Source organism: Allokutzneria oryzae, assembly GCF_042429765.1.
Classification (GTDB): Bacteria; Actinomycetota; Actinomycetes; order Mycobacteriales; family Pseudonocardiaceae; genus Allokutzneria; species Allokutzneria oryzae.
This window is the reverse complement of sequence record NZ_JBHLZU010000023.1, coordinates 1-57671: the sequence shown is the minus strand read 5'-3', so window position 1 is coordinate 57671 and position 57671 is coordinate 1. Positions and strand designations below refer to the sequence as shown.

Annotated in this window: 39 protein-coding genes (1 of these 39 running past the window's edge); 28 read left to right on the top strand and 11 right to left on the bottom strand. The window is 70.6% G+C overall.

What is annotated here, in order from left to right; translation table 11 throughout:
- The 6 genes in view from ACFFQA_RS27110 to pflB are tightly spaced (at most 43 nt apart) and all read left to right on the top strand, a layout consistent with a single transcriptional unit that may run on beyond the window.
- Positions 1–158 carry the final stretch of a phosphoketolase family protein gene (locus ACFFQA_RS27110; RefSeq protein ID WP_377858493.1) on the top strand. It extends 2248 nt beyond the left edge of the window, so only the last 158 of its 2406 coding nucleotides appear in the window; its start codon lies off the left edge, out of view; the stop codon is at positions 156–158.
- Positions 148–624, top strand: coding sequence for a universal stress protein (locus ACFFQA_RS27105; protein ID WP_377858112.1), 477 nt, complete (start codon positions 148–150; stop codon positions 622–624). The genes ACFFQA_RS27110 and ACFFQA_RS27105 overlap by 11 nt, the downstream gene beginning before the upstream one ends.
- Positions 625–640: 16 nt before the next feature.
- Positions 641–1618 carry an Acg family FMN-binding oxidoreductase gene (locus ACFFQA_RS27100; protein ID WP_377858109.1) on the top strand — a complete coding sequence of 326 codons (978 nt, stop codon included), beginning with the start codon at positions 641–643 and terminating at the stop codon, positions 1616–1618.
- Complete coding sequence (locus ACFFQA_RS27095; RefSeq protein WP_377858106.1) at positions 1615–2502, top strand: universal stress protein; 888 nt, start codon at positions 1615–1617, stop codon at positions 2500–2502. The genes ACFFQA_RS27100 and ACFFQA_RS27095 overlap by 4 nt, the downstream gene beginning before the upstream one ends.
- Positions 2503–2527: 25 nt before the next feature.
- Positions 2528–3562: a zinc-dependent alcohol dehydrogenase family protein gene (locus ACFFQA_RS27090; protein ID WP_377858104.1), complete on the top strand. Its 1035-nt coding sequence runs from the start codon at positions 2528–2530 to the stop codon at positions 3560–3562.
- A gap of 43 nt (positions 3563–3605) precedes the next feature.
- A complete protein-coding gene (gene pflB, locus ACFFQA_RS27085) occupies positions 3606–5864 on the top strand; it encodes a formate C-acetyltransferase (protein ID WP_377858101.1) in 2259 nt (752 codons plus the stop codon).
- A gap of 46 nt (positions 5865–5910) precedes the next feature.
- Here pflB and ppsA read toward each other — a convergent pair whose 3' ends face one another.
- Positions 5911–8181, bottom strand: coding sequence for a phosphoenolpyruvate synthase (gene ppsA, locus ACFFQA_RS27080; RefSeq protein WP_377858098.1), 2271 nt, complete (start codon positions 8179–8181; stop codon positions 5911–5913).
- Positions 8178–9137 carry an Acg family FMN-binding oxidoreductase gene (locus tag ACFFQA_RS27075; RefSeq protein ID WP_377858095.1) on the bottom strand — a complete coding sequence of 320 codons (960 nt, stop codon included), beginning with the start codon at positions 9135–9137 and terminating at the stop codon, positions 8178–8180. The genes ppsA and ACFFQA_RS27075 overlap by 4 nt, the downstream gene beginning before the upstream one ends.
- A gap of 367 nt (positions 9138–9504) precedes the next feature.
- On the opposite strand from ACFFQA_RS27075, the gene ACFFQA_RS27070 reads away from it, so the two are divergent.
- The 3 genes from ACFFQA_RS27070 (at position 9505) to ACFFQA_RS27060 (ending at position 13170) form a co-directional block, all read left to right on the top strand.
- Positions 9505–10443 carry a phosphotransferase family protein gene (locus tag ACFFQA_RS27070; protein ID WP_377858092.1) on the top strand — a complete coding sequence of 313 codons (939 nt, stop codon included), beginning with the start codon at positions 9505–9507 and terminating at the stop codon, positions 10441–10443.
- Between the two features lie 291 nt (positions 10444–10734).
- Complete coding sequence (locus ACFFQA_RS27065; protein WP_377858089.1) at positions 10735–11679, top strand: NAD-dependent epimerase/dehydratase family protein; 945 nt, start codon at positions 10735–10737, stop codon at positions 11677–11679.
- Between the two features lie 270 nt (positions 11680–11949).
- Entirely contained in the window at positions 11950–13170 is a 1221-nt protein-coding gene (locus ACFFQA_RS27060; RefSeq protein ID WP_377858086.1) for a GNAT family N-acetyltransferase, read from the top strand.
- A 55-nt stretch (positions 13171–13225) separates the two neighbouring features.
- On the opposite strand, the gene ACFFQA_RS27055 is transcribed toward ACFFQA_RS27060, so the two are convergent.
- Both ACFFQA_RS27055 and ACFFQA_RS27050 read right to left on the bottom strand, forming a co-directional pair.
- A complete protein-coding gene (locus ACFFQA_RS27055) occupies positions 13226–13462 on the bottom strand; it encodes a hypothetical protein (protein ID WP_377858084.1) in 237 nt (78 codons plus the stop codon).
- 543 nt (positions 13463–14005) lie between these two features.
- Positions 14006–14692, bottom strand: a complete 687-nt coding sequence (locus ACFFQA_RS27050; protein ID WP_377858082.1) for an FMN-dependent NADH-azoreductase — start codon at positions 14690–14692, stop codon at positions 14006–14008.
- Positions 14693–14789: 97 nt separating this feature from the next.
- Here ACFFQA_RS27050 and ACFFQA_RS27045 point away from each other — a divergent pair, with 97 nt between their 5' ends.
- On the top strand, positions 14790–15650 hold the full coding sequence (locus ACFFQA_RS27045) for a sigma-70 family RNA polymerase sigma factor (protein WP_377858079.1): 861 nt from the start codon (positions 14790–14792) through the stop codon (positions 15648–15650).
- Positions 15651–15770: 120 nt separating this feature from the next.
- The gene (locus tag ACFFQA_RS27040) at positions 15771–17045 is read left to right on the top strand and encodes an MFS transporter (protein WP_377858076.1); all 1275 of its coding nucleotides are present in this window, start codon (positions 15771–15773) and stop codon (positions 17043–17045) included.
- Between the two features lie 602 nt (positions 17046–17647).
- Here ACFFQA_RS27040 and ACFFQA_RS27035 read toward each other — a convergent pair.
- Complete coding sequence (locus ACFFQA_RS27035) at positions 17648–20812, bottom strand: NACHT domain-containing protein (RefSeq protein WP_377858073.1); 3165 nt, start codon at positions 20810–20812, stop codon at positions 17648–17650.
- Positions 20813–20911: 99 nt separating this feature from the next.
- Complete coding sequence (locus ACFFQA_RS27030) at positions 20912–21337, bottom strand: nuclear transport factor 2 family protein (protein ID WP_377858070.1); 426 nt, start codon at positions 21335–21337, stop codon at positions 20912–20914.
- Between the two features lie 103 nt (positions 21338–21440).
- On the opposite strand from ACFFQA_RS27030, the gene ACFFQA_RS27025 reads away from it, so the two are divergent.
- The 7 genes from ACFFQA_RS27025 to ACFFQA_RS26995 all read left to right on the top strand — a co-directional run bounded on the left by ACFFQA_RS27025 (position 21441) and on the right by ACFFQA_RS26995 (position 27785).
- Positions 21441–22220: an SDR family NAD(P)-dependent oxidoreductase gene (locus ACFFQA_RS27025; protein ID WP_377858067.1), complete on the top strand. Its 780-nt coding sequence runs from the start codon at positions 21441–21443 to the stop codon at positions 22218–22220.
- 45 nt (positions 22221–22265) lie between these two features.
- Positions 22266–23420: an MFS transporter gene (locus ACFFQA_RS27020; RefSeq protein WP_377858064.1), complete on the top strand. Its 1155-nt coding sequence runs from the start codon at positions 22266–22268 to the stop codon at positions 23418–23420.
- Between the two features lie 46 nt (positions 23421–23466).
- Complete coding sequence (locus tag ACFFQA_RS27015) at positions 23467–24144, top strand: hypothetical protein (RefSeq protein ID WP_377858061.1); 678 nt, start codon at positions 23467–23469, stop codon at positions 24142–24144.
- Positions 24145–24210: 66 nt separating this feature from the next.
- A complete protein-coding gene (locus ACFFQA_RS27010; RefSeq protein ID WP_377858058.1) occupies positions 24211–24651 on the top strand; it encodes a nitroreductase family deazaflavin-dependent oxidoreductase in 441 nt (146 codons plus the stop codon).
- A 79-nt stretch (positions 24652–24730) separates the two neighbouring features.
- The gene (locus ACFFQA_RS27005) at positions 24731–25666 is read left to right on the top strand and encodes an aminoglycoside phosphotransferase family protein (protein WP_377858055.1); all 936 of its coding nucleotides are present in this window, start codon (positions 24731–24733) and stop codon (positions 25664–25666) included.
- Positions 25667–25799: 133 nt separating this feature from the next.
- Positions 25800–26780 carry a phosphotransferase family protein gene (locus ACFFQA_RS27000; RefSeq protein WP_377858052.1) on the top strand — a complete coding sequence of 327 codons (981 nt, stop codon included), beginning with the start codon at positions 25800–25802 and terminating at the stop codon, positions 26778–26780.
- Between the two features lie 372 nt (positions 26781–27152).
- Complete coding sequence (locus ACFFQA_RS26995) at positions 27153–27785, top strand: helix-turn-helix transcriptional regulator (protein WP_377858049.1); 633 nt, start codon at positions 27153–27155, stop codon at positions 27783–27785.
- On the opposite strand, the gene ACFFQA_RS26990 is transcribed toward ACFFQA_RS26995, so the two are convergent.
- From ACFFQA_RS26990 to ACFFQA_RS26980, 3 genes are all read right to left on the bottom strand, one after another.
- On the bottom strand, positions 27763–28626 hold the full coding sequence (locus tag ACFFQA_RS26990; protein WP_377858046.1) for a phosphotransferase enzyme family protein: 864 nt from the start codon (positions 28624–28626) through the stop codon (positions 27763–27765). The genes ACFFQA_RS26995 and ACFFQA_RS26990 overlap by 23 nt on opposite strands.
- A gap of 18 nt (positions 28627–28644) precedes the next feature.
- Positions 28645–29091 (bottom strand): allene oxide cyclase barrel-like domain-containing protein, encoded by a 447-nt coding sequence (locus tag ACFFQA_RS26985; protein WP_377858043.1) that lies wholly within the window; start codon positions 29089–29091, stop codon positions 28645–28647.
- Positions 29092–29158: 67 nt separating this feature from the next.
- Positions 29159–30562, bottom strand: coding sequence for a nitrilase-related carbon-nitrogen hydrolase (locus ACFFQA_RS26980; RefSeq protein ID WP_377858040.1), 1404 nt, complete (start codon positions 30560–30562; stop codon positions 29159–29161).
- Positions 30563–30621: 59 nt separating this feature from the next.
- Here ACFFQA_RS26980 and ACFFQA_RS26975 point away from each other — a divergent pair, with 59 nt between their 5' ends.
- A complete protein-coding gene (locus ACFFQA_RS26975; protein WP_377858037.1) occupies positions 30622–31098 on the top strand; it encodes a pyridoxamine 5'-phosphate oxidase family protein in 477 nt (158 codons plus the stop codon).
- Between the two features lie 3 nt (positions 31099–31101).
- Here ACFFQA_RS26975 and ACFFQA_RS26970 read toward each other — a convergent pair whose 3' ends face one another.
- Positions 31102–34644, bottom strand: a complete 3543-nt coding sequence (locus ACFFQA_RS26970) for an NACHT domain-containing protein (protein ID WP_377858034.1) — start codon at positions 34642–34644, stop codon at positions 31102–31104.
- A gap of 11 nt (positions 34645–34655) precedes the next feature.
- Positions 34656–35498, bottom strand: coding sequence for a 5'-methylthioadenosine/S-adenosylhomocysteine nucleosidase family protein (locus tag ACFFQA_RS26965; RefSeq protein ID WP_377858031.1), 843 nt, complete (start codon positions 35496–35498; stop codon positions 34656–34658).
- Positions 35499–35964: 466 nt separating this feature from the next.
- Between ACFFQA_RS26965 and ACFFQA_RS26960 the strand changes: the two genes are divergently transcribed.
- The 9 genes from ACFFQA_RS26960 to ACFFQA_RS26920 all read left to right on the top strand — a co-directional run bounded on the left by ACFFQA_RS26960 (position 35965) and on the right by ACFFQA_RS26920 (position 57121).
- Positions 35965–36885 carry an alpha/beta fold hydrolase gene (locus ACFFQA_RS26960; protein ID WP_377858028.1) on the top strand — a complete coding sequence of 307 codons (921 nt, stop codon included), beginning with the start codon at positions 35965–35967 and terminating at the stop codon, positions 36883–36885.
- Positions 36886–36929: 44 nt separating this feature from the next.
- Positions 36930–38849, top strand: a complete 1920-nt coding sequence (locus ACFFQA_RS26955) for a hypothetical protein (protein ID WP_377858025.1) — start codon at positions 36930–36932, stop codon at positions 38847–38849.
- Positions 38846–39124: an acyl carrier protein gene (locus ACFFQA_RS26950; RefSeq protein WP_377858023.1), complete on the top strand. Its 279-nt coding sequence runs from the start codon at positions 38846–38848 to the stop codon at positions 39122–39124. Before ACFFQA_RS26955 ends, ACFFQA_RS26950 begins: the two co-directional genes overlap by 4 nt.
- Positions 39121–40128, top strand: coding sequence for a 3-oxoacyl-ACP synthase III family protein (locus ACFFQA_RS26945; protein WP_377858021.1), 1008 nt, complete (start codon positions 39121–39123; stop codon positions 40126–40128). Before ACFFQA_RS26950 ends, ACFFQA_RS26945 begins: the two co-directional genes overlap by 4 nt.
- 102 nt (positions 40129–40230) lie before the next feature.
- The gene (locus ACFFQA_RS26940; protein ID WP_377858018.1) at positions 40231–41883 is read left to right on the top strand and encodes a fatty acid CoA ligase family protein; all 1653 of its coding nucleotides are present in this window, start codon (positions 40231–40233) and stop codon (positions 41881–41883) included.
- Entirely contained in the window at positions 41880–42875 is a 996-nt protein-coding gene (locus tag ACFFQA_RS26935; protein WP_377858016.1) for an NAD-dependent epimerase/dehydratase family protein, read from the top strand. Before ACFFQA_RS26940 ends, ACFFQA_RS26935 begins: the two co-directional genes overlap by 4 nt.
- Positions 42872–44380 carry a PfaD family polyunsaturated fatty acid/polyketide biosynthesis protein gene (locus tag ACFFQA_RS26930; RefSeq protein WP_377858014.1) on the top strand — a complete coding sequence of 503 codons (1509 nt, stop codon included), beginning with the start codon at positions 42872–42874 and terminating at the stop codon, positions 44378–44380. The genes ACFFQA_RS26935 and ACFFQA_RS26930 overlap by 4 nt, the downstream gene beginning before the upstream one ends.
- Before the next feature lie 10 nt (positions 44381–44390).
- Positions 44391–50219 carry an SDR family NAD(P)-dependent oxidoreductase gene (locus ACFFQA_RS26925; RefSeq protein WP_377858012.1) on the top strand — a complete coding sequence of 1943 codons (5829 nt, stop codon included), beginning with the start codon at positions 44391–44393 and terminating at the stop codon, positions 50217–50219.
- The gene (locus tag ACFFQA_RS26920; RefSeq protein WP_377858009.1) at positions 50219–57121 is read left to right on the top strand and encodes a beta-ketoacyl synthase N-terminal-like domain-containing protein; all 6903 of its coding nucleotides are present in this window, start codon (positions 50219–50221) and stop codon (positions 57119–57121) included. The genes ACFFQA_RS26925 and ACFFQA_RS26920 overlap by 1 nt, the downstream gene beginning before the upstream one ends.
- The last annotated feature ends 550 nt before the right edge of the window (positions 57122–57671 follow it).

Genomic DNA, 57671 nt, shown 5'->3' with positions numbered 1-57671 from the left:
GCGTTCCGGGACTGGCCGTGCGAGCCGCGCACCTGCGGCAGCGGATGGCCGACGAGCGGCTGCGCTGCCGGGCCCACACCCGCGAGTTCGGCGAGGACCCGGCGCACATCACCGGCTGGAGCTGGGACGGCGGTGGGAGGCCGGGCCATGAGCCGTAGCACGATCGTCGTCGGGGTCGACGAGAGCGAGTCGAGCCACGCCGCGCTGGTCTGGGCCTTGCGGGAGGCGGTGATCCGCGGCGCCACGGTGCTCGCGGTCAACGTCTGGAGCCACGAGCCGTTGTCGGACTTCGCCTTCACCTCCGTCGAGGCCGTGCGCCAGGCGTCGCGCACGCTGCTCGCCGATGCGGTGGACCAGGCGCGGGAACACGTGCCCGCCGCCGTCTGGGTGGAGACCAGCAGCGTCTCCGGCAACCCGTCGGTGCGCCTGCTGGAGGCCGCCGACGACGCGGAGCTCCTGGTGGTCGGCTCGCACCGGGGCGGACTGCTGCGCGAGGTGATGCTCGGCTCCTGCAGCAGCGCGTGCGTGCGCCACGCCACCGTCCCCGTCGTGGTCATCCCACCGCCCGGTCGCGACCGGCACCACAAGCACGAGGCGGAACCACCGATCGTGCCTACCTACTGACTGAAGGGACTCCACGATGAGCTCCTGGTCCTACGACGAGACCCAGACCCTGATCCGCGCGGTGCAACGCGCGCCTTCGGTGCACAACACCCAGCCGTGGTCGCTGGAGCTCAGCGGCCGGGACGCCCTGCTCTTCGAACGCCGAGACATCGCCCTGCCCTACGACGACCCGACCGGCCGTGACCGGCTGCTCTCCTGCGGTGGCGCGCTGGCCAACCTGCGGCTCGCGGTGCGCAAGCTCGGCTGGCGGAGCTCGGTGTCCCTGCTGGGCGACCCGCTGATGCCGGACTGGGTGGGCACTGTGACCGCGACCGGTCGCCTGCCGACCAGCAGCACCGAGCACGCCATGTTCGCCGCGATCCCGCGCCGCCGGTCCTACCGCCTGCCCTTCACCGGTGAGCCCGTGTCGGAGTACGCGCTGCGGGCCATCGTGGCCGAAGCCGGTGATGAGGGCGTCGGCACGCACCTGATCAACGGCACCGACCAGGTCCACGCCGTCGCCGGACTGGTCGAGCACGCCACCAACGTCTTCCGGCTCAACCGGTACTACCAGCGCGAGCTGCTCGGCTGGATCACCCACCGCGGCACCAGGCGGGTGCACCCGGCGCTGCCGCAGGACCTGGTCGGGCCCCGGTCGCGGCTGAGCAGGCTGGGCGCGCCCGCGCCGGACCGCGAGGTGATCGCCGAGCACATCGCCAAGGAGTCGGTGCTGGTGGTGTTCACCGAGAACGACGGGCGGCGAGAGCACCTGCTCGCCGGGGCCGCGCTGGAGCGGGCCTGGCTCGCCGCGACCGCACTCGGCCTCGCCGCCTCAGTGGTGACCCAGCCGCTGCACCTGGCCGAGGTGCGCGGCGGCCTCGCGGGCTGGCTGGAGCTGCCGGGCAGGCCACACGCCCTGCTGCGGATCGGGCGGGCGGCCCGGGTCCAGCCCACCGCACCGCGCAAGGCGCCCTACGACATCGCCCAGCCCCGGTGCCTGGAGGTCTTCCCGTGACCAAGCCGGTCATCGTGGGAGTCGACGGCTCGGCCTCGGCCGAGCACGCGGTGCGCTGGGCCGCCATCGAGGCCGCCCACCACCGGGTCCCGCTGCACCTGGTGCACGCCTGCCTGGAGGTCGCGGTCCACACCCCGGTGCGGCTGCCCAGGTCCTTCGACGACGCGCTGCGCGAGCAGGGCGAGCAGCACCTCGCCACCGCCGCCGGGCTGGCCGAGCAGGCCGCTCCCGACGTTCCGCTGGAAACCCAGCTCGTGGTGGGTACGGCGGCGGAGGCCCTGACCGAGCTGTCCCGGCAGGCGCGGCTGGCCGTGCTCGGCTCCCGAGGTCTCGGCGGCTTCACCTCGCTGGTCGTCGGCTCGGTGGCGGTCGCGCTGGCCGCGCACGGACACTGCCCGGTCGTGGTGGTGCGCGGCGCGCGCACCGGCGAGCCACCACCGTGGGAGGGCCCCGTCGTCGTCGGCGTCGACGGCACGGCCGCGAGCGACGGGGTGCTGGAGTTCGCCTTCGACGCGGCCTCGCGCCGCAACGCCGCCCTGATCGCCGTGCACGCGTGGAACGACCTGCTCGCCGAGGGCACGTGGGCGATGGCACCGCACCTGATGCTCGACTGGGCGGCCATCGAGGACGAGGCCCGTCTGCTGCTCGCCGAGCGCCTCGCCGGCTGGCAGGAGAAGTTCCCCGACGTGCCGGTGCGCCGCGTCGTCGGGAAGGGCACCGCCCCGCGCGCCCTGCTCCGGCACGCCGCGGGCGCCCGGTTGCTCGTGGTCGGCTCGCGGGGACGGGGCGGCCTGCGCGGCATGCTGCTCGGCTCCACCAGCCAGGCCCTGCTGCACCACGCTCCGTGCCCGGTCGCCGTCGTGCGGCCCGCACGCACCCCCTGAAACCCTCACCCGGCAAGGAGAAACGATGAAGGCGCTGACCTACCACGGTCCCGGCCACCGGTTCTGGGAGGATGTGCCCGACCCGGAGATCTGCCATCCGGCCGACGCGGTCGTGCGGGTGGACGCGACCACCATCTGCGGTACCGACCTGCACATCCTCAAGGGGGACGTGCCGGAGGTGGAGCCGGGCCGCGTCCTGGGCCACGAGGCCGTCGGCACGGTCGAGCGGGTCGGCTCCGCCGTGCTCGGTCGCAGGCCCGGCGACCGCGTGCTGATCTCCTGCATCACGGCCTGTGGGCGCTGCGCGAGCTGCCGCACCGGTACCTACGGCCAGTGCCGCGGCGGCGGGTGGACCCTGGGGCACACCATCGACGGCACCCAGGCCGACTACGTCCGCGTTCCCTTCGCCGACACCTCCACCCACCTGGTGCCCGCCGACGTCGCCGACGAGGCGGCGGTCATGCTCGCCGACATCCTGCCAACCGCCTACGAGGTCGGGGTGCTCAGCGCGCGGGTCGCCCCCGGCGACACGGTCGTCGTGGTGGGCGCGGGACCGATCGGCCTGGCCGCGATCCGGACCGCTCGGCTCTACAGCCCCAGCCACATCGTGGCGGTGGACCTCGCCCCCGCCCGGCTGGAAGCGGCCAAGCGCTTCGGCGCCGACATCGTGGTCAGCGCCGACGACGACCCGCTCACCGTGGTCGCGGAGCTGACCGGGGGCGCGGGGGCCGATGCGGCGATCGAGGCGGTCGGCGCCGCGGACAGCTTCGAACTGTGCACCCGCATGGTTCGTCCCGGCGGCCACGTCGCCAACATCGGTGTGCACGGCAGACCCGCCACGCTGCACCTGGAAGAGCTGTGGAGCCGCGACCTCACGATCACCACCGGCCTGGTGGACACCAGCAGCACGCCCACGCTGCTGCGCATGCTCGCCACCGGGCGGCTGGACGCTGAGCGGTTCGTCACCCACCGGTTCGGCCTCGCCGAGATGGAGGCCGCCTACGACGTGTTCTCCCGCCCCGCCGACACCGGGGCGCTGAAAGTCGTGCTGTTCCGCTGACCACCGCGAGAAGCTCGACAAGCAGAACAAGGAGAACACCGTCATGGCTGCGCCCACGACCGAGCCACTCACCGAACCAGAGGCGTGGAACGGCTTCTGCGGCGAACGATGGCGGACCGAGATCGACGTCCGCGACTTCGTCCAGTTCAACTACGTCCCCTACCGCGGCGACGCCGGCTTCCTCAGCGGCCCGACCGAACGCACGACCGCACTGTGGAGCACGCTCACCGCGATGTTCGACGAGGAACGCCGCAGGGGCGTCCACGACGTCGACCCGCACACCCCGTCGTCGATCACCTCGCACGCCCCCGGCTACATCGACCGCGACCGCGAGCTGATCGTCGGCCTGCAGACCGACGCGCCGCTCAAGCGCGCGATCATGCCCGTCGGCGGGCTGCGCGTGCTGGAGAACGGGCTCAACGCCCACGGCTACGAGCTGGACCCCGCGGTCCGGGAGGTCTTCACCAAGTACCGCAAGACGCACAACGACGGCGTGTTCGACGCCTACACCGCCGAGATCCTGCGCGCCCGCCGCGCCGGGATCATCACGGGGCTGCCGGACTCCTACAGCCGGGGCCGGATCATCGGCGACTACCGCAGGGTGGCGCTCTACGGCGTGAACCGGTTGCTGCAGCAGAAGCTCCGCGAGCGCTCGGCGCTCGACGACGCCCCGTCCACGGAGGACACCATCAGGGACAGGGAGGAGCTGGCCGAGCAGATCCGCGCGCTGCGCGAGCTGAGGGAGATGGCGAAGTGCTACGGCGACGACATCTCCCGCCCCGCCACCACCGCGCGGGAGGCGGTGCAGTGGCTCTACTACGGCTACCTGGCCGCGGTGAAGGAACAGAGCGGCGCCGCGATGTCGCTGGGGCGCAACGCCGCGTTCCTCGACGTCTACCTCCAGCGGGACCTGGTCTCCGGCAGGTTGACCGAGCGGCAGGCCCAGGAGCTTGTCGACGACCTCGTGATCAAGCTGCGGATCGTGCGCTTCCTGCGCAACCCCGCCTACGACGAGCTGTTCTCCGGCGACCCGGCCTGGGTGACCGAGACGCTCGGCGGCATCGGCCTCGACGGCCGTCCCCTGGTCACGCGCACCTGCTTCCGGCTGCTGCAGACGCTGTACAACCTCGGTCCGGCGCCGGAGCCGAACCTGACGGTGCTGTGGTCGCCCCGGCTGCCGGAGGGCTTCAAACGGTTCTGCGGCAGGGTCTCGGTGGACACCAGCTCCATCCAGTACCAGAGCGACGACCTCATCCGCCCGCGCTTCGGCGACGACACCGCCATCGCCTGCTGCGTGTCGGCGACCCGGGTCGGCAAGCAGATGCAGTTCTTCGGCGCGCGGGTGAACCTGGCCAAGGCGCTGCTGTACGCGATCAACGGCGGCCGCGACGAGCTGACGGGGGAGCAGATCGCCCCCAAGGGCCCGGTGCTGCAAGGGGAGTACCTGGACCCGCACCAGGTGGAGGTGGCCTTCGACCAGGTCACCGACTGGCTCGCCGGGGTCTACGTGGACGCGCTCAACATCATCCACTACATGCACGACAAGTACGCCTACGAGCGGATCGCGATGGCGCTGCACGACCACCCGGTGCACCGCCTGCTCGGCTGCGGGATCGCGGGCCTGTCCGTCGTGGTGGACAGCCTCTCGGCGATCCGGCACGCGCGCGTGCGGGTGGTCCGCGACGACGCCGGGCTCGCCGTCGACTACGTCGTGGAGGGTGAGTTCCCCCGCTACGGCAACAACGACGACCGCGCCGACGAGATCGCGGTGGACCTGGTCGAGGACTTCATGGCCAAGCTGCGCCAGAACCCCGCCTACCGGGATGCCGAGCACACCCTGTCGGTCCTGACGGTCACCTCGAACGTGGTGTACGGCAAGAGCACCGGCAACACCCCGGACGGCCGCCGCGCCCACGCGCCGTTCGCGCCCGGTGCCAACCCGATGAACGGCCGCGACAACCGCGGCCTGCTCGCGGCGGCGCTGTCGGTGGCGAAGCTGCCCTACGACCAGGCCCAGGACGGGATCTCGCTGACGACGACGATCACCCCGGAGGGGCTCGGCCGCACAAAGGAGGAGCGGGTCAGCAACCTGGTCGGCGTGCTCGACGCCTACGTGGACGCGGGCGGCTACCACCTCAACGCCAACGTGCTCAGCCGGGAGACCCTGGTGGACGCCATGGCGCGCCCGGAGGACCACGCGAGGCTGACGCTCCGGGTGTCCGGCTACGCGGTGAACTTCACGAGGCTGACCCGGGAGCAGCAGCTCGACGTCGTCAACCGCACCTTCCACCGGACGCTGTGAGCGCAACGCACCAGGTCCCGTCCCGGCCGGTTCCGGGACCTGGTGCTCAGCGGAGCGCGGCGCGCAGGAGGACGCGGCGTTCGGCGGAGCCGATGGTCGTGCGCGCCCGGTGCACGGCCTCCGGGTTCACCGAGACCGAGGTGATCCCGGCGCGCACCAGGTGCTCGGCGAACACGGAGTGGTCGGACGGGACCTGGCCGCACAGCGACGAGGTGATTCCGGAGTCCGCACAGGCCGTGATGATCCGGGTGATGGTGTCGAGCACGGCCGGGTCGGACTCGTCGAACAGCTCGGCGCACGCCGCGGAGTCCCGGTCGACGCCCAGCACCAGCTGGGTGAGGCTGTCGCTGCCGATGCAGACCCCGTCGACGCCCATCGCCGCGTACTCGGCGATCCGGTACGCCACCGAGGGCACCTCGGCCATGACCCAGCGCAGCAGGCCGCGCTGCCTGCCGAGCGGACTGGCCTCCACCAGCTCCAGGCACGCCGCCAGCTCCCAGCGGGTCCGCGCGAACGGGATCATCAGGTGCAGGTTCGGGGCCTGCTCGCGGACCCGGGCCAGCGCCCGGAGCTCCAGCGCGAACAGCTCCGGTTCCCGGACGCACCGGAAGCAGCCGCGGTAGCCGATCACCGGGTTGCTCTCCACGGGCTCGAAGTCCACTCCGCCGGTCAGGCCGCGGAACTCGTTGGTGCGGAAGTCCATCGCGCGGTAGACCACCGGTCTCGGCGCGAAGGGGCGGGTGATCCTCAGCAGCGCGTCCGTCATCGCCTCGACGAGGGGCTCCGGCCCCTCCCCGGCGAGGAACCGGCGCGGGTGGGTGCCCGCCAGGGCGTCGGTGAGCATGAACTCCGCGCGCAGCAGCCCGACCCCGTCCACCGGCAGCGCGGCGGCGGCCTCGGCGTCCTCGGGCAGGGCCAGGTTGACGTAGAGCCTGGTGGCCAGTGGCTCCACCGGCACCGATGGCCGTGGGGTGGGGGTGTGCACCTCGGTGCGCGCTCGTCGAACGGTCCCCGCGAGCACCGTGCCCTCGCGGCCGTCCACCGTGACCTGGCGTCCTTCGGCGAGCGAGGTGGTCGCGGTCCTGGTGCCCACCACACAGGGCACGCCGAGCTCCCGCGCGACGATCGCGGCGTGGCAGGTCAACCCGCCCTCGTCGGTGACGATCGCGACGGCCCTGCGCATCACCGGCACCCAGTCCGGGGCGGTCGCGGTCGCGACGAGCACGTCTCCGTCGTGCAGCTGCCGCGCCTGCGCCGGGGAGCCGAGCACCCGGACCGCGCCGCTCGCGGTGCCGGGGGAGGCGGGCAGCCCGGTCAGCAGCACGTCGCCGTCGCGTCCCGGCCGCTGGTCCAGGATGGTGACCGGCCGGGTCTGCACCAGCCAGGTGTGGTCGTCGGCCATGGCCCACTCGATCTCCTGCGGGCGGCCGTAGTGGGTCTCGACGCAGACCGCGAGCCTGGCGAGCGCGACGAGCTCGTGGTCGCTGAGCACGCGCCGGGTCGGCTCGTCACCGGTGAGCTCGACCCGGAGGTCACCGCCGTCCGGGCCGGGCACGAGCTTGTGCTTCTTGACGCCGACCCGGGTGCCGAGCACCGTGAAGTCCTTTTTGGACACGAGATGGGTGTCCGGCTCCACCGCGCCGCTGACCACGACCTCACCGAGCCCGAACGCGGCCTCCACCACGATGCGGTCGCGCTCACCTGTCGAGGGGTCCGCGGTGAACACGACCCCGGAACGCTGCGAGGGGACCATCGTCTGCACCACGACGGCGATGGCGGGCTCCTCGGTCAGGCCCCGCTCCGCGCGGTGGGCGAGACAGCGCTCGCCGAACAGCGACGCCCAGCAGTCCACCACCCGCGCGATGACGGCATCGGTGCCGACGGTGTTGGTGAACGTCTCGTTCATCCCCGCGAAGGACGTGTCAGCGGTGTCCTCAGAGGTGGCCGACGACCGCACCGCCACCGGCCCGCCGAGGCGGTCGTAGGCCGCAACCACGGCGGCGCGCACCTCCGGGGGCATGCCAGCCCTCCGCACGAGCGCGCGCAGGCGGTCGCTGGCCTGGCTGATCACGTCGAGGTCGTCGCCGTGCGCCAGCGTCTCCCGCACCGTTCGCTCGATCTCCTCGCGAACCCCGCCTTCGGCCATCGACGCCAGGTAAGCCGCCGTGGTGACGACGAACCCCGGCGGCACCGGCAGCCCGGCCGCGGTCAGCTCACCGAGGTTGGCGCCCTTGCCCCCGGCGATGGCGGTGTCGTCCCTGCCGAGCTCGTCGAAGTCCAGCACGGAGCCGGTCGCCGCCTCGTCCGCCGCTGTCATGGGGTGAGCGGCTCGGAGATCGCGGACACCGCGGGCCGAGGGCTGGTCGGCAGCGGCTCGGCGGTGACGTGCGGCCACCCCAGGCGGAGCACGATCTGCGGGAACAGCTCGCCACCGAGCACCCGCCGCCTGGTCCCGGCCCGGATGCCACGGACGTCCAGCGGCTGGGTGAGCATGTGGCTCGCGAGCTGGAAGCTGTTGGCGCGCAACAAGACCGCGCTCGCGGCCTCGCCCGCGCGCAGTCGGGACGCCACGTCGTCGGCCGAGGTGCCGACGACGAGCAGGACACCCGCCTCGGGATCGGAGCGGGTCTCGGCTGGCTGGAGCGGGTCCTCCTCCGGTCCGGTGTGGACCACGGCTCCGGACGCCGCGAGCACGCCGACCCGGTGCCCGGCGTGCCGTCCGCTGCACACCGCGGGCTGGGCGAGAGCTTCCCGCTGCGCCCGGTCGGTCGCGACGATCGCGGCGAGCAGCTCGGCTCGTCCGGTCCGATCGGTGACCAGGCGCAGGGCGCAGCCCTCGGTGGCGGCGGACTCCCGGAGCTCGTCGATCAGCTGGTCCGGTACGGGCCAGGAGCTGTAGGCCCTGCGGTCGCAGCGGTGGTTCTGAATCGCCGCGAGGAGCGCGATGTCGTCGGAGCGGGGCTGTCTGCTGTAGAGCGTCACCGACGCCAGGTGGCGGAGGTCGTAGGGGTGGGGGAGGCGGTGCACGACGCTGCCCCAGCCGAGCGCGGCCAGCGCGACGCGCAGGTGGTGCAGCGTGGCCCCGCAGCTGATCGCGAGGTCACGCCCGTCGGGGTCGGTCACGGGCACGTGTCGTGTCCAGTCGGCGTACAGGTGCAACGCGGTGTCGTCGATGCGCCACCGCCATAATCGCGAGTTGTGCACGGATGGGGCCCGTCCCGCCAGTTCGATCGCGGCCAGCACGGTGTCGTCTTCGGGCATACCGGTTCTCATGCGCCACCTCCTGGAGTTCTCGCCGCGACGACGCTTGCACGCACGGGTGGGCTGGGACCGGGGCCGGAAGTCCTCACGGCACGGCCATTGGGCCCGCGTTCGAGGCGAACGACCGTGGCCGGTGATCGGCGGTGTTGCCGGAACTCGTTGGCAGACAAGGAACCACCGCGTGCGGTGGTGCCCCGTTTGGCGTGGTTCAAACCTCCGGACGGCTGTTTCGTGGTGTTTGAGCCGTTTCCCCTGCTGTCAGCGCACCGAGAATCACCTCTTCGGACGCTGAGTGGTGTGCTCTCGGAGGGTTAGCGTGGCCGCGGGCCTATGCGCCTTGCCATGGCGGCAGTCCGGAAGCGCGGCTGGTGCCTTTCAGGTGCTGCGGGAAGACGTGATCATGCTCAGCTCCCTCCGGGATGGCCACGGTCCATCGTGGTCCCTGCTCCTGCGGGTGAAGTCGGTGCTCGTACAGGCGTGTGATCGCGCGGGGATCGACCCCAGCGGCGCTCGGCTGGTCAATGTCCTTGGTACGGCGGTGTTCCTGCTCCCCGACAGTGGAACCATCGCCAAGGTCATCCTCAGTCCGGGCCTGCGGCACCGGGCGTCCTCCGCCGTGCGGGCGGCCCGGCTGCTGGCCGCGCACGGTGTGCCCGCGGTGCGGCTCGCCGAGACCGACTGCGAGCAGCCCGTGCTGGCCGAGGAGGGCGCGGTGACGTTCTGGCGGCGGCACCCGGAGTCCACCTGGCCGGTGGGGCGCGGGGAGTTCGCCGCGCTGCTCAAGCGTTTGCACGCGATCTCGATCGATCCCGCGCTGCGCGAGTGGGACCCGGTTGCGGACCTGCGCACCCGCGTCGCCGACGCCACCGACCTCGATCCCGAGCTGGCGGACTGGTTGCTGTCGCACTGCGACGAGGTCGAGAAGTACGTGGAAAAGCTGAGCTTCCAGCTGCCGCGCGCGGTGATCCACGGCGACGCGCAGCCGGCCAACGTCCTCAGCGGGGTGGCAGGAGCGGTGCTGGCCGATCTGGACGGGGTCTGCGTCGGCCCCGCCGAGTGGGACCTGGTGCCGACCGCGGTCGCGGCGCTGCGTCTGCCCGGCGGGGTCGCCGCCCACCGGGAGCTCGCCGACTTCTACGGATTCGACGTCACCACCTGGGACGGCTTCAACGTGCTCCGCCGCGTGCGCGAGCTGGAGCTGGTGACCATCGCGTTGCCGATGGTCTCGGTGGACCGCGGTATCCGGGAACAGATGCACCACCGGCTGCGCGTCCTGCGCGCGGGCGACGACGCGGCGTTGTGGGACCCCTACAGGTGACCTCCCGTGCGGCGGTCACTCACGGAACTCCCCCGCCCCCGTGCCCCGAGCCCCGTGCCCCCGTGCACGCGTGAACTGGCTGGCGTGGTCGGAGCTTTCGCGTTTTGTCACCTTGATGCGCGAAAGAGCGCTCCCATTTCGCATTAAGGCTACAAAACGCGAGACGGGGGCGAGACGTGGGCGAGACGGGGGGAGCGAGACGGGAGGGGATGTGGGTGAGACGGGGGAGGGGATGTGGGCGGGGGCGCCAGGGGTGGTGAGGTGGTGGTGCCCCGACTTAGCCTGGGGCGCATGCGGATTCTGGTGCTGGGGGGAACGTCGTTCGTGGGCCGGACGATCGTGGAGGACGCGCTGCGCACCGGTGCCGAGGTGACGCTGTTCAGCCGGGGCAGGACCGGATCCGAGCTGTTCCCCGATGTGCCCAGGCTCGTCGGTGACCGCGACACCGGCGACTACGACGCCCTGCGCGACGGCACCTGGGACGCGGTGGTCGACGTCAGCGGTTACGTTCCGCGCCACGTCGGACAGGCCATGGACGCGCTCGGCGACCGAGTCGGCCGATACCTGTTCATCTCCAGCCACGCCGTGTACGCGCGCGAGGACGTCGAGCCGGGCTCGGACGAAACCGCGCCGCTTCGCCCGGAGGTGCGCGACACCGAGGAGCTGGACGATGCGACCTACGGGCCGTTGAAGGTCGCGTGCGAGAACGATGTGGCCGCCCGGTACGGACGGCGCGCGACGATCGTGCGGCCGGGGAAGGTGGCCGGGCCGCACGACCCGTCGGAGATGTTCACCTACTGGGTGCGCCGCGCCGCACAGGGCGGCCGCGTGGCCCTGCCCGGCCGGCCGGAGCAGCCGGTGCAGGTGATCGACTCCCGTGATCTCGCCCGGCTCGTGGTCCGGCTGGTACGGGACGAGCGGGACGGAGTGTTCAACGCGGTCGGCCCGGCCGAGCCGACCACCCTGGGCGGGCTCATCGAGACCTGTGCGCGAGTGGCGGGCACCCAAGTGGAGATCGTCCCGGTCACACCCGAGGCGCTCCCGCCGCTGTTCCCGCTCATCCGGCCGAACTGGCCCACACAGCAACGAAGCGCCGCGCGCGCACGGGCCGCCGGTATGCCCTCGACACCGCTGGAGGTGACGGCGGCTGACGTCCTCGTCTGGGACCGCGAACGAGGCGAACCGCCTCTGGGACGCGGTTTCTCCGCAGACGAGGAAGCGAAGCTGCTCGCCTGAACGCGCTGGCGGATACCTGCCAGCGAAAGGAGTTGGCGCCGGACAAGCGTTTCGCTCGTTCCGGCACGGAGTGCGCCGAGGCGTTCACGCCTACCCCAACGCCGCGAACGGATGGGGCGGACGGCCACGACTCACCCCTAGGACCGGGTTGCGCCGTGACCGGCCACGGGCTCGGCCCAAATTCGCTTGATCTGGCCACGGGCCCACGCTGCACTGTGGCGGCACACCACGAGTCGTGGTGCCGACAATCCCGGGAAGGCAGCGACAGCGATGGAGATCCGTCCTACGACCGACCAGGACCTCAAGGTCTTCGTCGACACACTCCATGCCGCGTTCGGGCGCTTCCCGGAGACCCCGACCGACGGCGGCGGGGTCTGGTGGTCGGCGCTCGAAACGGACCGCAACCTGATCGCCGTGACGGCGGACGGGCGGCCCGTCGGTACCGCCAGTTCGTACTCCTTCGAGCTCACGCTGCCCGGTGAGGTCCTCGCCCCGGCCGCCGGGGTGAGCGCCGTCGGTGTCCTGCCCTCGCACCGACGCCAAGGCGTGCTCAGTGCGATGATGCGGCACCAGCTCGCCGAGCTGCGGGCCCGAGGGGAGTTCCTCTCCGTGCTGCTGGCCTCCGAGGCCCTGATCTACCGCAGGTTCGGCTACGGACCGGCGACCTACACGCAGCGGCTGACGGTGCAGCGCCACCGGGCCTCCTTCGCCCGCCCCAGGGCACGCGGAACGGCCGACGCCCCGGCGACTGGCTCGATCGAGCTGCTGCGGCGTGCCGAGTGCGGCGAGATCCTGGAAGAGGTCTACGACCGGTACCGCCGCGCACAGCCCGGCGCGCTGTCCCGTCCGCACCGCTGGTGGGCCTCGGGCGCGGGGCAGCCCCCGATCTCTCCGGCGCCGCGCTACGTCGCCGTCCACCGTGCCGCTGACGGCGTCCCCGACGGGTACGCCAGCTACTCGCTCGGCGAGTCCGAGACCTTGACGGTCGACGAGGTCATCGCCACCGACGACGCCGTCTTCACGGCCCTGGCCCGGTTCGCGCTCGAACACGACCTGGCCACTCAGGTCGTGTTCAAGCACTTCCCGCCCGATCACCCGCTGTGCTGGCAGTTGGCGGACCTCCGCGCCGGCCAGGTGAGCAACAACATGGACTGGCTCTGGGTGCGGCTGCTGGACGTCCCGCGTGCGCTGACCGCGCGCGGCTGGTTCACGGACGGCGAGCTCGTCCTCGACGTCGACGACCAGTTCCTCGGTGAGCACGGCCGCTACCTGCTGACCGTCCGCGACAGCAAAGCCGACTGCGTCCCGACGGACCGGGAGCCCGACCTGTCCCTCGACGTGAGCGACCTGGGCTCGGTCTACCTCGGCGGCACCGCACCGAGCACGCTCGTGCGCGCCGGACACATCAAAGCCCACCGTCCTGGCGCGGCAGCGCTCGCTGACGCACTCTTCCGCGCCGACCGCTCCCCGCACTGCCTGCACTGGTTCTGACCGTGTGGAACCGAGCCCTGAGGTGGTCCAGCTCGGTGGGTGGGTCGTCGAGCCATCAGGAGCGGGCCTTGGAGCGGTAGGGCTTCGCCTGCGCGCCGCCGTCGCCGGTGCGCCTGTCCAGCAGACCCGCCCCGGTCAACTGGCGGTCGGCGAGCTGCTGGTTGGTCAGCGCATTCACCTCGCGGGTGGTGGCCTCGCGCCGCTGCTGGATGATCATCCACGGTCGCAGGGGAGTCCGCCGATGGGCGCCGCCCGCCAGGGCGAGCACGGGTCCGTAGGCGACGGAGGCCATGGCGTCCAGCGACAGCGCCGCGAGGCCACCGACGGGGTCAAGCGCTGCCGTTCGCCTGCTGGGCGGGATGAGAGTGCCACGCCCGGCAGGCGAACTCGGCTCTCCCCACGCGATCTTTGCGCGTCGTCCGCACCACGTTGGTCAATGGCCCGTCGAGAAACCCAGCAACGGTGTTCGGAGGTCGCCTTCACACGGGCGTTCCCGGAGTGTGCTGGAGGCATGCGCAGTCAGGGCGTCGGCCGGCAAGCCGGTGCTCTCGCTCATCGCGATGGCCGCCGTGGTGGACACCATCGCGACCACCTCCACGTTGGGCGCGGCGCTGGCCACGGCCGTGGTCTGCTGGTGCCTGCACGCCGGATTCGTCCTCGGGCACGGTGGGGAGTTGGCGTTCACGCCGCGCTCCGTCGACGACGCCGTGGCGATCACCTTGTGCGGGCTCGCCGCCTTCGCGGTCGCCTCGCTGGTCCGCTCGGTCCGGAAACCCCTGCACGAGTGCGAGTCGTCGGTCCGTAAGGGACGAGGGCGTTGCCCGGCTTGTAGTCGTCAGAACGAGCACTTGGCCAACGTGGATACCGCGTCCTGTGCCGCGGCCAGCGAGCTTTCGGCCATCGCCCGGAAACGGTCCAGCTTCGGCACGATCGTCGCCAGAGTCATCTCGGCGTGGACGAAGAGCATGTCCTCTGTGGACACCCCTAGGTCACCGAAGTACGCCCGCAGGTAGGGCTCCTGGAAGTCGAAGGCCTCGCGGGGAGTCCCAGGGCCGTAGCTGCCGCCGCGTGCGGTGACCACCACGACCCGCGTGCCGCGCAGCAAGCTCGCGCCGGTAGCCGGGTCGGTGTACGCGCCGGGAAAGGTGATTCGGTCGATCCACGCTTTCAGGGAGGCGGGGATGGAGAAGTTGTACATCGGGACGCCAAGCAGCACCGTGTCCGCGCTCAGCAGCTCGGTGATCAACGGCAGAGTCAACGCCCACTCGCGCTGCTCGTCGGGCCCGTCAACCTGCCTCGCGACCGCGTCCGCCGGGACGAGGCCCTCCCGCTCCAGTCGGCGGCCGAGGGCGCAGTAGGCCGGGCCGACCAGGGGTACCGGGTCCACCGCGAGGTCCCGGTAGCGGTACCCGGCTGCGCTGTGCACCTTCCGCCAGGTGTCCGCGAACAACGAGGTCAGCCGCCTGCTCACCGAGTCATCGATACGACTGGAGCTGGAATCCAGGTGCAGCAGGGAAGACATCCGATCACCACCATCGAGTCATGACGCCGGGGTGTGTCACCTCGGCGTGCTCGCATCCGTCATGAAGGTGACGGGGCACACGGGAGGAAGGTGACCGATGGACGGGCTGGCCGAACGGTTCGAGGAGCATCGAGGCCATCTGCGCGGGGTCGCCTACCGCGTGCTCGGCTCGCTCACCGAGGCCGACGACGCCGTCCAGGAGGCGTGGCTGCGCTTCAGCCGGACCGACATCGACAGCGTCGAGAACCTGACAGGGTGGTTGCGGACGGTCGTCTCCCGCGTCTGCCTGGACATGCTGCGCTCCCGCAAGGCGCGACGCGAGGAACTGGTCGGCCAGCAGATACCCGACCGGAGCGCGGACGTCGACACCGAACAGGAGGTGCTTCAGACGGACATGGTCGGCCGAGCGCTGCTCGTCGTGCTGGACACCTTGACCCCCGTCGAGCGCATCGCGTTCGTGCTGCACGACATGTTCGCCGTGCCGTTCGACCAGATCGCTTTGATAGTGGACCGCACGCCGGGCGCCGCGAAGAAGCTCGCCAGCCGCGCACGGCGGAGACTGCGTGGCAACCCGACGGTGTCCACGGCCGAACTCGCTCGGAACCGCCGCGTCGTCGAGGCGTTCCTCGCCGCCTCGCACGCCGGTGATCTCGACGCCCTTCTTGCTGTGCTGGCCCCAGATGTCGTGCGCCGTGCCGACCCCGCTGCCCTGCCGCCGGGCGCGGCGACGGAGGTCCGCGGCGCACGGAACGTGGCGGAGGGGGCGGTGGTGTTCGGACGGAGGGCGCGGTTCGCGGAGGTGGCACTGGTGAACGGCACGGTCGGAGTGGTGGTGGCGCCGCGCGGGCGACTGCTGAGCGCACTGGTCGTCAGGGTGGCGGGTGACCGGGTCGCCGAGTACGAGGTGATCGCCGACCCGGCCCGCCTGCGGGCGCTCGACCTGGGCGTCCTCGGGTGACCGCCTACCGTCCACATCGGACGATGCGGGTTCTCCTGTCTTCGGTCCATGGCGAACAGTGGGCAGTGACACCCCGTGAGCGCTTGCCGCCACGTGAGCGAGGGGAGAAGGCTGATCACCATGACCGTGCACACCGAGGCGCCGACGCGCAGGATCGCATTCGCTTCGTTCGCGGGCACGGCAATCGAGTTCTACGACTTCTTCGTCTACGGCACCGCCGCCGCGCTGGTCTTCCCGACCCTGTTCTTCCCCGCCCTCGGGGCCACGGCCGGGACGGTCGCCGCCTTCGCGTCGTTCGCCGTGGCGTTCATCGCAAGGCCGCTTGGTGCCGCGCTGTTCGGTCATCTCGGGGATCGTCTGGGGCGCAAGCGAACCCTGACCTACACGTTGTTGTTGATGGGCGTGTCCACGATGGGGGTCGGACTGCTGCCGGGCGCCGAGTCGATCGGCATCGCGGCTCCGGTCATCCTGGTGGTCCTCCGGTTCCTGCAAGGCATCGCGGTCGGCGGGGAATGGGGTGGTGCCGCGCTGCTGGCCGTGGAGTACTCCACGGCCAGCAGCCGCGGTCGGTCCGGGATGTACCCGCAGCTGGGGCCAGGGACCGCGTTCGCGTTGACCAGCGTGACGTTCCTCGTCACCGGCGCGACCATGAGCCATGAGGCGTTCATGAGCTGGGGATGGCGGATTCCCTTCCTGCTCAGCGTCCTGCTCGTCGCGGTCGGGCTCTACGTCCGGCTGCGGATCGAGGAGACCCCGGTGTTCCGCGCGGCTAGCAAGACCCACCTCCGGTCGCCGCTGCGGGAGGCGTTCTCCAGGCACAGCAAGCAGATTCTGCTCGCGGGCGGAGCACTCAGCGCGGCGTTCGGGTTGAACTACATCGGTACCGTCTACCTGACCAGCTACGGCACCGCCGTCCTCCACCTGCCCCAGCCGACGATGCTGCTGCTCGGTGTGATCGGCGGCGTCGTCCTCGTCGCCGCCACAGCCGCCGGCGCGCTGTACTCGGATCGCGTGGGACGGCGGCGGGTGATCCTCAGTGGCAACGTCGCGGCTGTGGCGTGCGGGATCGTGGTCTTCCCGATCATCGACACCGGCAACGTCGTGCTTGTCGGCGTCGGGCTTTGCCTTCTGCTTGTCATCGGCGGCGCCATCCTCGGCCCGGCTGCCGCCTACATGGCTGAGCTCTTCGAGACCGAACACCGCTACACGGCGGTCGGGTTGAGCTACAACCTGGCAACGGTCCTCGGCGGAGCCGTTCCGCCGCTGGTGGCAACGGCGTTGCAGGCCACGTACGGCAGCATCGCGGTCGGCGTGCTCATGTCCATGTACGGAGTCCTGGCGCTGGTGTGCGTCCTTGCCCTGCCGGAGACCCGTGAACGCTCGCTGGTCGGCTAAGACCTGTCCTGCAAGCCGTCCCGATACCCCGAGATGCCGCCACCCCCGTACCCTCGCCCCTCGCCCCTCGCCCCTCGCCCTCGCGCCCCGCCCCCCGTCCCGTGGCCTGGTGCGCCTGGGCTGGCGTGGTCGAGGTTTCGCGTTTTGTCACCTTGATGCGCAAGAGAGCGCTCCCATTTCGCATTAAGCCTACAGAACGCGAAAAGCGGGGGGGGGGGGCGCGTGGGTGAGGGCGTCAGGGGGTGGCGGGATGGCGGGGTGGTGTTACCACTTGCAGGACACGACCTAAGGCATTGGGGAGTGTTCCCCGAGTCGCCCAAGCGGCGAGATGACCGCATCGGTGCCTGCCCGTTCGGCGCCGCATCGCGTGGCGGCTTGCAAGACACGACCAAGTCCCGATGAGACTGACGGCCCGCGGTGCACGTGCCTGGGCTGGCGTGGTCGGGGTTTCGCGTTTTGTCACCTTGATGCGCGAAAGAGCGCTCCCATTTCGCATTAAGCCTACAAAACGCGAAAAGCGGGGGCGTGCACGAGGCGGACCAGCGCAGGAAGGCTTCGAGCAGTAGTGACAACGTCTGCCGGAATCGATCGGGCGGATGCTGTCAGTACTGCCGGTGTCGTCGGGCGTTGCGCAGCTGCTTCCTCGCGTTGACCGTGAAGTCGTCGGACGCCCCGAGGTGGTTCTCCGACCACTCCGCCACCGTCGTGAAGTGGGCCTCGGCCTCGGCCCACCGCCCGGCTCTCCCCAGCGCGACCGCCAGGTGCCACCGGATGTGCTGTGCCGTCGCCGTGTCCGCGCCCGTTTCGGAGACCGCCTCGCCGAGCAGCGCCGCCAACTCCTCCTCCGGATCGTGGGAGTGGAACCGCACGATCGCGGCACATCGCGCTTGCAACAGTCGGGTGGTGACCGATGCCGTCTTGGGGTCGTCGTCGGGCAGCGCTGAACGGACCTTTGTCAGACAAGCCACCACCGCGACGAGATCGGAGTTGCGCCTCTCCGCGACCGCCGCCCACCGGAGCCGCAGGTCGACGACGAACGGGTCCTTGTCGAGGATGTCCTTGGGGAGCGCGCTCACGGCGGCTTCCAGGTACCACTCCGAGAGCCACAACGTCCGCCGGGTGTTCATCAGGGCCGCGATCGCGCTCTGAGTGCGGATGGTGTCCAGATCCGCCTGACCGAGGTGCGTGCTCTGTGCCAGGAGCACGCGATTCAGGGCGATGAAAGCACGCCAACGTCGATGGCGACGGGCATTCTCTCGCCGGGCGTTGAGTGTCCTTCGCCAGTGATTGGTTTGGGAGGCAACGACTTCGGGTTCGGCTTGCTGAGGTTCCTCCTGCGCGTTGGCGAGCTGGTCGCGCAGTGCCGCGCTCCGAAACTGGTACGCGCCGCCTTCCCTGCGGAGCACCTGGCGCTCTCGCGCGTCCTCGACGAACGCGACGACCCGCCACGGCAGCCGACGGCGCACCGCCAGGGCCGTTGTGGCGACGAGGCACCAGGACCATGGCCGGACACAGACCTCGCGAATGGCGACGAACAGAACCCCGCACATCACCGTGATGACGAGAGAACGCGAGTAGTCGACCGTCCCAACGGACAGGAGCACCGGCAGGGCGAGGACCATCGCCGCACCGGCTCGGATCACGCTTGCCACGATGTCGCCACGCAGCACTATGCGAGAGGCATCGGCGCGGTCCGCTGACCACGAGGTCGCCGAGGTCGCCGCACCGCTCTCGGTGATGTCGTCGGCCGCGACGAGCAACAGCAGCGTCAGCGCCATGGCCGCGCCTGCGGCGCCGAAAAGCGTCGGGTGCCGCCCGGCGAGCAGCGCGATACCCGCGCCGACGGCGAAACCGACTCCCGCCGTGACGACGATCCTCGTCGGTCGGGGCAGGTGCTCCCGGAGGTTGACCGTCGTCGGGGCATCCGGGGCCGGATGTCCCCAGCGCCCCAGCGGAGTGCGCCACAGGCTCGCGATCACACCCATCGCCGCGCCACTCACCGCACCGACCTCCATCGCGAGCAGGAACACCTCGCTGGTGCCGTCGCCGAACACGACCGACATGCCGGTCACGGCCGCGCTCACCGCGCCGACCGCACTCCCCGCAACCAGTCCGCACGCGACTCGGAAAGCAGCGTCCCGGACAACGGCACGCACGCGGCGCGACGCGGGCGCAGGGGAGAAGACCCATGACATCCGTTGCCACCACAAGGAGTCCTGGTAGCTCAGCAGGCTCACGCTGTTCCAGGCCGCAGTGGCAGCCCCGATGACCGATCCGATGACCACCGCGCTGACCACCGCTGACGGCGTCGCGCCGCCGCCGAGGGATCGGACGGTGTTCTCCAATGCGGACTGGAGCGCCAGCCATGGGCTGGTGAAGAAGTCGCCGAAATGGTAGGCGACAGGTTCGAGGGGGACCGGGCCGACGGCGAGGCCGACCGTGTGGGCGGCGGCGACTCCGGCGCACAGTCCGACGAACGCGCCGAGCAGAACCGCGAACTGCCAGCGCGGTACGAAGCTGTACAGCCGCCACCACGCGATCCCGCGTGGCTCGTCGCGGGTGATCCGGGTCGCGAGGAACTCCAGCCACGCACGCGCCTTGCGCAGCGGCCAGCGGTTCCCGCCCCGGCCGTAGGCGACGGGCACGAACCCACCGAGCAGGCGCCGGGTGATGGAGTTCCGGTCCGGGAGGGTTGTCAGCTCACCAGGGTCGTTCGCCTGGAACACCTTGGCCGCCAGCGTCACCATGAGCGGCGTGGACAGCGCCTCGGCCACCGGCGTTCCCGGTCTCCGCAAGGCGCGCACCACTGGCTGCCATCGCGAGAACCCGTTGGCAGGGAAGACCTTTCGCAACCACGCCTCGACCCCGTCCGGGGGTAGCGGTTCGAGGACCAGGACCGCGGCGTCGCGCAACGGCGACGTAGTTTCGAGGTACACCTCGGTTCGGCTGGTCATGACGGCGGGCATGCCGAGCCACAGCTCTTCGTTGAGCGTGGCCAGCAGTTCGGCACGTCGTCGCGGCGCGACCTCGTCGAGGCCGTCGAGCAACAGCACGAACCGATTCGACCTCAGCAGCGCTATGACGGGGTCGCCGTCGGCGGCCGCTCCGCGTTCCCGCGAGCCGAGCTCGGGGACCAGCTTGGCGAGACTGTGGCGCACCCACCGCGAGAAGTCCCAGTTCCGTGGCCACTGACTGAGCTCCAGCAACACGGGAACCGCCTCTGTGGCGCGGTCGCCGGACACCATTCCGAGCGCGAACGTGTGCAGCCAGTCAGTTTTCCCCGTACCTTCCGGTCCGCACACGACCAGCCGCCGTGAGCTCACCGCTTCGAACGTCCGCACGTACTCGCGGGGCTCACTGGTGCCTGACGGCCCCGTGGCCAGCCGCGTGCGCCCGGCCGAGCCGTCAAGGGAGCGCCACGCCTGAGGCATACCCGGAAGATCGGGAAACAGCCGTTGCTCGTGGACCCGCAGGCGCAGGTGGCGTTCGAGCCGTCCCCGCAGCGCCGTCACCGTGCGGGCCAGCTTCTCCGGCTCGACGAGCAGTTCCTCCAGCCGCCGTGCCCGCTGCCGCGGTGACTCCTGCGCCGCCATGAGCACGGCTGTCAGCAGCCACAGCGCGATCATCACCGGAAACGCGTAGGGCTTCACCACGTCGAACGGCGGCGGCACCGACTCACTGGTGACGACGTTGACCGCGATGGCCAGCACTGTCGTGACCCCGGCGCTGACCAGCGCGCCCAGGAACAACCGAGGAAGCAGCCGCATGCGCGCCATCCAACTACCGCGACGGCGATGCCTCGGTCACCGATCGAGTTACTTGTGCCGGTGAATACTTGCCGGAACGGCCACGTCGCCGACGGCGGCTCAGCCGACGTTCGTGTCGAACGCCTGTGCCACCGCGAGACTGTCCTCGTAGACGTGGTGCCGGGTGACGAGCCCGTTCTCGATCGTGAGGTGCAGTGCGAAGCGCGCGCGGTATGCGCGGCCGGTAGAGCGCGCTGTCTGACGGATCTCGCCGAGCACTACGGCGTCGTCGCCGTCGATGAGGATTCGCTCGATCTGGGTCGCAGCCTGGCCGGGCACGTGGTGCTCACCAAGCTCGCGGTAGTGCGCGGCGGCGTCGGCGCGGGTGGACCGGTGCCGGATCCATGGCGTGGCGGCGCGGCCGTGCTCTGCCTCCGGCCAGTCGAGCCGCCAGTCGCCCTGCTCCGCGTACAGCTCGGCGATGCGCTCGGGGTCGCCCTCACCGATCCGGCCAAGCAGCTCCTCGACGACAGCGCGAGTGGTCATGTTCGGGTCCTCCAGTCTCGGTCTCGTGTTGTGCCGCAGCAGTATCGCCAGCGCGGGTGGCCGAAGACGATTACCTCGGAGGTAAGCGGACTACCCTGCGGCAATGAGCTCGCGGGCGTACCTCTCCGACCTGTTCTCCCTCGACTGCCGTGTCGCCATCGTCACCGGCGGCAGCTCCGGTATCGGCCGTGCCATCGCCGGGGCGCTTGCCCGTGCGGGCGCGAGTGTCGTGGTCGTGGCGCGCAAGGAGGCTGAACTCGTTGCCACGGTTGAGAATCTGGAGGCCGACGGCTGCCGCGCCGCGTGGGTGAGTGCCGACCTGAGCACGCGGGACGGTGTGCGCGCGGCCGCGGAGGCCGCGGCCCAGGTGTTCGGGGAGCCCGACATCCTGGTCAACTCCGCCGGGGTCAACCTGCGGCCGCCGATGAGCCGGCTCGGCGAGGACGTGTGGGACGCCACGATGGCGCTGAACCTGGACGCGCCTTACCTGTTGGGGCAGCGGTTCGGCCCCGGTATGGCGGAGCGGGGCTTCGGGCGGATCATCCACATCACCTCCCAGCAGGCGCACCGCGCCTTCGTCCAGAGCGGTGCCTACGGCGTCTCCAAGGGCGCGTTGGAGTCGCTTGCGCGGTCCCAGGCCGAGGCGTGGTCACCATCCGGTGTCACGTGCAACACGCTGGTGCCGGGGTTCGTGATGACACCGCTCAACGCGCGGCTGTCGTCCGACCCGGAACGTGTGGCCGCACTGGCCGAGCGCACGATGATCGGGCGCAATGGCCTGGCCGAGGACTTCGAGGGAGCGGCGGTGTTCCTCGCCAGCCGCGCGTCGGCGTACGTCACCGGTCAGTCGATCTTCGTCGACGGCGGGCTCTCCGTGCACTGAGCACCCCGGCGTCTCGGCGGTCGTGTGGTCGCTAGGTTGGGACTGGTGACTGGGGAGCTTCGGCGAGCGCGGTGGGCGGTTTCAGCGGTGTTCGCGGTGTGCGGTGCCGCGTTCGCGACATGGTTGGCCCGGGTGCCCGCGGTGCAGGCGCGGGTCGGACTGACCACGGGGGAGTTGGCGGTCGGGCTGTTCGGGCTCGCCGCGGGTTCGGTCGTCACGCTGGTCAGTGCGGGCGCGGTGCTCGCCAGGATCGGCAGCCGGGCCGCCGTGGTGGTCGGCGCGGCCGTGCTGTGCGGCGGGCTGCCGTTGGTGGCGTTCGCGCCGAACCTGCCGTTCTTCGTCGCGGCGTTGGTGGTCCTCGGCGTCGGCAACAGCCTGCTGGACGTGTCGATGAACGCCCATGCCGCGCGCGTCGAGGAGGGGTACGGGCGGCCGATCTTCGCCGGGTTCCACGCGTTCTGGAACATCGGCGGCCTGGTCGGCTCCGGTGCCGGCGCGGTGATGGAGGCGTGGCACGTGCCGGTGACGGCGCATTTCTCCTGCGCGGGCGCGGTGTGGCTGGCGATCGCGCTCCTGGCGGCGGTGAGCTGGTTCCTCCGTGGCCCCGACCGCGGTCAGGGCGAAGCCGCGTTCGCGCTGCCGAGCCGCGCTCTGGTCCCGCTCGGGGTGATCGCGTTCTGCGGGTTCGTGGCCGAAGGCGCGGTGAACAGCTGGAGCGCGGTGTACCTCGCCGACGTCACCGGAGCCACTCCAGCGTTGGCGTCGCTCGGGTACTTCGCCTTCTCCAGCACCATGATCGCTGTTCGCGCGGTCGCGGACCGGATCGTGGTGCGGGTCGGGGTCGTGTCGTTCATGCGAGCGGTCACCGTGGTCGCCGTCGCGGGCTTCGCGCTGGTGATCCTGGTGCCGACACCCGTCGCGGGTGTCATCGGCTTCGCCGTGGTGGGCCTCGGCGTCGCGGGCATGGTCCCGGTCGCGTGGAGCGTGGCGAGCCGCAAGCAGCCCGACGCGCCCGGCCAGGCCGTGGCGGCGGTCGCCGCCTGCGGGTACTTCGGGTTCCTCGTCGAGCCCGTGCTCGTCGGCGCGCTCGCCGAGGGGATGGGACTGCGGTGGGCGATGGTGTCCGCGGTGGTGTTCACCGCCGCCGTCTACCTCCTCGCTCCGAGCATGCGGTCCTCTCCAGTGAAGTCCGCACCGTGACGCGGTGATCATGTTGCTGTGACCTGGCGCGGCGAGCCTGTCGGGTGTGCGCTACTGGGTGATGTTCCGGATTCTGACCGCTCTCGTGGCGAGCGGGATCGTCATCGCGTGGAGCTCGCGGTACTCCTTCCTCGTCACCGCGGCGGGCGCGGCGGGGGCCGGCGAGTGGCGGACGGTGCTCTCCGGGGTGGCCAGCGGGTTCGCGTCGGTTTTCGTCCTGGTCGCCGGGCTGGTCGCCATCCCGTTCGAGGTCTACATCATCACGAAGCGGCGCGACTGGTACCTCTACCTCGGGCTGATCGCGATCGGGTTCAACGTGGTCCACGGCGTGATCGGCTACCTGGAGTCCTTCAAGCCGCAGGCCGACCCGGTGCTGGCGAGCTTCGGGCGCGGTGACTGGATCTTCCAGAGCGTGACCCAGTTCGCCTACTTCTACTACGTGATCTGGGTGCCGCTGGCGATCCCGTTCGCCGTGGTCGCGCTGTTCGTGCGGCGACGAGAGCCGGAGTGGGGTGACGGCGGGGACAGCCCGACCGCCCGCACCGCGTTCGACTCCGGACCCACGCTGGGCTACCTCGGCGTCCTGCTCGGCGGGACGAGCGTCGCCCAGGCGTTCGCCGACGACTGGACCGCGCTCGCGGTCCAGCTGGCCATCGGCGTCGCGCTGGTCGCGGTGGTGTTCCTGTTGCTCACCGGGTACCGGAGGGTTGTCACGCGAACGTGAAGGAATACCGGTGATCGCCTCGGCGTTGTCCCTCGCACAGGCGCAGTCGATCTGAGGAGCAGTGCGATGCCGCTGACCGGCGAGTACGAGGCCAGCCCCACCGAATGGGTCCGCAAGCAGGTCGAGCAGTACGAGGGTTCCGGCGGTACCGAGGGCACCACCATGCGGGGGCTGCCGGTGATCATCCTGACCACCAAGGGCAACAAGTCCGGCAAGCTCCGCAAGACGCCGCTGATGCGCGTCGAGCACGAGGGCACCTACGCCGCGGTCGCCTCGCTCGGCGGAGCCCCGAAGCACCCGGTCTGGTACCACAACGTGCTCTCCACGCCGACGGTGGAGCTTCAGGACGGGCCGGTGCGCAAGGACTACGTCGCGCGCGAGGTGACCGGCGAGGAGAAGGCGCAGTGGTGGGACCGGGCCGTGGCGGCCTTCCCGGACTACGCCGACTACCAGCGCAAGACCACGCGTGAGATCCCCGTCTTCGTCCTGGAGCCCGTCGAGTCCTGATCTCCCCGCTTGCGGGTCGATCGCACGTCGGAACGGTCGGACAACGTTGTCGTGGTCGAACCCACTACGGTTGTTCCGCATGACCGAGATCGAGGCCGAGATCAAGACCGAGATCACCGTGGGTCTCATCCGCGACCTGCTGCGGGACCAGCATCCGGACCTGGCCGAGCTGCCCCTCCGCGAGGTGGAGGGCGGCTGGGGCAATCAGATGTGGCGACTCGGGGACGAGCTGGCCGTGCGGATCCAGCGCATGGACACCGGCCCCGATCACCAGCTCAAGGAGCGCCGGTGGCTGCCGCTGCTCGCCCCACGCCTGCCGCTGCCGATCCCGGTCCCGGTGCGGAGCGGTGCGCCCTCCGAGCGCTTCCCCAAGATTTGGACGGTCATGACGTGGGTGCCGGGCCTGCCGCTGGACCACGGGTCGATCACCCGCGGCGAGCACGCGGCCGACACCCTGGCGGCGTTCCTCCGGGCGCTGCATGTGGCAGCGCCCGCCGACGCACCGGTTGACACGGCCCACGGCACGCACCCCAAGGACTGCACGGACGGCTTCGACCAGTTCTTCGACTCCGTCGACGCTGACGCGATCGGCTCCGACGCCGCCGACGTCCGGGCCGTCTGGGACGACGCCGTCGCAGCCCCCGCATGGGCGGGTCCGTCGGTGTGGGTGCACGGCGACCTGCATCCCGCGAACGTCGTCGTCGCGGATGGGACGCTGGCGGGCGTTGTCGACTTCGGCGACCTGTTCGTCGGCGACCCGGCGTGGGACCTGGCGGCCGCCTGGGTGCTGCTCCCGGCGGGCGCGTCCGCACGCTTCTTCGCCGCGTACGCGGAGGCTGACGAGGCGACGGTCCGGCGCGCCCGCGGGCTGGCCGCGCTGAAGAGCCTCTTCCTGATGCTGATGGGCCAGAACGGGGACCGCGGCCTGCCCGGCGGCAAGCCGGCGTGGGGTCCGGCGGGACGGGCGGCGCTCGACCGGGTCCTGAGCGAGCGTGCGACCCGGTTCCACGAGTAGATCGGCGGCGTTCTTCGACTGTTTCACCTGGCCGTGTGAGGGGGCCGGCGCAGGCCAGGCGACAAGCGACGGCTGTTGCGGCGCGTCGACTCGCCTGGTGCAGAGTAGTCCTGTGCGCGGTGAAGGAGCTTCGATGGACTTCCGGCCAGTCGTCCGAACCAGCCAGGCATTCCAGCGGTCGGTCACCGCCGAGGAGATCAGCTCGATCTGCCGGCGGGTCCTCGGCGCCGACGCCACGGCCGCCACCGAGCTGGGCACGGGCATGTACAACAACACCTACCGCGTGACCGTCGCCGGGCAGGACCGGCCGGTGATCCTGCGCGTCGCGCCCGAGCCCGCGCTTCAGTTCCGCAGTGAGCACCAGTTGATGCGCAACGAGTACGCGAGCGTGCCGTGGCTGGGCGTGATCGCACCGCTGATGCCACGCGTGATCGCCGCCGACTGGTCCCACGAGCTCATCGGCCGCGACTACATGGTCCAGACCCTGCTCGACGGGGTTCCCGCCCCGGAGCGGCTCTCCGACTACCCGCGCTCGGCGTGGCCCGTGTTCTTCCGGCAGCTCGGCGAGATCGCGCGCACCGTCCACGCGGTGCGGGGTCCGGGCTTCGGCCCCGTGTCCGGCCCGCACCACGCCACCTGGAGCCAGGCCATCCTGACGGCCTTCGACGACATCGCGAAGGACGCCGAGGGCGTGGGCCTGGACGTCGCCGACATCCGCGAGGTCGCGGCCGTGGTCACCGAGCGAGCGGAGGTCCTCGACGAGGTCACGGAACCGCGAATGCTCACCGGCGACCTGTGGACGGTCAACGTGATGCTCTCCGCGAGCGCGCCGGAGCCCACGATCACCGGGGTGCTCGACATGGACCGCACCTGGTGGGGTGATCCCGCCGCCGACTGGACGATCAGGATGGCGGCGGCGAAGCCCGGCACGGAGCGCGACGCGTTCTGGGAGAGCTACGGGTCGCCGGAGAACGCCGAACACGTCGTGTGGCGATCGTGGGTCTACGAAGCGAGGCATCTCGCCGCGATCCGGCTGGAGCGGCATCGTCTCGGCAACGCCGACGGCGTCCGGAACTCCTACACCGAGCTGGCCGCGGTCCTCGCCCACCTGTGACCGTGTAGTTTTCCGCGTTTTGTAGCCATAGCGCGAATGAGAGCGCTCTCATTTCTCATTATGGCTACAAAACGCGATTCTCGGAGCCGAGCGGAGCCGAGCCGAGCCGGGCGTCGGGCGGCGACCAGGTCGATCCGGCCCTCGGTGCGGTGCTCCGCTGCTCGGCGTGTTGGGAAATCGAATGAAATTTCGCTAAATCCCGCTTCATGATTCTTGTAAAACTACGCCGAGTGGATGACAGGTAAGTGTCGATGCGGTACTAGTTGTTTCCGTTCCGGTGCTGCGGGTGCAACCCCGTGAACAGCCGATACGCCGCTCTGGTCAGTGCTGCCGCCTGCGTCGGAGCGATAGGGAATCGAGCTGGGAGATTGTGTGGTCCATGAGGTTCGCGTAAGGCTGCTGCGGTTCAGCCCGGTAGCCGAGCTGGGGCTCGCCACGTTGTTGGCCGCCATTCCCGGGTTCCACGTCGTCAGCGAACGCCAGGACCGCGGTGACGCAGGGGCCGCGCACGTCGACGTGGTCAGCTCCGCCGCCGCGGAGCCCAGCACGCTCATCCGGCTGGCCACCAGGGCACGGGTCCTCGTCGTGTCCGAATCCGCCGACCGAACGGTTGTCGAGCGCTACTTCCTGGCCGGCGTCACCGGGTGCGTGCACTCGTCGTCGCCACTGCGCACGTTCGTGGAGGCGGTGCGCAGCGTCGCGAGGGGACAGCGGTACCTGGCGATGGGCATGGTCGCGCCGCCCCTGACGCCCGTCGGCCACGAGGAGCTTTCGCGGCGCGAGACCGAGGTGCTCTCCCACATCGCCGACGGCAAGACCCACGACCAGATCGCCAGGTCGATGGGGATCAGCAGGCACACCGTGGACACCTACGTGAAGCGGGTGCGCAAGAAGCTCAGCCTCGGCAACAAGGCGGAGCTGACCAGGGCCGCGCTCTCCACCCAGCTGGCGGGCCGGACCCAGCTGACCGCGCCCCGCCAGGTCAGCGCCGCAGTGCCGACGTGACCAGCCCGGTCGGCGAGAGCACGCCGCGCACGATCTCCGCCGCGTCCTCGTCTCCGGTGCGGGCCGGGACGATCAGGTCCTCCAGCGCGCGCGTGCACCGGTAGTACGCGAGCCGGGCGGGATCGATCTCCACGGGTCCGTACCCCTCGAAGAACCAAGCCTGCTGCCGTTCGGTCACCGGGGCGAACGGCAGCACCCCGCCGAGCACGAACAACAGGTCCTGTTCACGCGGAGCCAGGACCGCGTCGTCCCAGTCGATCAGCCACACCTGGTCGTCGCCGAGCAGCACGTTGCCCAGGTGCGGGTCGCCGTGGCAGACCACGTGCGGCGCGTCCTGCGCGGCGACGACCGGTGCGAGCTCGTCGGCGCGGCGCAACAGCGCTTCGACGGCCCGCCGCAGTGGAAGATCACTCGCGTCGAGCTCCCGCGCGGCGGCCCTCCACTGCTCGTGCGAGTTGCTCCGTGGCAGCTCCTGGGCCTGGGCGTGCGTCCGCGCGAGCAGCGTGCCGAAGGAGCTCCAGTGCTCCGCCGTCATCCCGCCGCCGAGCGCGCCACGGTCGGAGACCCACGGCACCAGGGACAGCCGACGGCCTTCGCGCTCGCTCCACAAACCGCCTTCGGTCGTCGGCAGGGGAGCGGGAACCCCGGCCACACCGAGCTGTGCGAGCCGGGACGCGACGACCAGGCCGGTGCTCATCGCGCCCCCGCTCCACTTCACCGCGTAGCGGGCGCCGTCGTCGGCGACGCCGTGCCACACGTCCGCGGCGACGTCCGCGCCGTGTTCGACCCGTCGCAGCTCGACGAGCTCGATCCCGAAGTCAGCCTTGACCCAGTCGCGCACGACCACCCCTTCACGAGATCACTTGGGGGTGATTGTGACGCGGTAGGTCTCCTTGGGCGTCTGAATATCGGTCGCCACCAGCTCGCCGCTCGCGTCGCGGTAGACCCCCGTGCCGCCGGTGATCGCCATCCGAAGCGGACTCGTCCCGCGCACCCACAACGCCTGCGCGGTGATCTGTCCCTCCGGCAGGCGCAGCGACAACACGCAGTTCGTCGTCGCGGTCGTCCCGGACACGTGGGTGACCTGGCACGTGCCGCCGTCGTCGCCGACAACGGTCCCGTTGCGCGAGAGCTTGTCGGAGTACACATACGAGTCACCGACGCTCAGCCCGGGCGCGCCGACGTCGATGGTGGCGAACTGGTCGTTGCCCACCTGGAGGGTGAGGTCCGTTGTGCCCGCCGCAGGGGCCGCCACCACCACCGCGCCGACGAGCACCGACACACCCACCCACACTGCCTTCCGCATTCCCGCTCCTCCGCAATGCGCGTTGCCGACGTGAGCGTTGATCTTCATACCTCGACCTTGCTGGAGGTCAAGCCCTCGGTGCGCGGCACCCCAGCAGCCCGGCAGCGGCCAAGGCGAGGCAGGCCCACGCGAACCAGTCGCCGAAGCGGGTGTACAGCGTCGGCCCGAAGCCGGTCGCCACATCGCCGACGACCGTCACGAACGGCTTCGGTCCGTCTGTGCGCGCTTCGGCGAGAACCCGGCCCTTGCTGTCGGCGATCATGTGCGTGGTCTGCCTTCCGCCCCACGCGATGGCCATCCCGTTCTCGACGCCGCGCAGCAACGCGGTCCGGCTGTGCTGCCAGCCGTTGTCGTCCTCATCGGACGCGGGAATCGCGAGCAACCCTGCACCGGCGGCGGCGTAGTCCTGGCTGGGATCGCGGAAGTTGACGTCCATGCAGACCGCGACCCCGACCCGAACTCCTGGCGACGGCGCGAACACCAGGTCGTCCCCAGCTGGGCTGACGGTGTCGTGGTGCTTGAGGTACCGGATCGGTGCCTCGCCACTCGCCGGGAACGTCCACGCCAGGTTGTACTTGGCGTGCTCCGCCCAGTGCGCGTAGCCGACCACGATGTCGAAGCCCTTGGTCTTCGCGAGCCCGCGCATCGGCTCGGAGACGGTGGTGGGCATGGCCTCTCGGGAGCCGAAGGCGGCCTCGGGCAGCACAACCGTCCTGACGCCGTCCGGCAGCGCGGCGATCTCGTCGACATAGGCGGCCAAGACCGCGCGCCCCTGCGTTGTGTCCACGTCAGCGGCCCAGCCCTTCTGGTTGCTCGCGACCAGGGCGACCCGCTGAGCCGGACCGCTTTCCTTGTCCGCCAAGCGAAAAACCCCCAGGCCGAGGGCGGTCGTGACCGCGACCGCGACCACGGCGCCGGTCCGCAGGCGTGCCGCTCTGCTCACCGCTGGGGAGGCAATCGCTGCGAGGGTCGAAGGAACCAGGAAGACGAGGTACTCGACGCCCCACGATCCGAGCACCGACGCCGTCTGGAGCACAACGGGAACGTCGGCCTGCGTGGTGGCGAGGGTGCCCATGATCCCCGTCGGGTTCGTCTCCGCGATCACGAAGAGCACCGCTGTCCAGACGGCGGGCGCGCAGACTGCGGCGAGCAACGCCCGCCCGCGCAGGACCAGGCCGCGGAAGACCAGGACGGCGAAAAGGAGCGTCGCGGCGAACGCGAGGCTGCCCACCAGGCCCCACGGCCACAACGGCATGTCGTGGGAGTGCGAGTAGAAGGCCCAGCTGTTCGTCGTGCCCACCAGACTGGCGAGGAACGCCGCGCCTCCGGCTGTCCAGCCGGAGGCGCGAGGAGCTGCCAGGAGCACGGGCAGAGGAGCGAGCCAGGCAAGGGCGGGGACCGGCGTGAGTCCGGTGCCGAAGAAGAACAGCACGGCCGAACACGCGGCGGCCACGAGGGTCAGTGCCTTCATGTGTACAACGTACACGTCGATGTGTACGCCGTACACGTGCCCGCTGTTAGCGTGTCCCGATGACCCAGGAGCTCCGGCAGCAGAAGCGCGGTCGCCGCATCGCCATGACCCCCGCCGAGGTGGACGCGTTCCTCACCGCCGAGCGCACCTGCCGCGTCGCCACCGTGGGCCCGGACGGTCCGCACGCGACGCCGCTGTGGTTCGTGTGGGACGGGAGATCGCTGTGGCTGACCTCGCTCACCCGCAGCCGCCGCTGGGCGGACCTGATGCGCGACGCCCGGATCGGTGTCGTCGTCGACGCGGGAACGGAGTACCTGGAGCTGCGCGGTGTCGAGATCACCGGAACGGCCGCCGTCGTCGGTGAGGTGCCGCGCGGCGGCGAGCCGTGTCCCGAGCTGGAGGAGCCGGAGTCGCTGTTCGCCCGCAAGTACTTCGGCGGTGACCAGATGGTCCACGACGGGCGGCACGCGTGGCTGCGCGTCACCCCGTCGAAGATCACCAGCTGGGACTTCCGGAAGCTCGCCGACCTGCGCTGACGCTCAGCGTTCCGCTTCGAGCACCACTTCGAGGGCGTGATGGCCCGCCTCGGCCAGCTGGTCGAGGACGTCCAGGCATCGGCGACGCATCTCGTTGTGCCCCTGGTGGTAGAGGCGAAGCACAACGGTGAGCAGAGTGGGATTCACGGAGGCGGTCGTCGCCGCGGCCAGCCGCTCGCACGCCCGCATCGTCACCTCCGGCACGAGCGTGTGGTGCAAGCCCCGACCGTGCAGCAGTGCCTCGGAGTCCTCGTCGAACGCCCGGCTCGTGCCGAATGCGGTGATCAGCTCTCTTGCCTCGGTGGGGGGTACCTCGTCCAGGTACCGGACAGCGGTGGCGGCTGCTGACCGGACGGTGGGCTCGGTGTCGTTGAACAACCGGGCGAGCAACTCCGGGGCGGTACCCGGCTGGTGCACCATCGCGAGCGCGACACCGCATCGCGCGTGGGCGTTGAGGTCTCCCAGCGTCAGGTCGGTCAGCTCGCCTCGGACATGGCATCCGAGCCAGAGCTGTCCGGCTTCTTTGGCGACCGCGGCCGGACCGTTGAGCGCGCGCCGCAGATGGCGGCCGAACCGGCTGGGGCGATCTGAGAGCGCCCACCCCAGGAGATGACAGGTGATGGGGTTGCCGAAGATCTCGACATCGTCGTCGAAGACCTGCTCGGCGAGATCGAGCGCTTGCTCCGCGTGCGTGTTCAGCAGGGCCGTGACGGCGTTGGCGGCCTGCACGCGAACCTCGCGAACCGGATCGGCGGCCAGCGACTCCACCGTGGTGATCAACCGTTCGGCGTGCTCTGGTTGACGGTCGAGAACATGGGCGATCGCCCCCGCGGCACAGGCTCGGACATCGCTGTCGCCGTCACGTCCGTACATCTTCAGGACTCGCACCATGCGGTTGTCGACCACGGTGGCCGCGTCGTGGGCGGCGTTGCACACCGCGACAGCCACGTCCGAGCCATGAACCGCCTTCGCGTGAAGGCACAGCCGCGACAGCAGTTCCCCCGGCACCTTCCCGGAAACCGCCTTGAGCACCGTCGCGAAGTACCGGGGCACCACAGTCATGGAGAACGTCGTGGCGAGTTCGGCGAACCGCTCCGGAGCCGCGGCCGCGTTTTCGTACAGCACCTCGTCGAGCCCGAGGGCGTCGTGCTTGCCGAGTGCCCGAACCCAGTCCTGGTCCCTCATCCGCACGGCGGCGTCGAGGTCGATGGGCGAGTCCACCACTCGGCTGCGTGTCCGCGTCAGCGGAGAGGCCGGCTCGCGGTCGAACTTCCGGCTGAGTTCGGCGATGCGACGCGCGACGTCGGGAGAGCGACGGTCGGGCGGGATCACGGAAAGCAGCTCGTGCTGTGTTCTGCCATGCATCGCAAGGGTTTCGCCGACCGGGTAGTGGTTGAGCAGCATCGTGCACAGCGCCGCGAGCCGATCGTCCGAGCACGTCGTCGCCACTGCCGCGACAAGCTTGCGGCTCGCTCCTATCGGGTCGCCCATCCGGCCGAGTGTGAGATTGCGGTCGTCTGACAGCAGCCAGTCCACCGCTTCGTCGCCGGGCTCGCGCACGAGTGCGAGGCACGAGAGAAAGCGCAGCTCCCTCGTCTTGCTTGACATCAACCGCCTGAGCATCCGCTTCTCGACGGACGCCCTGCTCACGGCGGCCTCCGTGGCCACGAAAATCGCGCTGCCGAACCCGAAGGGCTGCTCGTCACCGGACTCGGCGGCCTCGGCCACGAACGGCAGGACCTCGCGCAGGAACGCCTCAGGTGCGGCGCAGGCGATGACGATGAGGATCTGAGCCTCATCCCGCGCTGTTCTGGCAGTGCCGAAGGGGGCGGAGCCTCCGCTCTCCCGCGCGAGATCCTGGGTACGGCGGAGGTGAGCGCCGACAATCCGTGCGGAACCCACCGGGTTGTTCGGGTCCAGCTTTGCCCAGGACGACTTGTGCTGATCGTCGTGAACGCCCCGGGTGATGAGGTCCACGGTCAGGTCGGCCAGCGCGGACGGAACCGCTCTCGTCAGTGCCCGCAGTCGTGACACCCACTCCACAACGTCGCGGTACGGCCAGACGAGCTCCAAGACGCGGTCGCGACGAACCGACGCCGCCGCCGGGAGCTGCTCCATCGCGACATCCACTGTGGACGGATCGGCGAGCAGCGCCTCCCAGCGTCCCGCGCTGTCGGCGGCGTCGAACCACACCTTCCTGGAGAGCAGCCCCGCGAGCCGTTGCTGGAACCTGGAAGGCGTGAACACCAGCCCCTCCAGCGCCGTCCAGTCCTCGGCTCGGGCGGGGAGCCGCTCCAGGACGCGCACCACGATGTCCTGGAGATGCGGCCGCAGGGATGTGCTGGTCAACATCCGGACCACGGAGCGGTGGAAGGCGGGACGGTCGGTGTCGGCGAGGTAGTCCAGTACCTGCCGGGTCTGGGCGCGGCGGAACAGGTACTGGCCCGACTCGACGAGGAAGTCGTGGAGGTCCCGCCCTTGTGCGACGAACGTCCTGGCGAACAGGAAGTCGAAGTACGTCTCGTGCAGGAAGCCGACCGCCCGTGCGTGCTCGACGAGAATCCCCTCGGACACCAGGGCGGAGACCTCGTTCTCGGACACGGTGTCCAGGAGCGCGCGAGGCGCCTGGAGCGATTCGTTGTCGCTCATGTGGCCGACGAGAGTTGTTGTGATGACCTCCCAGGACAGCCTGCCGATCCGGCGCTCGACCGCGTTCCGCACGTGCTTGGTGAGGTGTTCGTAGAGACTGGTGACACTGCGGTGGGGGAGCGCCTGCACTTCGGCGGGCAGGCGGCTGAAGACGCTGAAGTGCAGTGGCGTTCGCAGCAGGTCCAGGGTGCTGGGGGCGAGCATGGTGTTGACGCCTGCGCGGTCCAGCGCCTCGCGCAGTGCGACAGGGCTCAGAAGCCCCAGCTCGTAGCCGCCGACCCGTTCTTCATCGGCGAGCAGCCACCCCATGCGGGGATCGGCGTGGAGGTCAGCCGTGCGGACCGCGAGCACGACCTTGAGGTGGGGAAGGGCCTCGGCCTGCTCCAGGATCTCGGCGACCGCGTCGTAGCTGTCGGGGATGCGTCCGCTGTACTGGCTGACCGCGTCGAGCTGGTCCACCACGAGAATCCCCGGCGTCTGCGCGAACATGAGCACGGGTGAGGTCGGCAGGTCGAACAGCCGGCCGACCGAGGCGGCGGTCAGGGTTCCGCTCTGGACCGCGTCCATGTGGATGGCCGCTCCGGTCCAGCCTCGCTCCTCCGCTCGGCGGAGCAGCGAGGCGAGCACCTCGGACTTGCCGGAGCCCGCCGGACCGTGCAGCACCAGCACCTGCGGTGAGTCCGGTGTGGACAGTCGCGACATGATCTCGCTGGTGTGCGGGTTGTCCACCACGACCCTGGGGCGGGTCGACCTGGTCCTGCGCTGGTGCCGCCGCACCGTCGCGGCGAGCGCCTCCCGCGCCGGGGGTGAAGGCGTCCCGTTGTGCACCTGCTCGATGTGGTCGGCCTTGATGTAGGTGCCGTGCACGTGCACCACGGGCGGCTGCGAGTTGTCCATGCTGGTGGCCGTCAGTGGTAGTGGACCTGGCCGATGCTCCCGGCCTGGATCACGTTGCCGTAGATGTTCTGAGCGCTGATCACGTTTGTCTGTGCCGGTGGCGCCGGGTCCCGCTGCGGCTCCTCGCGGTGCAGCACCTCGAACGCGAACGCCGCCGCGGCGGCCGATGCGACCGGCTGCCACCGCTGGTCGGACTCGAAGGACTTGTCGCTCAACAGGTCCGAGATCCCCCGGATCACCAGCGCCTCCACGTCCTTCAGCGCATGGGCGCCGGAGAGGAACCCGAAGCCCTCCATGTCCACGGCCGCCGCGTCGCCGCAGTTCTGGTCGATCTGCCGCGCTGTCGCTGAGGAGCCATGGCTGATCACCTTGCCACCGGCTGCGATCGGCTTGCACACCGCTTGCGGTGCCGGAGCCGGACAGGACGGGAGGATTCGCCGGTGCCACAACGCCTGTCGCGCGACGGACTGCGCGCGCTGGACCAGCCGGTGCGACGACGGGTGGGTCTTGATCCGGGGTCGGTAGCCGGACTCCGTGTCCTTGCCGGACTCGTAGTCGTAGACGACGTCCGCCGCGACGACGTCGCCCAGGCCCACGTCCTTGCGGCCGCCCGCCACGCCGACGAACAGCGCCAGCTCGGGGGAGAACTCCGCGACCGCGCGCTCCAGCTGCTGGCTCGTCGAGACGTTGCCCATCCCGGCCTGGAGCAGTGCGACCGTCCAACGGCCGAAGGCGCCGACCTCGTAGAGAGTGCCGTTGCGGCTGTGTTCGGTGATCTCGCCCGCCAGGTGGGCGCGGACGGCGTTGTACTCGACGGCGAGCGCGGTGCAGATCACGGCTGCAGGGCGGGTCATGACTGGAGGCTATCTTATTGTCGGCTTGACACGAGCGGGCGGCGGGTTCTCCTAATGTCGTAGTGACGACAAGTGGGGGGAGTGGTCATGAAGGTGCTGCGCTCGTTCGGGTCGCTGTGCCGGATCGTCGCGTTGGCGGTGCTCGCCGGGCTGCTGCTCGGGTTGCCGTGACGCACGGAGACGCCCTGGGCATAGGCGTTGTCATCGCGGGTCGCGGAGTATAAACCCCGTGGTTCTCCGGTGTCAGCAGTGAGTTTTCCGCTCGCAGCTCCATGAGGGTGAACAAAGGCATTGCTTCACCCTTTCAGCCTTACGGCCCCTTTGTGGTTCTCGACGCGCATGCCACTGTGGGGCTCGGTCGACCACGGCTTCGGGGGCTGTGGCTTCGATGGTCATGTTCTCCGCGGAGTGGGAGTGGCTGCGTCGATGTGTTGTGTTCCGACCGTGTTCTCCGCTGGGTAGGGCGATGGTGTCCTATTCCCGAAAAGAATCACCTCTGCCGGATTATGACTTCGCCTCGCATTGGTTCCGGCACGACGTCGCGCGGCAGCACTACCTCGACGAGGGCAGCGGCCCGCCGGTGCTCATGCTGCACGGCAACCCGAGCTGGAGCTACTACTGGCGGCGGCTGGTCCTCGCCCTGCGCGCGGACCACCGCTGCATCGTGCCCGACCACGTCGGCATGGGCCTGTCCGACCGTCCGCTGGAGCGCGACTACGACTACACGCTGGCCTCGCGGGTCGACGACCTCGACGCGCTGACCGACGAGCTGGTCAAGAACGGCGGCGCGCCCGCGACCGGGTGGACCCTGGTGCTGCACGACTGGGGTGGGCCGATCGGCATGGCCTGGGCCGCACGGCATCCGGAGCGGGTGTCGCGCCTGGTCATGCTGAACACCGCCGCGTTCCCGAGCCCCTTCGCGCGACTGCCCCCGACCCTGCGGCTGCCGCTGTGGGCGATCAAGAACACCTGGGTCGCCGAGCACCTGTTCCTCCGGCACAACGTCTTCGCCAGGGGCGCGGCGCTGCTCGGGGTGACCCGCGGGATGCCGCCCGAGGTGCGGGAGGCCTACCTCCACCCCTACCGCACGCGGCAGGACCGGCTGGCGATCCTGCGCTTCGTCCAGGACATCCCGCTGCGGCCGGGCGACCGCGCCTGGCCGCAGCTGCTGGAGGCCGAGTGCGGCGCGGCGCTGCTGGCCGACCGGCCCGCCTTCATCGGCTGGGGCGGCCGAGATCCCGTTTTTCGCTCCGCCTTCCTCGATGAATGGCGAAGACGTTTTCCGCGTGCGGTGTTCCGGCTCTACCCGGAAGCCGGTCACTACGTTCTCGAAGATCGGGCGGCGGAACTTGTGAGGGAAATTCGCGAGTTTCTCTCCGTCTCCTGAATGTGACGTTTTCGTGTTCTTTCGGTCCCTCGGGAGAAAGCGCTGTGGGTCAAACACGTCTGGCATGTGCCGGAATCGGGTACGCCGTCGGCTCTTGCGGCTCGGCGGCGGAGTTCGAACGCGCGGTGTACGCGGGCGCCGAGCTCGAAACGGGTCGGTCGTGGCCCGTGGAGCGCGTGCTGGAGGAGGCGTTGCGCGACGCCGCGGTCTCCCAGCGGGACGAGTGCGTTGTCACCGTGCGCGTGACCGAGGGCGTGCCGAAGGCACTGGAACGGGCACGGGAGGAGCTCGCCGACGCGGACGTGGTGCTGCTGTGCGCCGAGGAGGCCGGGGGAGCGGTCGCGATCGCCCTCACCGCGCTCGCCCGGCCGAGCCCGCGCGTCTACGCGACCCTGGACGTCCTGGACGCGGACGAGGCGGTGACGCTGAGCGAGCTGGTCAAGGCCGCGTTGTGCCTGCACCACCGGTACCTGCCGCCGGGTCCGGAGAACGGTGGCGTGAGCTGCCCGTGGCTGCGCGAGGTGGACAATAGTCCACTTCGGACGGTCAGGGGCGGCGTCGCGCTCGTCGGCGCCTCCGTGCGGCCGGGGATCGACTGGCACCACACCACCGACGTCGTCCTGTTGCCCGTGACCGGCCGCGACACCGAGCACCTCATGCGATCCATCGCCCAGGTCAAGGAGGCCGTCGAGTCGGGAACCGAGCTCGCCGAGCTCGTGGCGGAGGAGCCGGACGCCCCGCTGCGGGCGGTGTTCTGCGTGACTCCGGGCTCCGCGGTCCGCGAGCTCGACCGTGCCCTGGTCTCCTTGCCACGGGCGCACGCGGAGGGCAAGGACTGGGCCAGTCCGACCGGGAGCTACTGCGCCGCCCGCCCGATCGGTGCTGACGGCAAGGTCGCGGTGGTGTACCCGGGGTTGTTCACGCTCTACCCCGGGCTGAGCCGCGACCTCATGCGCCGCTTTCCGCTCCTGCACACGGAACTGGAGAAGTTCGGCGGTGCCGTCGGCCATGCGGGCTATCGCGATCTGGCCCAGCGCTTGCTCGGCCGGATCAGCGGAGCCGAGGACGAGGCCGCGCTGGAACGCGAGCTGTTCGGGGACCTCGCCGCGCTGTGCGCCATCGGTGTCGTGTACAGCTCCGCCCACACCCGGTTGTTGCGCGAGCTGCTGGGACACCGCGACATCGGAGCGCTCGGGTACAGCCTCGGCGAGGTCAGCATGAGCGTCGCGGCCCGGGAGGACTCCCACGACCTGTGGGCTCTTGAGGACGTGGAGCTGATGGAGAAGCTCCGTGACGGCATCGACGCCGCGCACCGGGAGGTGCGTCAGCGGTGGCGGATTCCCGAGTCCGAGCAGCGCCCGGTGTGGGGCTCGCGCGTCCTGGTCACCGACCCCGGCCGGGTCCGGGCGGCGGTGTCGGGCCGCGAACGCGTCTTCCTGAGCCACATCAACACGCCCAACGAGGTCGTGATCAGCGGTGACCCGGTGGAGTGCGCCGCGGTGGCCGCCGAGCTCGGCGTGCCGAGCATGCCGTCGGCGCACAGCCACATCTTCCACACCCCGTTGATGACCCCGGCCTACTTCGGCGGTGGCTTCGACAGGCGGTTGACGCCCGATCCGGAGATCGAGCTGTTCAGCGCCTACGAGAACCGGCCGCTGCCGCGCGGGACGGGTGAGCTGGGGCGGGTGGTCCCGCTGATGCTCAGCCGGACCGTCGACTTCACCCGGCTGGTGCGCGCCGCGTACGTGGCCGGTTACCGCTACTTCCTCGAAGTCGGTCCCGGCGGCATGTGCACGCGCTGGGTCGGCGACTCGCTCGCGGGCAAGCCGCACGTGGCCGTCGCGCTCGAACGGCGTGGCACCCCGGCCACCACGACCGTCGCCGGCCTGCTCGCCCGGCTGGCGAGCAACGGCGTTCCGCTCGGCCTCACTCCCTTCCTGCCCGTCCCCAAGGAGGCACCGTGACCACAGAATCCGCCGAGGTCGTCGACCGCGCGGTGGTGCTGGCGTACGTGCGCGAGCAGATCGCCAAGCACCTCGACGTCGATGTCGCGGAAGTGCCGGAGGACGCGCCGGTCTACGCGCTGCCCGAGATCGACTCGCTGAAGGCGATGCGGGCGGTCACCGAGGTCGAGAAGCGCTTCGGGATCACCGCGCCGGTCGGCGAGATCATCGTGGTCCGCACCGTCGGCGAGGTCGCGGACCTGGTGCTCGCGGCGATCGAGGAGAACCGCGCGTGAGGTACTCCAGGATCAGTGAGATCGCGGTGCACCTGCCGGAGGCGGGTCTGACGACGGAGGAGGTCGAAGCCCTCGTCGCCGAACGCAACCCGGGTTTCGAGCCGCCGCCCGGACTGGTCGAGCGGTTCACCGGCGTGCGGTTCCGGCACACCGCGCCCGAGGGCACCATGCCGTCGGACCTGGCGGTCGCCGCGATCGAGAAGCTGTTCGCCGCGTGGGGCCACGGCATCGGCGACGTGGACCTGATGATCTTCGCCGCGGCGAGCATGGACGTCATCGAGCCCGCGACGGCGCACATCATCTCCGACAAGCTCGGCGGCGGCTGCCCGGTCTTCGACGTGAGCAACGCGTGCAACAGCGTGATCAACGCGATCGAGATCGCCGACGCGCTCATCCGCACCGGGAGCTACAACCGGATCCTCATCGCCTGCGGGGAGCGGATCTCCGAGGGCGCGCGGTACCGCGGCATCGAGACCATGGAGGACTACGTCAGGGCCGGTGCGTCCTACACGGTCTCCGACGCGGGTGCCGCCCTGCTGATGGAGGCCAGTGACGCGCCCGGCGTGCTCATGCACCGCTTCACCGCCAACTCCAGCGCCTGGTCGGCCACGGTCGTGCCGCTGACCCACGACAAGGAGCTGGACTGCCTGCGCAGCGACTACGTCGGCGTCAAGACGCTGGAGCTGATGAAGGGGCTGGACGAGGCGGACATCTCGCCGCTGCTCGACGCGGTGGCCGAGCTCGGCATGACGATGGACGACTTCGCGGTGGTCTGCGTCCACCAGGCGGTCCTGGCGTACATGCCGGTGTTCTGCGAGCGCGCGGGGATCTCGCCGGAGCGCACGCTGGTGACGCTCGCCGACCACGGCAACGTGGCGTCGGCGACGCTGCCGCTGCAACTGGTCACCGCCGTGGAGACCGGCCGCCTGAACCCGGGCGACCACGTGCTGCTCGTGGGGCTGGCCAGCGGGCTCAGCCTCGGTGTGCTGGCGATGAGGTGGTGAACCATGGGTGCTGACAGTCCACTGTCGTCCGAACCACTGGTGCCCGAAGATCCGCTTGCGGGATCGAGAATCGGCACCGAAGATCCGCTCGCGGGATCGAGAGTGGGCACCGAAGATCCGCTTGCGGGGACGGGTGTCCGCGCGGAGGACTTCCTCGGCGCGTTCGAGGACGTGGTGCGCAACCGGCCGGAGACACCGGCGTTGTGGTGGCCCGCTCGGGGCGGGGCGTACGCGATGATGAGCTACGCCGAGCTGGCCGAGCTGTGCGAGAAGTACACGAAGGCGCTGTGGAACGCGGGGCTGCGCAAGGGGATGCGCGCTTGCGTGCTGGTGCCGCCCGGCCCGGAGCTCGGCGCGGTGTTCTTCGCGCTGAGCCGCATCGGCGTGGTGCCGGTGCTCATCGACCCGGGCATCGCCAAGACCGCGCTGCGGTCGTGCATCGCGGAGTCCGCTCCCGAGGTGTTCATCGGTGTCCCGCTCGCGCACGCCGCGCGGGTGGTGCTGGGCTGGGGTCGGTCGAGCGTGCGCATCGCGATCACCCTGGGGCGGCGGTGGTTCTGGGGTGGCCCGACGCTGAAGGGGTTGCTCGCGCGGGGGAGCGAGGAGCCGCCGCGGGCCGCTGTCGAGCCGGACGCGCTGGCGGGCATCGCCTTCACCTCCGGTTCGACGGGGCCGCCGAAGGGCGTGGAGTTCCGGTTCCGGCACCTCAGCGCCCAGATCCGGTTGGCGGGCAAGGTCTTCCCGATCCCGTCCGGCATGGTCGGCATGTCCACCTTCCCGCCGTTCTCGCTCGCCGGGCCCGCGCTCGGCCTGAGCATGGTGGTGCCGGACATGGACCCGGTGCACCCGGCGGAGGCCGACCCGGCCACGCTGGTCACCGAGATCGACCGGTTCCAGGTCGCGGGCATGTTCGGCTCGCCCGCGCTGCTGGACCGGTTGTCCCGGTACTGCGCCGAGCACGGCATCGTGCTGGACTCGCTGCACACGGTCACCTCGGCGGGCGCCTCGCTCGATCCCCGGATCGCCGAGCGGATGCGCGCGTGCCTGCCGCCGGGCGCGCACCTGTACTCCGGGTACGGGGCGACGGAGTGCCTGCCGGTCAGCGTGATCGAGAGCCGGGACCTGCTCGGCGAGCCCCGCAACGCCAGCGAGAACGGCGCGGGGACCTGCGTCGGGGTGCCGCTGGCGGAGAACCTGGTCCGGATCATCCGGGTGGACGACGGCCCGATCCCGGAGTGGAGCGATGACCTGCTCGTCCCGCAGGGGGAGATCGGTGAGATCACCGTGGCGGGTCCGAGCGTCAGCGAGGCGTACTACGGCAGGCCCGAGGCCACCGCGCTGCACAAGATCCGCGACGGGCACCGGGTCGTGCACCGGGTCGGTGATCTCGGCTGGATCGACGAGGACGGGCGGCTGTGGTTCTGCGGCCGCAAGTCCCAGCGGGTGCGCACCGCGCGCGGCGACCTGAACACCGAGCAGATCGAGCCCATCGCCAACACGGTGGTCGGGGTGAGGCGCAGCGCACTGGTCGGAGTCGGCCCCGCGGGCGCGCAGAAGCCGGTGATCTGCGTGGAGACCGAGCGGGGGGTGCGGCAGGCGGACCGGGACCGGATCGTCGAGGAGGTCCTGGAGCTGGTCGGCGACCGGGGTGTGCGGAACGTTCTGTTCCACTCGAAGTTCCCGGTGGACGTGCGGCACAACGCGAAGATCGGCCGCGAGCGGCTGGCGCGCTGGGCGACGAGGTGCGTGCGATGAAGATCCTCGTGACCGGCGGCGGCGGGTTCCTCGGCAAGGCGGTCTGCGCACGCCTGGTCGACGCGGGCCACCAGGTGGTCTCCTTCTCCCGCGGCAGCTACCCGCAGCTGGACGAGCTCGGCGTCGACCAGCACAAGGGCGATCTGCGGGACTACTCCGAGGTGAGCGCCGCCGTCGAGGGCAAGGACGCCGTGGTGCACTGCGCCGCCAAGGCAGGCGCGTGGGGGCCGACCTACGAGTTCTACGGGATCAACGTCCTCGGCACCGACAACGTGATCAACGCGTGCCGTGAGCACGGGGTGCGGCGGCTGGTGCACACCTCCAGCCCGAGCGTCGTCCACAATGGACAGGATCTGGACGGCGTCGACGAGAGCGTTCCGTACGCGACGCACTTCCCCGGCCACTACCCGAGGACCAAGGCCGAGGCGGAAAAGAAGGTCCTCGCCGCGAACTCGCCGGAGCTGGCCACGGTCGCGCTGCGCCCGCACCTGATCTGGGGGCCGGGCGACCCGCACTTCCTGCCCCGCATCCTGGGCCGGGCGAGGGCCGGGCGGATGCGGCTGATCGGTCCGCCGGGCAAGCGCGTCGACACGATCTACATCGACAACGCCGCCGACGCGCACCTGCTCGCCCTGGAACGGCTGGAGCCCGGCTCGCCGATCGCGGGCAGGTCCTACTTCCTCACCCAGGACGACCCGCACACGGCAGACGAGACGCTCAACGCGCTGCTGGAGGCGGCGGGGCTGCCGCCGGAGACGCGGCGCGTGCCCTTCGGGCTGGCCAAGGTCGCGGCCTCGGTGGTGGAGACCGCGTACCGGCTGGCCGCCGCGCGCTCGGAACCGCCGCTGACCCGGCTGGTCATCGACCACGGCGGCACCTCGCACTGGTTCGACATCTCCGCGGCGCGCCGCGACCTCGGCTACCACCCGAAGGTCAGCACCGAGGAGGGCCTGCGGCGGCTGAGCGAGTACCTGGCACAGGAGAGACCATGATCGACCTGATCCACCGCGTCCGGGAGCCGCTGCACGTCGTGCGCGGCGCCGACGGCGCGATCACCGTCGGTCAGCCCGGCGGCGAGGTGCTGGGCGTCCTGCCCGCGCTCTACCCGGAGTGGCTGGGCGAGCGCAGCTTCGCCGAGGCGCACGGCGTGCGTTTCCCTTACGTGGCAGGGGAGATGGCCAACGGCATCGCGACGACCCGCATGGTGGTCGCGATGGCCCGCGCGGACATGCTCGGCTTCTTCGGGGCTGGCGGCCTCGCACCGTCCGGAGTCGAGAGTGCCGTCGACGAGCTGTGCCGCGATCTCGCCGACCGGTCGAACTGGGGCGTGAACCTGATCCACTCCCCGACCGAACCGGCCATCGAGGAGGCGGTCGCGGACCTGCTGATCCGGCGCGGCGTTCCCCGGATCTCCGCATCGGCGTTCATGACCCTGACCCCGGCGGTGGTGCGCTGCGCGGTCTCCGGCCTGCGCCGCGAGACCAACGGCTGGATCAGCCGCCGAACCGCCGTGTTCGCCAAGCTCTCCCGACCGGAGCTCGCCGAGCAGTTCGTCTCCCCGGCGCCGGAACCCCTGCTCCGCGTCCTGCTGGAGCGCGGCCAGATCACCGCCGAGGAGGCCGAGCTCGCACGCCTCGTTCCCGTTGCCGAGGACGTCACCGTGGAGGCCGACAGCGGCGGCCACACCGACAACCGCCCGCTCTCAGCCCTCCTGCCCACGGTTCTGGCCGTCCGCGACGAGATCTCCGCGCGCCACGGCTACCACCGGCCGGTGCGCGTCGGCGCGGCGGGCGGCCTTGGCACTCCGGCGGCGGTCGCGGCGGCCTTCGCGCTCGGCGCCGCCTACGTGCTGACCGGGTCGGTGAACCAGGTCGCCGTGGAGGCCGGAGTTTCCGAGGAGGCCAAGCAGCTGCTCGCGCAGGCCGACATCACCGACGTGGCGATGGCCCCGGCCGCCGACATGTTCGAGCTCGGCGTCAAGCTCCAGGTGCTCAAGCGCGGCACCATGTTCCCGGCCAGGGCGAACCGGCTCTACCAGCTCTACCGCGACCACGACTCGCTCGAAGCGATCCCGCAGCGGCTGCTGGACCGGCTGGAGAAGGAGGTCCTCGGCACCTCGGTCGCGGACGTGTGGGTGCGGACGAAGCAGTTCTGGGCCGATCGCGACCCCGCCGAGCTGGACAAGGCCGAAAGGGACCCGAAGCACCGGATGGCGCTGGTCTTCCGGTGGTACCTCGGCGGGTCCAGCCGCTGGGCGATCATCGGCGAGCCCGCCAGGCGCAGCGACTACCAGCTCTGGTGCGGCCCGGCGATGGGCGCGTTCAACCGGTGGACGGCGGGCAGCTTCCTCGCCGAACCGGCGAACCGGTCCGTCGTCCCCATCGGACTGAACCTGCTGGAGGGCGCCGCCGCGCTCACCCGCGCCCACCAGGCGCGCACCTACGGCGTCGCGGTCCCCGCCGAGGCCTTCGTCTTCCGTCCCCGCCCGCTGAGTTGAGGAAGTGGTCATGTTCGAGGACTTCGTGCCCTCCCTGCCGATCGCGGTCGTCGGGCTCGGCGCGCTGCTGCCGGGCTCGGGCGGGGACGCGGGTGCGGCCGGCTTCTGGCGGACGGTGGTCGGCGGCAAGGACCTGATCAAGGAGATCCCGCCGGAGCGCTGGCTGGTCGAGGACTACTACGACCCCGACCCGACCGCCCCGGACAAGACCTACGCCAAGCGCGGGGCCTTCCTGTCCGAAGTGGACTTCGACCCCCTGGCCTTCGGGGTCCTGCCGAAGAACCTCTCCCAGACCGACGCCGCGCAGCTGCTGTCCCTGATGGTCGCCGAGCAGGTGCTCGCCGAGGTGGCGGGCGGTGATCCGTCCACACTGGACCGGGAGCGGACCGGTGTGGTGCTCGGAGCGTCCGCGCTGAACCTGACCGGCCAGCTGGCGCACCGGCTCAGCACGCCGCTGCTCCTGCGGGTGTTGCGGGAGCAGGGGTTACCCGAGTCCACCGCGCAAGCCGTCGCCGCGCGGTTCGCGCGGCTGGCACCGGACTGGGGCGAGGCGAGCTTCCCCGGCCTGCTGACCAACGTGATCTCGGGACGGATCGCCAACCGGTTCGACCTGCACGGGATGAACCACACCACCGACGCCGCGTGCGCCAGCTCCTTCGCGGCGCTGACGACCGCGATCGACGAGCTGTCTTCTGGTCGCGCGGACCTGATGATCACCGGTGGTGTCGACACCGCCAACGAGAGCTTCATGTTCGTCTGCTTCTCCAAGACCCCGGCGCTGTCCCAGACCGGGGACTGCCGACCGTTCTCGGACAAGGCCGACGGGACGATGCTCGGCGAGGGTGTGGCCATGTTCGCCCTCAAGCGGCTCGTCGATGCCGAGCGCGACGGGGACAAGGTCTACGCGGTGATCCGCGGTGTCGGCACCTCCTCGGACGGCGGCGGCACCGCGATCTACGCGCCGGTTCCAGAGGGACAGGCGCGAGCCCTGCGCCGCGCCTACGAGCTCGCGGGGTACTCACCGTCCACAGTGGAGCTCGTCGAGGCGCACGGCACCGGGACCAAGGCCGGGGACGCGGCGGAGTTCGCCGGACTGCGCTCGGTGTTCGGATCCGAGCGCGACGACAGCCAGTGGTGCGCCCTCGGCTCGGTGAAGTCGCAGATCGGGCACACGAAGTGCGCGGCGGGCGCGGCGGGGCTGCTCAAGGCGGTCCTGGCGCTGCACCACCGCGTCCTCCCGCCGACGATCAAGGTGGACGCGCCCAACCCGAGCCTGGAGATCGAGAACAGCTCGTTCTACCTCAACACGGAGGCCCGCCCGTGGGTGCGCGCGGCCGACCACCCCCGTCGCGCCTCGGTGTCGAGCTTCGGGTTCGGCGGCAGCAACTTCCACGTGACGGTCGAGGAGTACGTCCCAACGGAGTCCGGCTGGGCCGAGCGCGCTCCCCGCACCCGCACCTCGGCGACCGAACTCCTGCTGTTCAGCGCGGACTCGCATCAGGACCTGCTCGTCCGGGCACGGGAAGCCGACGTGGACCGCGCGCGGACGCTCCAGCAGGACTTCGACCCCAAAGCCCCGGTCCGGCTCGCGGTGGTGGCCAAGGACGCGGCCGACCTGCGAACGAAGATCGAACAAGCCGCCGAACTCATCGAACGCAACCCCGACGAGGCGTTCACCGCGCCCGGCCTGTCGTATTCGTCGGCTGCGCCTGACCTCGGCGGGCTCGCGCTGGTGTTCCCCGGCCAGGGATCGCAGTACGTGGGTATGGGCTCAGCTCTCGCGATGCGCCTGCCCACGGTGCAGAAGGCGTGGGACCGTTACGGCACAAGGGAGTTCGACGGGACACAGCTGCACCGCCTGGTCTTCCCGCCACCGGCGTTCACCGCCGCTGAACGACAGGAGCAGGCCGCGAAGCTGACCGCAACCGAGTGGGCGCAACCCGCACTCGCCGCGCACAGCCTCGCGCTGCTCGACCTGGTCCGAGCCCTGGGACTGCGCCCGGACTGCGTCGCTGGCCACAGCTTCGGCGAGCTGACCGCGTTGCACGCCGCAGGAGTCCTCGAAGCGCAGACGCTGCTGGACATCGCCCGGCGGCGCGGCGAGCTGATGCGCGACGCGGCGCGGACCACCGCAGGGGCGATGCTCGCCGTCACCGCGACCAGGGAGAGGATCGAACCCGCGCTCGCGGACCTCGACGGGATCTGGGTCGCCAACCACAACGCGCCTGAACAGGTCGTTCTGTCCGGGACCACCTCCGGGATCGAGGCGGCGGAGGCGGTGTTCAAGGGCCAGGGCATCGCCACCAGGAGGCTCGAAGCGGCGACGGCCTTCCACAGCCCCGTGGTCGCCGACGCCGCCCGACCGTTCGCGGAGTTCCTGTCCACCGTGGACATCGCGACCGCGACCGTTCCGGTGTACGGAAACGCCGACGCCGAGGTCTACCCGTCCGAAGTGGACGAGGTCCGGAGCCGGATCGCGAGCCACCTCGCGTCCCCGGTGCTGTTCCAAGCGCAGGTCGAGGCGATGTACGCGGCAGGCGTGCGGACCTTCGTCGAGGTCGGTGCTGGCAGCACGCTCACCGGCCTGGTCGGTCGTGTCCTGGGGGAGCGGCCGCACGTGGCCGTGTGCCTGGACCGTCCTCGCCGCGACGGCGTGACCACCCTGAACGAAGCCCTCGGCCGACTCGCGGTCGCTGGGGCGGAACTCGACTTCGCCGTGCTCTGGGAGGAGTACGGCTCGGTACCGACGCCCCAGCGGAAGGACGGCGCACGGATGACGGTGAAGATCGACGGTGGGACCTACGACCGCACCTACCCGCCGAAGGAGGGCACCGCCCCCGTCACCACGAACGGCGCCGCTCCCGCCGTAATGGCATCACCCCAACCCGTCGTCACCCACAGCACGAACGGAGCCAACGGCCACATCCCCGCTCCGAGCCAGCTGACCAACGGTGCAGTGCCGAACGGTGTTGGCACGGTGGCACCGGTTCCGCCCGCCGTGAAACCTCAGCACGCCGACGCACCGATGCTGTCGCTGCTGGAGGAAGCACAGCGGCAGGCCGCGCTGGCGCACGCGGACTACCAACGTCAGACGGCCGAAGCCCACGCGGACTACCAGCGCCGAGTCACCGAGAGCCACCTCGCCTACCTGCGCATGTCGGAGCTGTCGCTGTCGGCCCTCCTCGGCACGCCGCCACCAGCGGCGCAACCGGTTGCCTACGAACCGCCTCGCGTGAACGTGCCCGCCGCAGTACCGGTCCCAGCCTCGGCCCCGATGGCTCCGGCGGTCATGGCCCCGCCGCCTGCCGTGATGGCACCACCGCCGTCGCTCCCGGCTCCCGTCACGCCGACGCCTGAGCCCGCTCCCGTGGTCGAACAACTGTCCGAAGTGGACATCAACGAGAAGATCCTCGAAGTGGTCGCGGAGCGCACCGGCTACCCGGTGGAGATCCTCAACCTCGACATGGAGCTCGAATCCGATCTGGGCATCGACTCGATCAAGCGCGTGGAGATCCTCTCCGCCTTCCGTGACCAGACCGGCGACCTCCCCGACAGCGACATCGCCGAGTTCGCCGCCGCGCGCACACTCCGCGAGGTCGCGGAAAAGGTCCGCGGCCTCAACAGCACCGCCGCGCCCTCGGCGCCCGCGGCACCAGCACCGGAACCCGTCGCCGTACTCGGTGACCTGGTCAGAAGCGTGCCCAAGGCAGTCCCCGCAGCCCCGGTCGGTCTTGCTGTCACCGGCCTGTTCGCCGGTCCGATCGCGGTGGTCGACGACGGCACCGGAGTCGCTGAGCACGTGGTCACCGAACTCCGCGCGCACGGGTGCACCGCCACCATCGAAGCCGAGGTACCCGCCGAGGCCACGGGCGTGATCATCCTCGACCTCGCCACCGTCGCGGCTGACAAGGCGGTCGCCCACCTCACCACTCCGATCCTCACCGCGGCGAGCGTGGCGAACCGCTGCAAGCTCCTCGTCACCGTCCAGGACTCCGGAGGGGACTTCGGCCTGAGCGGGACGCACGGCGATCGTGCGTGGACGGCCGGACTGTCCGGCCTCGCCCGCACCGCCGCGCGTGAATGGCCGGAGTCCGCGGTCAAGGCGATCGACTGCGAACGCGGGACCCGCACACCGGAAGAGCTCGCCAAGGCGATCGTGGGTGAGCTCGTCGAGGGTGGTCCCGACCTCGATGTCGGGCTTCGCGCGGACGGCACCCGCAATGTCCTCCGTGTGGAGCCGGAACTTTTGACCGGCACCGGAACCACGAAGATCACCAAGGACTCGGTGATCGTGGCGACGGGCGGTGCTCGCGGGGTGACGGCGGCCTCGCTGGTCGAGCTGGCGAAGAGACATCAGCCCCGTGTGGTGCTGCTGGGACGCACTCCGCTGAAGATCGAGCCCGGCGGGCTCGGCGCTCACCAGGACGAACCGTCGCTGGTCCGCGCGTTGGCCACGACCGCTCCCGCCGATCCCGCCACGCTGTCGTCGCAGGCCAAGGAGATCCTCGCGGCCCGCGAGGTGCGCAAGACGATCGAGACGCTGGAGAACGCGGGCTCGTCCGTGCGTTACGCCGTCGTCGATGTCCGGGACGAAGCCGCCTTGACCAGGGCATTGGACGACGTCCGCTCCGCGTGGGGACCGATCACCGGCATCGTGCACGGAGCCGGGGTGCTCGCGGACAAGCACTTGGCGGACAAGGACTCCGAGCAGGTCAACCGCGTCCTGAGCACCAAGCTCGACGCGCTGCGCACCCTGTTGCGGGCAACGGCGGACGACCCGATCGAGCTGCTGTGCCTGTTCTCCTCGGTGACCGGGCTGTTCGGCAACGCGGGCCAGGCGGACTACGCGGTCGCCAACGAGGTGCTCGACCAGGTAGCCGCCGTCGAACGCACGCGCCGTCCCGGCTGTGTGGTGCGCTCGATCGACTGGGGGCCGTGGCACGGCGGCATGGTCACGCCCCAGCTCGCCGAGCTCTTCACCCAGAACGGAGTTCCGCTGATCCCGGTCGACGCCGGAGCGAGCGCGTTCGTCACCGAGACCGCGAGCCCTGACGCGCCGAGCCGGGTGTGCCTTGCCCAGCAGAACGGCACTGCACCGATCCCCGCGACCACTCCGACGCAGGTGCTCGTGAACCAGCACCGCAACCCGTACCTCATCGACCACACGATCAACGGCGTCACGGTGCTTCCGGTCGTCATGTCGGTGGAGTGGTTCACGCGGACCGCAACGGAACCTGTCGTGCTGCGGAACCTTCGCGTGCTGCGCAAGGTCGCGCTGCCCGACTACGCTGGAGACGGGAACCGGCTCATCGTGCGCCGCAGCGACGCGGATATCGAACTCTGCGACGAGAGCGGCATCGCGCACGTGCGGGCCGCCGTGGTCAACGACGCCACACCTCGTGAGTGGCCCGAGCTCACCGACACCACGTCGCCGTTCCTGCCGGACCTCTACGACGGGTACGCACTGTTCCACGGCCCGCAGTTCCAAGCGCTGCGATCACTGGTGTGCGTCAATGACTCCGGCGCGATCGCGGAAGTGAGCGGTTCGACCGAACTCGGCTGGCCCGAGGACGGCTGGCGCACCGATGTCGCCGCATTGGACGGGATGCTCCAGCTGGCGTGTGTGTGGGGAGGGGTGCGGCTCAGAGCCGCGACACTGCCGATGGCCATCGGCGAGGTCCGCACGTACGGAGCGGGGCCGCTCGGGGCGGGGCGATGTGTCGTGTTCGCCGGGACCATGGGCTCCGCGCACATCACGTGCGACGTGGTGCTCACCGACGAGTCCGGTGCGGTGCGCGCGGAGTTCCTGGACGTCGAGCTGGTGCGTCGGCCGAGCTGATGACCTTCGAGCCCATCGCCGTGGTGGGTCGGGCGTGCCGGTTCCCCGGCGCGTCCGACCCGGACACCCTGTGGCGCAACGTCGTCGAACGCAGGTCGAGCCTCACGACGGTTCCCGCCACCCGCTGGCGGGTCGACGGCACCGGGATCGACGGCACCGGGATCGGCGGCTTCGTCGATCCCGGCCGCCCGGAGCTCGCCGGGATGGACCCGATCTTCGACTGGGTCCTGCACGGCACCAGGGACGCGCTCGCGGAGGCGAGGGCGGACAGCCGCGAGGCTGGTCTCGTCCTCGGCACCCTGGCCTATCCGAACGAGACCGCCAGCCGTTTCGCCGAACAGGTCTGGCGTGGCGAAGCGAGACCGGACCCGCGCAACTGGTTCTCCTCCGGCTTCCCCGCCCGCCTCGCCGCGACCACGTTGGGGCTGGGAGCCGGTGCGTTCGCGCTGGACTCCGCATGCGCTTCGGCCCTCTACGCGGTGAAGTACGCCTGCGACCGGCTGCACGACCGAACTGCCCGAGTCATGGTCGCGGGCGCGGTCAACCGCGCCGACAACCTGTTCCTGCACCGGGGGTTCCAAGCGCTGTCCGCGGCGAGCCCTACCGGCCGCAGCCGTCCGTTCCACCGCGAAGCCGACGGACTGGTCCCCGGAGAGGGGGCCGGGTTCGTCGCGCTGATGCGGCTCGCGGACGCCCTGGCGGACGGCATCCCGGTCCTCGGCGTGATCCGAGGGGTTGGCCTGTCCAATGACGGCAGACCAGGTGGCGTGCTGGCTCCCGACCAGCAGGGCCAGGAACGCGCGCTGCGCCAGGCGTACGCGCTGGCCGGACTGGACCCGGCGACAGTGTCCTATGTGGAGTGCCACGCGACCGGGACCGCGGTCGGCGATGCCGTGGAGGCCCGCGCGATGGCCTCGGTCTTCGGTGAGGCCCGCGATGTGGCGATCGGCTCGCTCAAGGCCGGGATCGGCCACACCCTCGCCGCGTCGGGCATGGCTGGCCTGCTGAAGGTTCTCGGTGCGCTGAACGCCGGAGTCCTCCCGGCCCAACCGGAACCGGTCGATCCGATCACCGCGCTCACGGGAACCCCACTGCGCATCCCCAGCACCGCCGAGGAGTGGAGCGGCCCACGACGGGCCGCGGTCAGCTCCTTCGGGTTCGGCGGTGCCAACGCGCACCTGATCGTGGACGCGTGGCACGACAACGCCGGGGTCCCTGAGCCATCACCGCCACCCGCGCCGGTAGCCGTCGTCGCGATCGGTGCCCGTGTCGGTGACGGTGAAGGCTTGGACGACTTCCGCGACGCGCTGCTGACCGGAACACCGGTAGCGGCATTGAAGTCCACAGTGGACGTGAATCTGACCGGTCTGTGCTTCCCGCCGACGGATCTCCGCGTCGCTGAGCCCCGCCAGCTCCTCGCCCTCGCGGCGGCCCGCGAAGCCGTTGCCGGCGTCGAGCTCCCACGCGAGCGCACGGCCGTGCTCGTAGGGATCGGCGACTCCGCGAAAGCCGCCCGCTACGGCGCACGCTGGCGAAACGGTGACGACGACAGCTACTCCGAACCCCTCGTGGGAGCCGGAGTGGTCGGCACGATGCCGCACATCACGGCGCACCGCATCAACACCCAGCTCGACCTCGCCGGACCCGGACTCGCGGTGTGCGCCGACGAGGAGTCCGGCCTGGTCGCACTGGAACTCGCTCTGCGCGCTCTCCGCCACCGTGAAGTGGACGCGGCGGTCGTCGGCGCGGTGGACGTCACGACCGACCAGGTCCAGCGTGCCGCGCTCCGCACCGACCAGCCAGGCGACGCGGCCGTGGTGCTGGTGCTCAAACGCCTCGACGACGCCAACCGCGACGGCGATCAGATCATGGCCGTTCTCGGTGCCAAAGCGGACGAACCGGGCCTTGAGGTCGGGGAAGCGGGATTCGATCCCGTCAGCCTCTTCGGAGCCACCCACGCCGCGAGCGGCTTGCTCGCCGTCGCGACAGCGGCGCTCGCGCTGCACCACCGAGCCAGGCCGCGCCGTGGTGCGCCCGCGCACCCCTTGAACGCCACCACGGCGACGGTGCGAACTCCACAAAGGACAGTCACGCTGACCGCAGGTCCACGGTTGCGGGTCTTCTCCGGAAAGGACCGCCAAGGCGTCCTGGACGCGGTCGCGGAGGGACGTGAGTCCAACGAGGGACCCGCCCGCCTCGCGATCGTCGGAGACGTGCTCGACCAAGCGGCGAAGTGGCTCCGGAACAAAGCGATCCGCCCACGCGGAGCGTCCTATCGGGACACCCCCGTAGCAGGAGAGACGGCCTTCGTCTTCACCAACGGCTCGGCAGCGGAACCCGGAGCGACCGCGCTCGACCAGATCCTCGCCGCCGGAGCACTGAGCACCAAGCACGTCGCGACCAGCCGCCGTCTCCTCGGAGAGCCGACCGCGGTCATCGGCTACTCCTCCGGCGAGACCACCGCGCTCACCGCGATGGGTGCCTGGAAGAACCCCGCCGAGCACGCTGACCAGGCCAGACGCAGCGGCCTGTTCGACAAGGAGATCGGCGGCGAGTACCGCACCATCCGACGAGCCTGGGCAGCACAAGGCATCGAGGGCGAACGCTGGGCGAGCTACCTGGTCTCCACGACAGCCGCACACGCGCGAGCGGAGCTGGCGTCGGAACCCGCCGTGCACCTGATGGCGATCAACGCCCCTGACCTCTGCGTTGTCGGTGGCGAGGCACAGGCATGCGCGGCCTGGATCGCCCGGCACGACTTTACCGCCGTCCAGCTCGACTACGACATGGCCGCCCACGCGCCCGAACTCGCCGAGATCGCCGCGCAGTGGTGGGAACTGCACCACCGGCCGACGACGCCGATCCCCGGTGTCCGCTTCTACAGCTGCGCCAGCGGAGAGCCCTACGAGCTGACCTCCGACTCCGTCGCCGCCGCGCTCACCCATCAGGTGCTGGGCACCATCGACTTCGTTCGGGTGATCGAGCGGGCCTGGGCCGACGGCGTGCGCGTCTTCGTCGAACACGGGCCGCGCAACCTGTGCACGTCGTGGATCACCCGCATCCTCGGCGACCGCGAACACCTGGCCGTGGCGATGGACACGCAGCTGGCCCAGGTGGTGGCCGACCTCGCGGCGGCGGGGCTCGCAGTGAACACCAGCAGTCCGCGTGTGCACTCCGAAAGGGCGAACATCATGAGGCTCCCGGTGGACCCGAACACGATCCAGCCCCGGCCTCAAGCCATGCCGCCCGCCCCGACGCTCCCGTCGGTACTGCGCCCGGCAGCGGCGCCGGTGCCCGCCGTGCCCGCCTGCACCGCCGCGATCGCCGAACTCCGCACCCTGGTGACCAGTGCGCACCGCGCGGCCCTGGCCGGACAAGCCGAGTCCTACCACCAGTTCCTCGCCGCGCACGCCGAAGCCGACCAGGCGTTCCTGCGCACCCTCACCGCACTCCGGCAACCCGCCGCCGCCCCGGCCGGTCTCCCCGGCCCGAAGTTCGACCGCGCGCAGCTGGAGTTCCTCGCCCACGGCCGGATCTCCGAGCTGTTCGGCCCGCTGTTCGCCGCGCAGGACCGCAAACACCGCCAAACCCGGATGCCCAGACCGCCGATGCTGCTCGCCGACCGGGTCCTCGGCATCGAAGGCGAACCCGGTGCCCTGACCACGGGCCGGGCGACCGGCACGATCTGGACCGAGACCGACGTCCGCGACGACTCCTGGTACCTCGACGGCTGTGGCCGCATGCCCGCCGGGATCATGATCGAGTCCGGCCAGGCGGACCTGCTGCTGATCAGCTGGCTCGGCGCGGACCTCCTCGGCGGAGACCGGGTCTACCGGCTCCTCGGCTGTGAGCTCACCCTGCACGGCGCCCCGCCCGGCGCGGGGGACACGCTGCGCTACGAGATCCACGTGGACGGCCACGGCCAGCAGCGCGTCTTCTCCTTCCACTACGACTGCTACGTCAACGGCGAGCTGCGCATGTCCGTCCGCAACGGCCAGGCGGGCTTCTTCACCGACGACGAGCTCGAAGCCGGCGACGGTGTCCTGTGGACCCCAGTCCAGACGACCGGCACGTCACCGGCGACGACCACGACCTCCGCCTTCACCGCCGAGCAGGTGGCGGCGTTCGCCGACGGCCGCCCGGCGGACTGCTTCGGCCCGGACTGGGAGACCACCCGCGCCCACGTCCGCACCCCGCGCGTCGGCTCGGGGCGCATGCGTCTGCTCGACGAGGTCACCGAGTTCGACCCGCGTCGCGGCTACCTCCGAGCGGAAACCACGGTCAACCCGGACGACTGGTTCTTCGACGGGCACTTCCACAACGACCCGTGCATGCCCGGCACTCTCATGTTCGACGGCGCGGTCCAGGCGTCGGCGTTCCACCTCGCGGCCTGCGGCCACACCATCGACCGCGACGGCTGGCGCTTCGAGGTCCAAGGCGGCACCCGCCTGCGTTGCCGGCGCCAGGTCACCCCTGCCAGCTCCCGCTTGCTCTACGAGGTCTTCGTGACCGCGATCGACGAGTTCTCGATCACCGCCGACGTGCTGTGCACTGTGGACGGTGTGAAGGCGTTCCACGCGGCGGGCCTGACGGTGGCCCTGGTCCCGGACTGGCCACTGGAGCACTGGCGCCGCCTCGGCCCACCGCGTGTCCAGACCGCAGGCGACCTCGTCCCGCTGCCGCTCCTGGGCGGACTCGTCGGCCATGAAGACGGCCGGAGCGGATTGAGGATGGCGCTCGCGTCCTCGTGGGGAAGACAGGCGGAGGCGGGCGGTGAGTCCCGCGCGCGCTTCGACGGAGCACTGCGCATGCCTCGCCTCCCCGGCCCGCCGTACTTGTTCGTCAGCCGTTTCGTCGAAGCGAACATCGAGGAGGGCGGGGAACGCGCAGGGGACACCCTCGTCGCGGAGTACGACGTGCCCGCAGACGCGTGGTACTTCGAGTCGACGGAACGGCCGGTCATGCCGCCCGCCGCGCTCATGGAGGTGGCGTTGCAGGTCTGCGGCGCCCTGTCCTCGATGACAACGAACCTGCTCGACGAGAAGGAGAGCCTCTTCTACCGCAACCTCGACGGTGCGGGAACCATGCTCGCCGCGATCACCCCGGACACCGAGGTCCTGCGCACCACGGCGGAGCTGCGCAGCGTCGCCCGCCTCGGCAACATGATCATCAACAGCTTCGTCGTCGACGTGCTCGCCGACGGGGTCCCGGCCTACCACGCGACGGCGGTCTTCGGCTTCTTCCCGAAGAAGGCGCTGGCCGAACAGGTCGGGCTGCCCGGTGGCCCGCCCGAGGAGCTGCCGCGGGGCCGTCCGCTCGACCTGAGCGGCCTCGACGGGACGCCACCCATGCTGCTGATGCTCGACCGCGTCACCGGCCACTGGCCGGACGGCGGCAAGGCCGGGCTCGGCAGGCTCCGCGCGGAGAAGGACGTCGACGCGGGGGAGTGGTACTTCAAGGCCCACTTCTTCCAGGACCCGGTCCAGCCCGGCTCCCTCGGCATCGAGGCGCTGTGCCAGGCGCTCCGGCTCCACCTGCGAGCACAGGGGCTGAGCGCGCCCGGCCACGACCCGGTGCTGCTCGGCCACGAGATGAAGTGGACCTACCGCGGCCAGGTCGTGCCCGGCAACGGGACCATGACCATGGAGATCGAGGTCCTCGCCGTCGAGCACGACCACGTGGTCGCCGAAGGCTGGCTCTGGTTCGAAGGACGCCGGATCTACCACATGAGCCAGTTCGCCATGAGCATCACGGGAGAGAGCCTGCTCGACCCCGCCACCGAACCCTGGCTCGCCGACCACGCCCCGGGGTGGGCAACGCCCGCGATGCCGATGATGTCCATTGTGGACCGTCTCGCCGACGCCGCGGCCAGGCGCACCGGGCGCGACGTGCACGCGGTACGTGAGGTCCAGCTCCGCCGCTGGCTGCCGACGGACCGCCCGCTCCGCCTGCGCACGGACGTGGACGTCTCCGAAGACACCGCACGAGTCACCCTGCTGACCTGGCGCGACGCCGCGACCGCCCACCTGTCCCGGTTCGAGGAGGTCGCCAGCGGAACGGTGCACCTGGGCGCGCACCCGCAACCCCGCCCTGAACCCTTCGCACCGCTCGTCGACGCGGTCGAGGAGGTCGATCCGTACACGAGCGGGGAGATGTTCCACGGCCCGGCGTTCCATTACGTCACGTCTCTGCACATGTCAGACGTCGGGAGCACGAGCGTGCTGGACGTAGACAGGGGCCGGGTCCCCCGAGGCCGCCTGCACCAGGGCCTGCTCGACGCCGTGGTGCACGGTGTGCCGGTCCACCACCTCAAGCGCTGGACGCCCGACGCCCCGGAAGGCCGGGTCGCCGTTCCGCACCGTCTCCAGGCGCTCGACCTGTACGAGCCCCTGCCCGATGGCGGCGAAGCTGTTTCGGAGATCCGTTTCGCCGGCCACGCCGACGGGAACCCAGTACTGCCGACCTTTGACATGCAGTTGCTGGTGGACGGCCGCGTGGCGGCACAGCTGCGGCTGGTCTACGTGATGATCAACGTGACGCTCGGCGCCTCGGTCCCGCTCTCCGTCCGTCGCGCCTTCCTCCGGGACCGGCTCCACGTGCCGGGGGTGGCGATGTCCATCAGGACGGGTGACGCTTCAGTGCTGAGTCACAAGATCGTTGACGCGATGGACGTCACGCCGGGCTCGGTCGCGAGGGTCTTCGGGATCACCCAGGACGAGGACCTGGACCGGACCGATCGCGCCGTGGTGATCGCGATCAAGGAGCACGTGGCGGGCCTCGCCGAGGTGCACCCGTACTTCGTGGCGGTCGCCGAGGACAGGCGCAGCGCGAGCGTGAACGGCACGACCTACCCGGTCGACGTCCTGCGGACCGCGGGCGATGTGACGGTCAGATCGCGCTGACCAGCCGATTTGACTTCTGATCATCAGCTACGTAATTTTCTCCGGGCCAGAGCGGCACGGACCGGAAACGGAACGGGCGCCAGGCGAACAGGACCCGCGAACCAAGCTCCCATCTCACGGTGGTAGAGTGGGCGGCCTGCGAAATCCGGGAACAACACACTCCTGACTAAACCCGCCTGGGTGCGGTGCGTCGCTGGGGTGTGCTCCCATCAGATGTGAAGTGAATATGTTCCGATAGGCGTGTGTGCGGAACGGTTTTCTGTGGAAATGGTGGGTTCGGCCCCGATTTGACACTGGAAATGCGGTTCGGATAACGTCGGCGGTGCCGACCTGAAAGGGTCTGTGACCTCGGCGAACACCAAATCCACGGTAACACCGGATTTGACACCGAGAATGCGGACCGGATACGGTTGGCGGGAAGCGAGAACTGAATCGGGACCGGCGAGAGACCGCGAAACAGCGGATTTGACACCGGAAACACCGACCGGATACGCTTCCGACACAACGAAATGAACGAGCAAATGCCCCGGACAGGGACCCGGTGATGGGT

Excerpts from the sequence above, each read along its gene's own strand:
- ACFFQA_RS27105 (WP_377858112.1), top strand. The coding sequence starts at position 148 with ATGAGCCGTAGCACGATCGTCGTCGGGGTCGACGAGAGCGAGTCGAGC.
- ACFFQA_RS27100 (WP_377858109.1), top strand. The coding sequence starts at position 641 with ATGAGCTCCTGGTCCTACGACGAGACCCAGACCCTGATCCGCGCGGTG.
- ACFFQA_RS27090 (WP_377858104.1), top strand. The coding sequence starts at position 2,528 with ATGAAGGCGCTGACCTACCACGGTCCCGGCCACCGGTTCTGGGAGGAT.
- pflB (WP_377858101.1), top strand. The coding sequence starts at position 3,606 with ATGGCTGCGCCCACGACCGAGCCACTCACCGAACCAGAGGCGTGGAAC.
- ppsA (WP_377858098.1), bottom strand. The coding sequence starts at position 8,181 with ATGACAGCGGCGGACGAGGCGGCGACCGGCTCCGTGCTGGACTTCGAC.
- ACFFQA_RS27075 (WP_377858095.1), bottom strand. The coding sequence starts at position 9,137 with ATGAGAACCGGTATGCCCGAAGACGACACCGTGCTGGCCGCGATCGAA.
- ACFFQA_RS27065 (WP_377858089.1), top strand. The coding sequence starts at position 10,735 with ATGCGGATTCTGGTGCTGGGGGGAACGTCGTTCGTGGGCCGGACGATC.
- ACFFQA_RS27060 (WP_377858086.1), top strand. The coding sequence starts at position 11,950 with ATGGAGATCCGTCCTACGACCGACCAGGACCTCAAGGTCTTCGTCGAC.
- ACFFQA_RS27055 (WP_377858084.1), bottom strand. The coding sequence starts at position 13,462 with ATGGCCTCCGTCGCCTACGGACCCGTGCTCGCCCTGGCGGGCGGCGCC.
- ACFFQA_RS27050 (WP_377858082.1), bottom strand. The coding sequence starts at position 14,692 with ATGTCTTCCCTGCTGCACCTGGATTCCAGCTCCAGTCGTATCGATGAC.
- ACFFQA_RS27045 (WP_377858079.1), top strand. The coding sequence starts at position 14,790 with ATGGACGGGCTGGCCGAACGGTTCGAGGAGCATCGAGGCCATCTGCGC.
- ACFFQA_RS27040 (WP_377858076.1), top strand. The coding sequence starts at position 15,771 with ATGACCGTGCACACCGAGGCGCCGACGCGCAGGATCGCATTCGCTTCG.
- ACFFQA_RS27035 (WP_377858073.1), bottom strand. The coding sequence starts at position 20,812 with ATGCGGCTGCTTCCTCGGTTGTTCCTGGGCGCGCTGGTCAGCGCCGGG.
- ACFFQA_RS27030 (WP_377858070.1), bottom strand. The coding sequence starts at position 21,337 with ATGACCACTCGCGCTGTCGTCGAGGAGCTGCTTGGCCGGATCGGTGAG.
- ACFFQA_RS27025 (WP_377858067.1), top strand. The coding sequence starts at position 21,441 with ATGAGCTCGCGGGCGTACCTCTCCGACCTGTTCTCCCTCGACTGCCGT.
- ACFFQA_RS27010 (WP_377858058.1), top strand. The coding sequence starts at position 24,211 with ATGCCGCTGACCGGCGAGTACGAGGCCAGCCCCACCGAATGGGTCCGC.
- ACFFQA_RS27005 (WP_377858055.1), top strand. The coding sequence starts at position 24,731 with ATGACCGAGATCGAGGCCGAGATCAAGACCGAGATCACCGTGGGTCTC.
- ACFFQA_RS27000 (WP_377858052.1), top strand. The coding sequence starts at position 25,800 with ATGGACTTCCGGCCAGTCGTCCGAACCAGCCAGGCATTCCAGCGGTCG.
- ACFFQA_RS26985 (WP_377858043.1), bottom strand. The coding sequence starts at position 29,091 with ATGCGGAAGGCAGTGTGGGTGGGTGTGTCGGTGCTCGTCGGCGCGGTG.
- ACFFQA_RS26980 (WP_377858040.1), bottom strand. The coding sequence starts at position 30,562 with ATGAAGGCACTGACCCTCGTGGCCGCCGCGTGTTCGGCCGTGCTGTTC.
- ACFFQA_RS26975 (WP_377858037.1), top strand. The coding sequence starts at position 30,622 with ATGACCCAGGAGCTCCGGCAGCAGAAGCGCGGTCGCCGCATCGCCATG.
- ACFFQA_RS26970 (WP_377858034.1), bottom strand. The coding sequence starts at position 34,644 with ATGGACAACTCGCAGCCGCCCGTGGTGCACGTGCACGGCACCTACATC.
- ACFFQA_RS26965 (WP_377858031.1), bottom strand. The coding sequence starts at position 35,498 with ATGACCCGCCCTGCAGCCGTGATCTGCACCGCGCTCGCCGTCGAGTAC.
- ACFFQA_RS26960 (WP_377858028.1), top strand. The coding sequence starts at position 35,965 with ATGGTGTCCTATTCCCGAAAAGAATCACCTCTGCCGGATTATGACTTC.
- ACFFQA_RS26935 (WP_377858016.1), top strand. The coding sequence starts at position 41,880 with ATGAAGATCCTCGTGACCGGCGGCGGCGGGTTCCTCGGCAAGGCGGTC.
- ACFFQA_RS26930 (WP_377858014.1), top strand. The coding sequence starts at position 42,872 with ATGATCGACCTGATCCACCGCGTCCGGGAGCCGCTGCACGTCGTGCGC.
- ACFFQA_RS26925 (WP_377858012.1), top strand. The coding sequence starts at position 44,391 with ATGTTCGAGGACTTCGTGCCCTCCCTGCCGATCGCGGTCGTCGGGCTC.
- ACFFQA_RS26920 (WP_377858009.1), top strand. The coding sequence starts at position 50,219 with ATGACCTTCGAGCCCATCGCCGTGGTGGGTCGGGCGTGCCGGTTCCCC.